The organism is Methylobacterium terricola (assembly GCF_006151805.1).
Lineage (GTDB): Bacteria > Pseudomonadota > Alphaproteobacteria > Rhizobiales > Beijerinckiaceae > Methylobacterium > Methylobacterium terricola.
The window spans coordinates 165,147-220,176 of the sequence record NZ_VDDA01000006.1 but is presented as its reverse complement, the minus strand read 5'-3'; the positions used below and the strand labels follow the sequence as shown (position 1 = coordinate 220,176).

The following is a 55,030-nucleotide window of genomic DNA, read 5'->3' as shown; positions in this document are numbered from 1 at the left end:
TTCCACGTCCCGGCCGACAAGATCACCCGCTTCGCCTCGAACTACGCCCTCGGCGAGGGCGGCCGGCTGACGCTCATCGACGATGCCCGGGACGGCCGCTACGCCCGTCCCCGCACGGTGCCGTCGGGCGGCGGCGGCCTCGTCTCGACGGCCGCCGACTACGCCCGGTTCTGCCGCTTCATCCTCGGCGGCGGGGCGCTCGACGGGGTGCGGTTGCTGGGCACTAAGACCGTCGACCTGATGACCGCCAACCACCTGCGCGGCGACCTCGCCGAGATGGGCCAGCCGCGTTTTTCGGAATCGAGCTACGCCGGCATCGGCTTCGGCCTCGGCTTCTCGGTGATGCTCGATCCGGCCAAGGCCCAGATCCTCGGCACCCCGGGCGAGGTGGCGTGGGGCGGGGCGGCCTCGACGGCGTTCTGGATCGACCCCGCCGAGGACCTGTTCGTGATCATGCTGACGCAGCTCATGCCGTCCTCGACCTGGCCGATCCGGCGCGAGCTGCGGGTGCTCACCTACGCGGCGATCACGGACTGACCGAGCCTCACGCCGCCACCGCCCGGCGGTAGAGGTGCCAGGTGGCGTGGCCGAGCACCGGCAGCACCACCGCGAGGCCGACGAACAGCGACACCATGCCGAGCACCAGCATCCCCGCCACGATGGCGCCCCAGGCGAGCATCGTGGCGGGGTTCTCGCGCATCAGCGCCAGCGAGGTCTCGATGGCGGTGCCGGCCTCCACGTCCTTGTCGATGATCAGCGGGATCGAGACCGCGCTCACCGCCAGCGCCAGGAGCGAGAAGGCGGCGCCGACGAGGTTGCCGGCGACGATCAGGGTCCAGCCCCGCGGCGTGGTCAGCACATCGTCGAGGAAGGCGAGCAGCGAGGGCTCGGTGACCCCGCCGTAGAGCGCCCAGTACAGCCCCATGGCGGCGCAGAGCCAGGCGAGGAAGATCAGCGCCAGCACCAGGCCGACCGCCATCACCGCCCGGGCCGAGGGGCCGCGCAGGGGGGCATAGGCATCCGCCGGGGTCGCCGGCAGGCCCCATTCCCGCCGCCGGCTCATCTCGTAGAGGCCGAGCGCCGCGAACGGGCCGAGCAGCGCGAAGCCGGCGGCGAGCGGGAACAGGATCGGGATCAGGTCCTGCTCGAAGGTCACCGCCGCGATGATGACGCCGGCGATGGGATAGATCAGCACCACGAACAGCACGTGGGTCGGCATGGCCAGGAAGTCGTCGACGCCGCGCGACAGGGCGGCCTTGAGATCCTGGACGCCGATCCGCCGCACCGCGGGGTGAGCGGCGGAGAAGCCGTGGGCAAGGGGAGATGCACTCGTCATGGCGTGTCCTCCGGGGGAGGCACCCGCGACGGGGAGGCCGGGCCGCGGACGGGCCGTCGGTGTCGGCGGTCCTCAGGTGCCCGGTCCGGCCCGCACGGGCGCCGGACAGATCAATCGCATCAAAGCTCGACGACTCGCATCGGGCGGAAGGGATCCGCCCCGTCGCCGGACGGTAGCGCGGGCGCGGGCCAGGCGCCAAGGGAGCCCCGCACACGATCGCGCGACGGGCCCCGAAACCGGGCACGATCAGCCGGAATGGACCAGGATGTTGACGAGCCGCCCGAACGGGTCGCGCAGGTAGAACCGCCGCACGCCCCACGGCTCGTCCGCGGGACCGTACGCGACCGGGTAACCCGCCGCCGTCGCGCGCCGGAGCACGGCGTCCAGGTCGTCGACCTCGACCGAGAGGTCGGGGACGGGCGTCCCCGATCCGCCCTCGCAAGCCACGCTGATCTGCGGCGTCGCCGACGCGCCCGAGGCCGCGAACGTCAGGATCCAGCCGTGATCCATGACCAGATCGAGGCCGAGAACCTCGCCGTAGAAGGCCCGGGCCGCATCGAGCCGCGTCGCCGGGATGTTTGTCGTGATCCGCCTCACGGCCATGGCTGAGCAGGTCTCCGCAAGAGGGGCTGCCGGTTCTGTGATGACAATCGGCGACGAAACACGAGCCTTAGTGGACGACGCGTCGGCCCGCCAACGCAAGTCCGCTCGGCTCCATCGTCGCCTCGCATCGGGCAGCAGAGGTCGCCGAGGGCCGCGTCCGCCGGCCCATCCGGCGAGATCCGCCCCGGGGTGCCGCACCGGCCGCATCCACGCTACAAGCAAGCCATCGTCTCACACCCAAGGCCGACCATGCCGAGCACGCCCCGCGCCGCGATCATCCCGGTGACGCCGTTCCAGCAGAACTGCACCCTCCTGTGGTGCGAGGCGACGAAGCGCGCGGCGGTGATCGATCCGGGCGGCGACCTCGACCGGATCCAGGCGGCGATCGCCAAGGCCGGGGTCACGGTCGAGAAGATCCTGCTCACCCACGGCCATATCGACCATGCCGGCGGCGCCGCCGACCTGCGCGACGCGCTCAAGGTGCCGGTCGAGGGGCCGCACCAAGCCGACAAGCCGCTCCTCGACCGCCTGCCCGAGACCGGGTCGGCCTACGGCATCGACGGCGCCAAGGTGATCACCCCCGACCGCTGGCTCGACGAGGGCGACACCGTCACGGTGGGCGACCTCACCTTCGACGTGCTGCACTGCCCCGGCCATTCGCCGGGCAGCGTCGTGCTGGTGAGCCGGGATGTGCGCTTCGCCCAGGTCGGCGACGTGCTGTTCCGCGGCTCGGTCGGCCGCACCGACCTGCCGGGGGGCGACCACGCCGCGCTGATCGCCTCGATCAAGGAGAAGCTGCTGCCGCTCGGCGACGACGTCGCCTTCATCCCCGGCCACGGCCCGACCGGCACGATCGGCCAGGAGCGGCTGTCGAACCCGTTCCTTCAGTAAGTCACTCGCCTCCAGGAGGAATCTCGCCATGGACCTGCGCCCCCTCGGCCGCTCCGGCCTCTCGGTCCCGCCCTTCTGCTTCGGCGGCAACGTCTTCGGCTGGACCGCCGACGAAGCGACCTCGTTCGCGCTCCTCGACCGCCTGCTGGAGGCCGGCTTCACCTTCGTCGACACCGCCGACGTCTATTCGCGCTGGGCGCCGGGCCACCGGGGCGGCGAATCGGAGGAGGTGATCGGGCGCTGGATGAAGGCCCGCGGCGCCCGCGACCGGATGACGATCGCCACCAAGGTCGGCATGGAGTTGGGGGAGGACCGCAAGGGATTGAGGGCCTCGTATATCGAACAGGCCGTCGAGGCGTCCTTGCGCCGCCTCGGGACCGACCGGATCGACCTCTACCAGTCCCATCTCGACGATGCCGAGACCCCGCTCGCGGAGACGCTGTCGGCCTATGACCGGCTGATCCGCGCCGGCAAGGTGCGGGCGATCGGCGCCTCGAACTACACGGCCGCCCGCCTGCGCGAGGCCCTCGCCGTCGCCGCCCGCGAGGGCCTACCGCGCTACGAGTGCCTGCAGCCCGGCTACAGCCTGGCCGACCGCGGGGACTACGAGGCCGAGCTGGAGCCGCTGTGCCGCGCGGAGGGGATCGGGGTGATCTCCTACTTCTCGCTCGCGGCGGGCTTCCTGACGGGGAAGTACCGCGAGGCCGGCGCCGCCGCGGGCCGCGCCCGCGAGGGCCGGGTCGCGCCCTACCTCAATCCGCGCGGCCTCGCCTTCCTCGACCTCCTCGACGCGGTCGCGCGCGAGCACGGCGCCACCCCGGCCCAGGTCTCCCTCGCCTGGCTGATCGCCCGGCCCGGCCTCACCGCGCCGATCGCCAGCGCCACCTCGGTGGCGCAGCTCGACGAGCTGCTGGGGGCCGTGCGCCTCACCCTCGACCCGGCCGCGGTCGCCCGGCTCGAGGAGGCGAGCCGGGGCTCGCTCAAGGGCTGACAGGCCCCCGTTGGCGGATCCTTAACGGGGTGCGGCGAAACGTAACCTCGGTTATGGTCCGGCGGGGAGGGGCGGGGTGTCCGGCCGTCCCCGCCGGGCACCGAAAAGCGCATCCGACGGCGCCGAAAACCGATGCAATTTCAAGGCGGAATGCTTACATCAAGGATCTGCCGGGCCGTTCCCTCCACGGACCGCGCCCCTTGAGACACGAGACACAAGACGGCGCCGGATCGAGAACCGGCGCCGGCGCCGGCCGCGCCACCCGCGACGCGCGCCCGCCCGCACCAGGAACCGACATGGCCGAACCCGCCCGCGATCTGACCCCCGACACCTACGGCGCCGACTCGATCAAGGTCCTCAAGGGCCTCGATGCGGTGCGCAAGCGTCCGGGCATGTATATCGGCGACACCGACGACGGCTCGGGCCTGCACCACATGGTGTACGAGGTCGTCGACAACGCCATCGACGAGGCGCTCGCCGGCCACGCGACCCTCGTCACCGTGACCCTCAATGCGGACGGCTCGTGCACGGTCTCCGACAACGGCCGCGGCATCCCGACCGACATCCACCCGGAGGAGGGCGTCTCGGCGGCCGAGGTCATCATGACCCAGCTGCATGCCGGCGGTAAGTTCGACCAGAACTCCTACAAGGTCTCGGGCGGCCTGCACGGCGTCGGCGTCTCCGTCGTGAACGCCCTCTCGACCTGGCTGCGCCTGCGCATCTGGCGCGCCGGCCAGGAGCACGCGATGGAGTTCCGCCACGGCGACGCGGTCTCGCCGCTCGCCGTCGTCGGCCCGGCGGGCGACCGCCGCGGCACCGAGGTGACGTTCCTGCCCTCGACCCAGACCTTCACGATGGTCGAGTTCGACTACGCGACGCTGGAGAAGCGCCTGCGCGAGCTGGCCTTCCTCAATTCCGGCGTGCGCATCGTGCTGACCGACGCCCGCCACGCCGAGCACAAGCGCGAGGAGCTGGTCTACGAGGGCGGCGTCGAGGCCTTCGTGCGCTACCTCGACCGGACCAAGAGCCCGCTGGTGAGCCAGCCGGTGGTGGTGCGCGCCGACCGCGACGGCATCGGCGTCGAGGTCGCCCTGTGGTGGAACGACAGCTACCACGAGACGGTGCTGCCCTTCACCAACAACATCCCGCAGCGCGACGGCGGCACCCACATGGCGGGCTTCCGGGCCGCGCTGACGCGCCAGATCACCGGCTACGCCGAATCCTCCGGCATCGCCAAGCGCGAGAAGGTCTCGCTCACCGGCGACGATTGCCGCGAGGGCCTGACCGCGATCATCTCGGTCAAGGTGCCCGACCCCAAGTTCTCGTCGCAGACCAAGGACAAGCTGGTCTCGTCCGAGGTGCGCCCGGTGGTCGAGAACGTCCTCAACGAGGGCCTGTCGAACTGGCTCGAGGAGCACCCGTCCGAAGCCAAGACCATCGTCGGCAAGGTGGCGGAGGCCGCCGCGGCGCGCGAGGCCGCCCGCAAGGCCCGCGAGCTCACCCGCCGGAAAGGCGCGCTCGACATCGCCTCGCTCCCCGGCAAGCTCGCCGATTGCCAGGAGCGCGACCCGTCGAAATGCGAGATCCTGCTGGTCGAGGGCGACTCGGCCGGCGGCTCGGCCAAGCAGGGCCGCGACCGGACCTTCCAGGCGGTGCTGCCGCTGCGCGGCAAGATCCTCAACGTCGAGCGGGCACGCTTCGACAAGATGCTGTCGAGCCAGGAGATCGGCACGCTGATCACCGCGCTCGGCACCGGCATCGGCCGCGAGGAGTTCAACCCCGACAAGCTGCGCTACCACCGCATCATCATCATGACCGACGCGGATGTCGACGGCTCGCATATCCGCACCCTGCTGCTGACGTTCTTCTTCCGCCAGATGCCGGAGCTGATCGACCGCGGCCATCTCTACATCGCGCAGCCGCCGCTCTACAAGGCGCAGAAGGGCAAGACCGCGATCTACCTCAAGGACGATCGGGCGCTCGAGGATTACCTGATCGACGGCGGCGTCGACGGGGCGGTGCTCAAGCTCGCCACCGGCACCGAGTTCGGCGGCGCCCAGCTCAAGGCGCTGGTCGACGAGGCGCGCGGCGTGCGTCAGGTCCTGCACGGGATGCATTCGCGCTACGACCGCGTCGTGGTCGAGCAGGCGGCGATCGCCGGCGCGTTGCGTCCCTCGGTCTCCTCCAACCCGGCCGAGGCCGAGGTGGTGGCCGACGAGATCGCGCGCCGCCTCAACGCCATCGCCGACGAGATCGAGCAGGGCTGGGAGGGCGAGGCCAAGGACGGCGGCTACGTGCTGTCGCGGACCTTGCGCGGCGTGCGCCAGGTCGCGGTGCTCGACGAGGCGCTGATCCACTCGCAGGAGGCGCGCCGCCTCGACGAGCGTGCGGAAAATCTCAGCGAGATCTACGGCGCCCCCGTCACCCTGGTGCGCCGGGGCGACCAGACCACGCTCTACGGGCCGGTCGCCCTGTTCGAGGGCATGATGGCGCTCGGCCGCAAGGGCCTGCAGCTGCAGCGCTACAAGGGCCTCGGCGAGATGACCGCGCAGCAGCTCTGGGAGACGACGCTCGACCGCGACGTGCGCTCGCTCCTCCAGGTGAAGGTCAAGGACACGACCGACGCCGACGACCTGTTCGTCAAGCTGATGGGCGACGTGGTCGAGCCGCGCCGGGAGTTCATCCAGGAGAACGCGCTCAACGTGGCCAATCTCGACGTGTGATGGTGACAACGATGGACACGGCCGCGCTCGCGCCCTTCTCCGACTACGTCCTGCCCGAGGCGACCCTGCCGGAGCTGCCGGGTCACTACCGCGGCAAGGTGCGGGACAATTACGACCTGCCCGACGGGCGGCGGATCCTGATCACCAGCGACCGGTTGAGCGCCTTCGACCGGGAACTGGCGGCGATCCCGCTCAAGGGCCAGGTCCTGACCCAGACCGCCCGCTACTGGTTCGAGGCGACGCGGGACATCTGCGACAACCACGTGCTCGCCTATCCCGACCCGAACGTGGTGGTGGGAAGGCGGCTCACCATCCTGCCGGTCGAGATCGTGGTGCGCGGCTACCTCGCGGGCAGCACCGGGACCTCGATCCTGACCCTCTACAAGGCCGGCCAGCGCGAGATGTACGGCCACCGCCTGCCGGACGGGATGCACCCGCACCAGCAGCTGCCGCAGCCGATCATCACGCCGACCACCAAGGCCGGTCACGGCGACCACGATGCGCCGCTCTCCGAAGCCGAGATCCTGGAGCGGGGGCTGCTGACGGCGGACCAGTGGCGTACCCTGTCGGAGGCGGCTCTGGCGCTGTTCGCCCGCGGCCAGGCGATGGCGGCCGAGCGGGGCCTGATCCTCGCCGACACCAAGTACGAGTTCGGCACCGATTCCGACGGTCGGATCGTGCTCGCCGACGAGATCCACACCCCCGACAGCAGCCGCTACTGGTTCGCCGGGAGCTACGGGGAGCGCCTGGAGGCCGGCACCCTGCCGGAGAGCTTCGACAAGGACGTGGTTCGCAACTGGGTCGCGGCCCGCTGCGATCCCTACCGCGATCCGGTGCCGGAGATCCCGCCCGAGGTGGTGCTCCACACCGCGGCCACCTATGTCAGCGCCTTCGAGACGATCACGGGCCAGCCCTTCGCCCTGCCGGACACGCGCGAGCCACCGCTGGACCGTATCCGGCGCAACCTGGCGGCGTTCCTGGGGCGGTAGGGCCTTGGATCGGTCGGTGCGGCGGCGCTCACGACCGCCGCGCCGGGCGATGGGCATGGACCCCGGCACAGGACGCCTCTCCCGACCGGAGACCGACGAGGGCCCCCGCACAGGTGATCACGCAAGATAGTGCCGGGCGTCCGTGATGCATGGGCCCGGCGCAATGAACGATTATGCTTGTCGCCCGCGACACCGCTCGGCTATGAGCGTGCGCAGACAGAAAAAAGGCCGCCCTTGCGAGGCGGCCCGAAGTCTAGGGAGGAAACGCCCAAAGAGGGCTGCACCGCCGCGACGCCATCGCTGCGGTGCGAAAACGTTTTCTCATGCTGCACCGCACAACGCAACCGCCCTGCCTGACACGACGGCCATGCTTGCGGTGCATGGCGGCACGCGGCACGGAGGGGCAGGGCGCGATTCAGCTCGAACTCTCGCTGTCCATCGTCGCGCTGCCGAATCGGCGCCAGCCTCGGCGTCGATCAGCGCCTCACGTCCATCTTCCTCAGGCCCCAGACCGTCAGCAGGACCGCCGCAGCCGCGAAGGGCGCCGCACCGATCACCGCTGCGACCGCCTCCGAGCCGATCAGCCCGCCCAAGCCCTTCACGAGGGCCATCAGCAGCAGGAAGCCGCTGACGCAGGCGAGAAGCACGATCGTGCCGCCCCACAGGGTGTAGGCGGACACGACCCGGACGATCCGGTCGACCTCGCCGGAGAACAGCGTGATCTCCTTGACGGCGAGGCTGCTCGCGAGGCGAACGGCCTCGGCGACCAGTTTGATCGTGCTCACCTGCCGGTCGGACCGCACCACTCACGCCCCCGCTGCGCCGCGGCGGGATTTCCCGCGGCGGCGAGCGAGAACGCCCGAGCTTGACTGTCGTTCCCGATGTCGTCAGGCCGGCTTGAGCGGGCAGCTCTGCCGGGCGAGCAGACGCCAAATGCCATCCTTCGTCGTGCCGCTCTCCTTCAGCCAGACCTGCATCACGGCGATGTAGGAGCGTCCGGTCTCGCCGTTGGGCAGGATGTCGGCGCCGTCCCAGACGTGACGGACCGTGGCGGTGTCGCCGACGACCTGAATCCACTGTTCCGAATAGGCGAGCGACTTGTATTTGGTCTTGCCGGCGAGGCTGGCGATGAACTGAGCCTTGGTCTCGATCTTGCGCCCACTCGAATGGCCATAGCTGAGCTGCGGATGGGTGAGGGCGTCGAGCGCCTTGGCGTCGCCGTCCACGATCGCGACCCGCAGGGCCTCGAGCTGCCTTGCCACGATGTCCCTGGCAACGGTTTCGCTCTCATCCGCGGCCTGCGCCGCGCCCGTTCCGGCGGCGAGCACCGGAATCGCCAGGCCCGCGCCCAAGCCCGCGCTCATGCCCGCGAGCAGCACGCGCCGCGAGCAGATTTCCGTCCGCACCATGGTGTTCCTCCCGTTCGAGGTCGCCGTGCGGTCATGGCCGTCGGCGCCGCGCCGTCTCGCGCGGGAACGAGATTAGCCCGGCCCCTCGGCGCTGACCATCGCGGCGACACGGAACGGGAGACCGGCGAGAGACCGGACCTCGCGGCGCCGGGACACTCAGCGACTCGTGCCGGGCACCCCGGCATTGGGGTTCGCGGCGGCGCTCGCCGCATCCAGCTCGCCCTGGCACGGGGCGCTGATGCGGTCGTAGTTGCGGCGCAGGCAGCGCTCGATGCGCCGGCTGTCCGGCACGTCGCGCGAGCACAACGTCATGGCGTCGGTCATGCAGGCCAGGCGCTGCCGCTCGGTTCCCTGCGCGCTCGCCTCGACGGGCACCAGACCCATGACGGCTCCGGCCGCTGCCGCCAGGGTGACGGCGCGGATCAACGGCATCGACATTCGACCTCTCCGGCTCTTTTACGAAGCGTCAACACCGAGCCGGGCCTTCCGGTTCGCGGCAAAGCTGGGTTGCGTGGCTGGAAGAGCGGTGTGGGCCTCAGCTGTGGATCACCCGCCCATACGCGTCGAGCACGCTCTCGTGCATCATCTCCGAGAGGGTCGGGTGCGGGAAGACCGTGTGCATCAGCTCTTCCTCGGTGGTCTCGAGATTCATCGCCACGACGTAGCCCTGGATCAGCTCCGTCACCTCGGCCCCGACCATGTGGGCGCCGAGCAGCTGGCCGGTCTTGCGGTCGAAGATCGTCTTCACCAGGCCGTCGGGCTCGCCCAGCGCGATCGCCTTGCCGTTGCCCGCGAAGGGGAAGCGGCCGACGCGCACGTCGAAGCCCTGCTCCTTGGCCTTCGCCTCGGTGAGGCCGACGGACGCGATCTGCGGCTGGCAGTAGGTGCAGCCCGGGATCTTGCCCTTGTCCATCGGGTGGGTGTGCAGGCCCTTGATGGTCTCGACGCAGAGCACGCCCTCGTGCTCGGCCTTGTGGGCGAGCATCGGCGGGCCGGCGACGTCGCCGATGGCATAGATCCCCGGCACGTTGGTGCGCCCGAGCCCGTCGGTCGCGACGATCCCGCGCTCGATGGTGACGCCGAGCGCCTCCAGGCCGAGCGTCTCGACGTTGCCGACGACGCCGACCGCCGAGATCAGCTTCTCCGCCGTGAGGGTTTGCGTCTTGCCGCCCTCAGTCTCGACCGTCGCGGTGACCGAATCGCCCCCCTTCTCGACCTTCGTCACCTTGGCGCCGGTGAGGATCCTGATGCCCTGCTTCTCGAAGCGCTTGCGGGCGTGGGCTGCGATCTCGTGGTCCTCCACCGGCAGGATCTGCGGCAGCAATTCCACCACCGTCACCTCGGCCCCCATGGTGCGGTAGAACGAGGCGAACTCGATGCCGATCGCGCCCGAGCCCATCACCAGCAGGCTCTTGGGCATCTGTTCCGGGACCATGGCCTCGTAATAGGTCCAGATCTGCTTCTTATCGGGCTCGATGCCGGGGATCGCCCGCGGCCGGGCGCCGGTCGCCACGATGATGTGCTTGGCCTGGTAGGTGCCGGCGGCCTTGGCGCCCTTCGGCGCCTCGGCGCGCCTGGTCTCCTTGACCACGACCCGTCCGGCGGCGTTGCCCTTCGGCGCGGCCTCGATCGCGGCCTCGCCCCAGATCACGTCGACCTTGTTCTTCTTCAACAGCATGCCGACGCCGCCGTTGAGCCGGCCGGAGACGCCGCGCGAACGCTTGACGATGGCGGCCGTATCGAACCGGACATTGTCCGCCGACAGGCCGTAATCCTTGGCGTGCTGCATGTAGTGGTAGATCTCGGCCGAGCGCAGCAGCGCCTTGGTCGGGATGCAGCCCCAGTTGAGGCAGATGCCGCCCAGATGCTCGCGATCCACCACCGCCGTCTTGAAGCCGAGCTGGGCGGCCCGGATCGCCGCCACGTAGCCGCCGGGACCGGCGCCGATGATGAGGACGTCGTAGGTGTCGGACATTCAGGTCTCCGGGGAGGGCGGGGCGGCGGGACTCAGACCAGCATCCCCATCGGGCTCTCGATCAGCCCCTTGAAAGCCGCGAGCAATTCGGCGCCCAGCGCCCCGTCGACCACCCGGTGGTCGCAGGAGAGCGTCACCGTCATCGCCTGAACCACCGCGGGGGCGCCGTTCTTGGCGACCACCCGGGCCTCGCCGGCGCCGACCGCCAGGATGGTGCCGTGGGGCGGGTTGATGACCGCTCCGAACGACTTGATGCCGAACATGCCGAGATTCGACACCGCCGTGGTGCCGCCCTGGTACTCGTCGGGCTTGAGCTTCTTGGTCCGGGCGCGGGCGGCGAGGTCCTTCATCTCGGCCGAGATGGTCGAGAGGGTCTTCTGCTCGGCGCGGCGGATCACCGGGGTGAACAGGCCGCCGTCGATCGCCACCGCGACGCCGACATCGGAATGACGGAAGCGCAGGATCCGGTCCTCGGCCCAGACGGAGTTGGCGGCCGGCACCCGCTGCAGGGCGAGCGCCAGGGCCTTGATGACGAAGTCGTTGACCGAGATCTTGAAGGCCGGCTTGCCGTCCTTGTCCTTCGTCGCCCCGGCATTGACCTGCTCGCGCAGCGAGAGCAGCGCGTCGAGCTCGACGTCGAGGGAGAGGTAGAAATGCGGGACGGTCTGCTTCGACTCGACCAGGCGCTTGGCGATGGTCTTGCGCATGCCGTCGAGGGGCACCTCCTCGTAGGAGCCCGGCTCGAACATTCCCATCACCTGCTTGGCGGTGAGGCCGAGCGGCAGGGCGGCGCCGGCGGTGGTGGCGGGCTTGGCCGGCAGGGCCGCATCGGGCAGCGCCTCGGAGCCGGGGGCCTGCCGGGGCGCCTGCCCCCCTTGGGCGGGCTGGGCCGCCGGCTTCGCCGCACCGGCCTTGGCCGTTCCGCCCTCGATGGCGGCGCGGACGTCGCGCTCGATGATCCGGCCGTGCGGGCCGGAGCCCTGGACCGCGCCGAGGTCGAGGCCTTCCTGCTTGGCGATGCGGCGGGCGAGCGGCGAGGCGAACAGGCGCCCACCGTCCGCGTGCCCGGCCGCGCCGTTCGGCTTAGCTCCGGCCTGATCTGCCGCCGGCCGTGCGCCCTCCGGCGCGGTGTCGACCCGCTCGTACGACATCGTGCCGCCGCCGGGCGTCTCGTTGCCGGCGGGCGCCCGCGTCTTCGCCCCTTCGGACGTCTCGGCTGTCGCGGGCGCCTGCGCCTTGTCCTTCCCGTTGCCGCCGGCCTGCACGCTCTTGGGATCCTCGCCCTCCTCGGCGATGAGGGCGATCAGGTCGTTGACCGGCACGTCGGCGGTGCCCTCCGGCACCACGATCCTGGCGAGCACGCCCTCGTCGACCGCCTCGACCTCCATGGTCGCCTTGTCGGTCTCGATCTCGGCGAGCACGTCGCCCGACTTGACGGTGTCGCCCTCCTTCTTGAGCCACTTGGCGAGGTTGCCCTTCTCCATCGTCGGCGACAGGGCGGGCATCAGGACGTTGATGGGCATGGATTCAGGTCTCGGCGGGAGGAGGGGCGGCCGGATCGTCGAAGGGGAACAGGTCGTCGAGCGGGAAGGAGACGGCGTCGAAGGGCGCCAGGGATACGGCCTGGCCGCGCGCCACGGTGCCGAGCAGCAGCCAGCGTCCGCCGGTGAGGGCGAAGGCTTCGAGCACGCCGACGGCGGGATCGAGCAGCCAGAGATGGCCGACGCCGGCCTCGGCGTAGATCCGGCGCTTCGGCCCACGATCGAGCCGGACGGTGGAGGGGGACAGGATCTCGCAGACCCAGTCCGGTGGAATATCGATGAAAGCCGCGTCGGGGTCGACGGACGACAGGCGCTCGCGGCGCCACCCGGCGAGATCGGGCACCAGAACCTGCCGTCCGAAATGAAATTCGGTCCGAGGCATGAACAGCCAGCCGCCGGGACCGCCGCGTCCGCGGGAGAACGGCGCCCCCAGCTCGCCGGCCAAGGCCGCGAGGGCGGCGCCGAGCCGCGGCAGCGTATGCGCGTGGGTCTCGAGCCTGCCATCGACGATCTCGGCCACGAGGTGGTCCGGCACCGCCTCGAGGTCGGCATAGGTGGCCCAACGCGGCGCGGCCTCGGCCATGGGACGCCTCAGTTGAAGCTCTCGGGATCGAGGCTCTCGGCCTCCATCCCGGCGCGGATGCGCGCGAAGGCCTCCTCCTCGGACAGCTCGGTCTCGCGGGCATAGACCTGCGCCGCCTGGCGGGCGAGGTCGATGAGGAACCGACCCCAGGTCGCCGGGTCGTCGAAGGAGCGGCGGAGCGCGACGCTCACCGCGCCGTCGACCACGGCGGCGCGCAGCACCTCGATGCCGCCCTGCTCCAGGGCGTCGGGCGGGATGTCGAGGGCCTCGAAGCGGGGTTCGTCCTCTGCCATGGCATCCTTCTCCGGACCGCTCACCGGTAGCAGACCGCCTTGGCCGCCTCGATCACCTCGGCGACGTTCGGCAGGGCGAGCTTTTCCAGGTTCGCCGCGTAGGGCATCGGCACGTCCTTGCCGGTGATGCGCAGGACGGGAGCATCGAGGTAGTCGAAGGCGTCGACCATCAGGCGGGCGGCGATCTCGGCGCCGATGCCGGATTGCGGGAACCCTTCCTCGACGGTGATGCAGCGGCCGGTCTTCTTCACCGAGGCGACCACCGTCTCGGAATCCATCGGCCGGATGGTGCGCAGGTCGATCACCTCGGCCTCGATGCCCGCCTCGGCGAGCTCGTGGGCGGCCTTGAGGGCGTAGGTCATGCCGATGCCGAACGAGACGATCGTCACGTCCTTGCCCTCGCGGTGGACCTTGGCCTTGCCGATCGGCACCGTGAAGTCGTCGCCCTTCGGCACCGGGAAGGACTGGCCGTACAGGATCTCGTTCTCGAGGAAGACCACCGGGTTCGGGTCGCGGATCGCGCTCTTCAGCAGGCCCTTCGCGTCGGAGGCGGTGTAGGGCATCACGACCTTGAGGCCAGGCACGTTGGAGTACCAGGCGGCATAGTCGTGGCTGTGCTGGGCGCCGACGCGGGCCGCCGCGCCGTTGGGACCGCGGAACACGATCGGGCAGCCGAGCTGGCCGCCGGACATGTAGAGGGTCTTGGCCGCCGAGTTGATGATCTGGTCGATCGCCTGCATGGCGAAGTTGAAGGTCATGAACTCGACGATCGGCCGCAGGCCCGTGAACGCCGCGCCGACGCCGACGCCGGCGAATCCATGCTCGGTGATCGGGGTATCGACGACGCGCTTCGCGCCGAATTCCTGCAAGAGCCCCTGCGTGATCTTGTAGGCGCCCTGGTACTCGGCGACCTCCTCGCCCATCACGAAGACCCGGTCGTCGCGGCGCATCTCCTCCGCCATCGCGTCGCGCAGGGCCTCGCGGACGGTCTGGGTCACCATCTCGGTGCCCTCGGGGATCTCCGCCATCGCCCGGTCTTCGCTGCGGTTGGTGATCACCGCGGGGGAGGCGGGCTTGTCCACTGGCTTGTCGTCGCCCGTCTTGGCGACGGGGGCGGGGCGCTCGGCCTGGCCTTCCGCCTGCATGTCGGGGGCCGGCGCCGTCTGGCCCTCAGCCTTGCCGTCGCCCTTGCCGTTGGACTTCGCCCCGCCGGCCTGCACGCTCGTCGGATCCTCGCCCTCCTCGGCGAGCACCGCGATCGGGGTGTTGACCGCGACGTTGTCGGTGCCGTCGGCGACCAGGATCTTGGCGAGCACGCCCTCGTCGACCGCCTCGACCTCCATGGTCGCCTTGTCGGTCTCGATCTCGGCCAGGATGTCGCCGGCCTTGACCGGGTCGCCCTCCTTCTTGAGCCACTTCGCGAGCTTGCCCTGCTCCATCGTCGGCGAAAGGGCGGGCATCAGGATGTCGGTCGCCATGGGGGACTCTGTCGATCCGGGTTTGGGGCGCGCCGGTCGGGCGCCGGCCGAAAGGGGCGGGGTCGTCCGCGCGCGGCGCGGACGACCGAGGCGTCAGAGCAGGGGCGCTAGAGCAGGATGTCGGTCCACAGCTCGGACGGATCCGGCTCGGGATCGCTGGTGGCGAAATCCGCCGACTCGTTCACGATCTCCCGCACCTTGGCGTCGACCGCCTTGATCTCGTCCTCCGCCACCTTGTGCGGCCCGAGCAGGCGCTTGCGGACCTGCTCGATCGGGTCGGATTCCTCGCGCATCCGGGCGACCTCGTCCTTGGTCCGGTACTTGGCCGGGTCGGACATCGAGTGGCCGCGGTAGCGGTAGGTCTGCATCTCGAGGATGTAGGGCCCCTCGCCGTCGCGGGCATGGGCGATGGCCCGGGTCGCCGCCTCGCGCACGGCGCGCACGTCCATGCCGTCGACCTGCTCGCCCGGGATGCCGAACGAGACGCCGCGCTTCGAGAAGTCGGTCTGGGCCGAGGCCCGCGAGACCGAGGTGCCCATGGCGTAGCGGTTGTTCTCGATCACGTAGACCACGGGCAGCTTCCACAGCTGCGCCATGTTGAAGCTCTCGTAGACCTGGCCCTGGTTGGCCGCACCGTCGCCCATGTAGGTCAGGCTGACCGCGCCGTCGCCGCGGTACTTGTTGGCGAAGCCGATGCCGGTGCCGAGCGACACCTGCGCGCCGACGATGCCATGGCCGCCGTAGAAGTTCTTCTCGCGGGAGAACATGTGCATCGAGCCGCCCTTGCCGCGGGAATAGCCTCCCTTGCGGCCGGTGAGCTCGGCCATCACGCCCTTCGGCTCCATGCCGCAGGCCAGCATGTGGCCGTGGTCGCGGTAGCCGGTGATGACCTGGTCGCCGTCCTTCGAGGCCATCTGGACCCCGATCACCACGGCCTCCTGGCCGATATAGAGGTGGCAGAACCCGCCGATCAGGCCCATGCCGTAGAGCTGGCCGGCCTTCTCCTCGAAGCGGCGGATCAGCAGCATCTCGCGATAGGCGTGCAGGTCCTCGTCCCGGCTGAAGGCCGGCACGTTCGAGGCCGAGGGCGGCGGGGCCGCCTTCTCGCGGGTCTTGTCGTTCCCGCGGCGGGCCTCTTTCGCGGCATCCATCGGCACCCTCCCGGCTGCTACCCTTATGGGACCGGTTCTAGGGCAGGTGCCTGCGCAAATCGAGCGGTTTGGGGCCGAAAGCCGCTGCCTGGGGATGACGCCCGGTCGCCGTCAGGGATTGATGATGACGACGTCGTTCGGGTGGACGCGGCCGAGCACCACCCGGGCCCGCTCCTCCAGGAGGTCGCGGTCGATCTGGTCGCTGCGCAGCAGGGCGACGCGGCGCTCCCACTCGCCCCGGTCGGCCTTGGTGGCGTCGAGCTCCTGCTGGAGGTTGTAGGCCTGGATCTTCAGGGCCCGCTTGGCTTCGAGGCCGCGGCTTCCGCTCTCGGCCTCGTGCAGGAAGTAGCCGACCACGAGGATCGACACGGCGTAGAGGCCGAGCGGCAACAGGACGGCACGGGCGCGACGACGGACTACCATGCGGGGGAGGATGGGACGGGAGGGTTAAGGAAGGTGTAACGGGGGCTTCGATCGCAAAGCCTCTTATGAAGCAAGCCTGTCCCGGACACCTTCGGAAGAAGATTGACGCGGGTGCCCCCTCTCCCCGCGGGCGGGGGGAGAGGGCCATGCCCCCGTCCAGGGGACATGGCAAGCGGAGGCGCAGCCGGAGCGAGGGTGAGGGGGTCTCGACGAATGAGGCTCCTCCGGAAATGCCCCCTCACCCTCGCCCTGCGGGCTTGCTGATCCCCCTGGACGGGGGATCAGCCCTCTCCCCGCCCGCGGGGAGAGGAGAGACCAGCGTCCTTTTCCTATCTGGGGTGGCCCTCATCACGAAGGAAACATGACGATGCCGCTGGAGACTTGTCCGCACGACACGGCGGAGCATCTGAGAACCGATGAGGACGCCGCCTTGTACATCGAGGCGGTGCTGGAGGACGGAGACCCGGCGCTGATCCGCGACGCCATCGGCATGGTCGCCCGGGCCCGCGGCATGACCCAGATCGCCCGCGAGGCGGGCCTGAGCCGCGAGAGCCTGTACAAGGCGCTCTCGCAGACCGGCAATCCGAGCTTCGAGACCGTGCAGGCGCTGGGCCTGCAGCTCAGCGTGAAACGCGCCGACGCGCCGACGTGCCGGCGGCCTGACGCAGGATACCGGGCTCACGCCCCACCGCGCCACGCCGCCGGCGTGACGCCGGTCGCCTGGGCGAAGCGGCGGGTGAAGTGGCTCTGCGAGGCGAAGCCGCAGGCGAGCGCGATTTCGGCGAGACCGGTCCGTCCCTCGGCCAACAAGTGCTTGGCCCGCGCGATCCGCCGCTCGGTCACGTAGCGGTGCGGCGCCAGGCCGAAGCTCGCCTTGAACATCTTGGCGAAGTGAAAGGTGCTCAAGGCCGCTTCGTCGGCCAGCACCTCGAGGGTCAGCGCCTCGGCGAGCCGCGTCTCGATCAGTTCCGCGATGCGGCGGCGGATGGCGGGCGCGAGGCCGCCCTTCACCGTCCTCTGTCCGCCCGGGCCGGCATGGCGCCGCAGCAGGGCGTGGAGCAGGAGGTGGCAGGCGGAGCCGAGCGCCATCCGGTCGGCGCCCGCCGCCCAGTCGAGGGGCAGCACGGCGCCGCGCATCAGCATCGCGGTGGCGGGATCCTCCGCGAAGGTCAGCTCGCGCAAGGAAACGGCGCGGGGATCGAGGCCGAGGGCGCTCACCGCCTGGTAGGCCAGGGTCTCGGGCGCGACGTAGAGGTGGAGCATCCGCAACGGACCGCCGATCAGCCACCGGCTCTCGTGGCCGGCCGGCAGCAGGCAGAGCCGGTCCGGTCCGCCGCCCGAGACGGCGCCGTCCTCCCGCACCACGCCCTCGCCGCCCTCGAGGTAGAGGCTCAGGGTGTGGTGGTCCGGCCGGTCGTAGCGGGCGCGGTTGTCGCGGTTGTGCCATTCGGCCAGCGACAGGCCACGGCCGATCTCGGCGCTGCGCAGGAGCGCCGCGCCGGTGCGGGACAGGGCATCGTGGACGTCGGGATTCGGCTCGGTCATCGCGTCGATCGGGGTTCGCGCTCCGAGCGTAGGGGCCGGACGCCGCCGTCGGCAACGGGCCGGGCGCTGGCCGGAGCGGAAAGTCCCGAGAAAGCCCCAAGAATGGACAACGCCATCACCGGAACCGGGAAGCCGGCCGGGCCGGCACCGCCTATCCGGGAGCCGCAACCCGACTGGAAACCGACATCCCCGTGACCGCCTTCCTGTACGCCCTCACCGTGCTCATCTGGGGCACGACCTGGATCGCCATCAAGCACCAGCTCGGCCCGGTCGCCTTCGAGGCGTCGATCGTCTACCGCTTCGCGCTGGCCGGCCTCGTGCTGGCCGGCGCCCTCGCCCTCACCGGACGGCTTACGGCCATCCCGTGGCGGCACCAGCCCTTCGTGCTCTTGCAGGCGCTCTGCCTGTTCTCGTGCAACTTCGCCTGCTTCTACCTGGCGACGCGCTCGGTCCCGAGCGGGATCGTCTCGGTGGTCTTCTCCGCCGCGACCGTCTTCAACGTCGCCAACGCGTACCTGTTTCACCGCCGCCGCCCGGCGCCGCGGGTGCTGGCCGGGGCGGTGATCGGGCTTCTCGGCATCGCCTGCCTGTTCCGGGACACGCTGGTGAGCACCGCCCTCGACCGCGACACCGCCATCGGCCTCGGCCTGGCGCTGCTGGGCACCTGGTTCTTCTCGGCCGGCAACCTCGTCTCGGCCCGCAACCAGCGCCACGGGCTCCCGGTCGCCACGGTGAATGCCTACGGGATGCTGTATGGCGCCGCTCTCGTGGCGGCGGTCGCCGTCGTGCTCGGCGTGCCGTTCGGCTTCGATCCGTCGCCCGCCTACGTGGGGGCGCTCCTCTACCTCGCGATCCCCGGCTCGGTGATCGGCTTCACCGCCTACCTGACCGTGGTACACCGGATCGGGCCCGAGAAGGCCGCCTACATGACGGTGCTGTTCCCGGTCGTGGCGCTGACGATCTCGGTCTTCGCGGAAGGCTACCGGGTGACGCCGCTCGCCGGCCTCGGCTTCGCCCTGGTGCTCGCCGGCAACGCGGTAGTGTTCGCGCCGCGGCTCCCGTGGTTCGCCCCACGAAAAGGCCGCCCGGAGGCGGCCTGCGACGCGTGATGTGAATGCGGGGAGGGGCGCTCGCGCCCCTCCGCCACGAGATCAGCCGACCTTCAGCGCCCCGCGGCCGAGGTAGCGGGCCTGCGAGCCCAGGCCCTCCTCGATGCGGATGAGCTGGTTGTACTTGGCCAGTCTGTCCGAGCGGGCGAGCGAGCCGGTCTTGATCTGCCCGCAATTGGTGGCGACGGCGAGGTCGGCGATGGTCGCGTCCTCGGTCTCGCCGGAGCGGTGCGACATCACCGCGGTGTAGCCGGCGCGGTGGGCCATGTCGACGGCGGCCAGGGTCTCGGTCAGCGAGCCGATCTGGTTGACCTTCACCAGGATCGAGTTCGCCGTCCGCTTGGAAATCCCCTCCGACAGGCGCGTCACGTTGGTGACGAACAGGTCGTCGCCGACGAGCTGGCAGCGGTCGCCGACCTTGTCGGTCAGCGCCTTCCAGCCGGCCCAGTCATCCTCCGACATGCCGTCCTCGATCGACAGGATCGGGTAGGAATCGACGAGCTTGGCGAGGTAGGCGGCCTGGGCCTCCGGATCGCGGGTCTGGCCCTCGCCCTCGTAGACGTACGAGCCGTTCTTGAAGAACTCGGTGGCGGCGCAGTCGAGCGCGATGACGATGTCGCGGCCGGGCGCGAAGCCGGCGGCGCGGATCGAGTCCATCACGAAGTCGAGCGCGGCTTCCGCCGAGGGGAGGTTGGGGGCGAAGCCGCCCTCGTCACCCACGTTGGTGTTGTGGCCGGCCTTCTTCAGGGCGCCCTTGAGGGTGTGGAACACCTCGGCGCCCCAGCGCACCGCCTCGGCGAGCGAGTCGGCGCCCACCGGCATGATCATGAATTCCTGGAAGTCGATCGGGTTGTCGGCATGGGCGCCGCCGTTGATGATGTTCATCATCGGCACCGGCAGGATCCGGGCCTGGGTGCCGCCGACATAGCGGTAGAGCGGCAGGCCGGAGGCCTCGGCGGCGGCCTTGGCGACGGCGAGCGAGACGCCCAGGATCGCGTTGGCGCCGAGCCGCGCCTTGTTCGGCGTGCCGTCGAGCTCGATCATCGCCTCGTCGATGGCGGCCTGCTCCTCGGCGTCCATGCCGCCGATGGCGTCCAGGATCTCGCCGTTGACGGCTTCGACGGCCTTGAGCACGCCCTTGCCGCCGTAGCGGGACTTGTCGCCGTCGCGCAGCTCCACCGCCTCGTGCGCGCCGGTCGAGGCGCCGGAGGGAACGGCGGCGCGGCCGAAGGAGCCGTCCTCCAGCAGGACATCGACCTCGACGGTGGGATTGCCCCGGCTGTCGAGGATCTGGCGGGCGGCGATGTTGGTGATCGCGGTCATGAGAGGGATCTCTCGGGCAGGGTACGGGTCGCGCGGCTTATCGGCCAAGATGCCGCCTGCGGCAAGCCGCCCAAGGGTGGGGACGGGGACGGATCCCGGATCGATCGACCCAGGGTTACCGGCCGCGTGGTCCGGCGTGTCACGCCCGAGTTTCGCGCGAGGCCGCGTCGGACTATATGGCGGCCATGACCCAAGACATGATCCAAGACATGACTCAGCATGCCCGCCAGCTCGGGCAGCCCACCGCCCAGCCGCGCTCGCCCGAGGAGGCCCAGCTCGACCGCGTGCCGAACCCGCACCCGGACACCGATTACTGCGCCCGCTTCACCGCACCGGAATTCACCTCGCTCTGCCCGGTCACCGGCCAGCCCGACTTCGCCATCCTGGTGATCGATTACGTGCCGGACCGGTGGCTGGTCGAATCGAAATCGCTGAAGCTCTACCTGCACAGCTTCCGCGACCACGGCGCCTTCCACGAGGATTGCACCGTCGGCATCGGCCGTCGCCTGACCACGCTCCTGGAGCCGCGGTATCTCCGCATCGGCGGCTACTGGTACCCGCGCGGCGGGATTCCGATCGACGTGTTCTGGCAGACCGGCACCCCGCCGGCCTCGGTCTGGCTGCCCGACCAGGGCGTGCCGCCGTACCGGGCGCGGGGCTGAAACGGAGAAGGGCGGCCGGGTCACCCCGGCCGCCCTTCGTCTGTTCAATGTCGCGTCAGGCCTCAATAGCCATACCCGTAGGCCGGGGCCGGGGCGCCGTAATAGCCGTAGCCGTTGCGGCGAGCCGCATCGGCCGCCGCCGCCGCGCCGATCGCGCCGACCGCCGCCCCGGCGATGCCGAGGCCGACCGCGGCGCCCGGCGAGATGCCGCGACGACGGCCGCCATAGGCGTAGGGCCGGCCGGCATAGCCGCGACCGTAGCCGTGGTTGTGACCGTAGCCATGACCGTAGCCGTGACCGCGCCAGCCCTGAGCCTGCGCCGGCGAGGGCGCGACGGTGGACATGGCGCCGAGGGCGACGGCGAGGGCCGGGATGATCGCCAGCTTGCGCATCGTTGATCTCCTGCGTGCGTGGAAGCCTTATGACCTCGATAACGACCTCGGCCGGGCAGAGTTCCGACAATCGTGTCCCGGGGTCATCCCGCCGCGCCGTCGCCGGATCGTGGAACCGGCGGCCGCGACGGGTGGCGTGACTGGCGCTGATCCTCGCGGCCGGCACCTGAACTCCGGCTGAACTTCCCCGGCGGCTCGATCGTCAGCCCGGACGCCCCAGGCGGCGGGCGGTGAGAAGCCCGAGGACCAGGATCGCGGCGGCGCAGACGCTCAGGGCCGGCAGCTGGCCGATCGTCTCGAGCCCGAATCCCAGTACCGCGACGCCGATCGCTTGGCCGCAGAAGAACGAGAAGGCGTGCAAAGCCACCGCCGAGGCCCGGGCTTCCGGCGCCACCTCGGTCACCTGCACCTGGAAGGTGTTGTGCAGCATGTAGAAGCCGAGGCCGAGCGCCCCGAGCGCCGCGGCATCGGCCTGCCAGGAGCCGGCGAGGCCGACCACCATCAAGGCGCCGCCCGAGACCGCGCCGCCGGCCATCAGCATCCGGGTCTGGCCGAGGAAGCGCAGCAGCAGCCCGACGGTGAGCGAGTAGGCGAGCCCCCCGGCGGCGAAGCCGGCGAGCACCAGGCCGGCCTCCTTCGGCCCGCCCTCGCCGCGCGCCTCGATCAGGTGGGCGAGGTGCGGGAAGATGCCGAATACCGCGACCGCCTCGACGAAGACGGCGGCAAACAGCACCCGGGCGCGGGGATTGCGCAGGATGGCGCGGTAGCGCGCCAGCGCCGGCGCGAGGGCGAAGCGCCCACCGGCGGCGCGCAGGCGCTGGGCGAAGCCGATCGCGACTCCGAGCAAGCCCAGCCCCCCGACCCCGGCGGCGAGGCAGAACACCCCGCGCCAGCCGATCGCGCCCTCGATCAGCCCGGCGACGGTGGAGCCGGAGAGCTGGCCGAGGATCACCGCGACGAGGAAGCGGCCGATCGCGACCTGGCGCCGCGCCATCGGGATGCGGTCGCCCATCATGGCGAGCGAGAGCGGAATCACCCCGCCGGCCGCCGCACCCGCCAGCATCCGCAGGCCGAACAGGGTGCCGATGTCGCTCGCCGCCGCGCAGGCCGCGAGCGCCACGGTCAGCACGCAGAGGCAGGCCACCACCACCCGCTCCTTGCCGAGGGCATCGCCGACCGGCCCGAGGATCGGCTGGATCAGCGCGTAGGGCAGGGCGAAGGCGGTGGAGAGGAGCGCCACGGTGGCGGGCGGGCTCGCGAGGTCGCGGGCGAGCACGCCGACCAGCGGCTCGACCACCCGCCCGGCGAAGGTGCTGGCAAAGCCCCCCGCGGCCAGGACCGCGATCAGGCGGGAGGGCGAGTCGCCGGCGGCACCGGCGGGAGGCATCTTGTCGGACGACATCTCGTCGGAAGGTCTCTTGGCGGCGTCCATGACCGCCGCCTCGCCGTCAGCCGCCGGCCCCGTCCGAAGACCGTGCCTTGGCGAGCCGGTCGAAGGCCTGGAGCTCGGCGAGCAGGGCCGGCATCTGGCGCAGCGGCACCATGTTGGGCCCGTCGGAGGGCGCCCGGTCGGGATCGGGATGGGTCTCGATGAACACGCCCGCGACCCCGACCGCCACCGCGGCCCGGGCCAGCACCGGCACGAACTCGCGCTGGCCGCCGGAGGTGGCGCCCTGCCCGCCGGGCTGCTGCACTGAATGGGTGGCGTCGAACACCACCGGCAGGCCGCCGCTCACCCCCGCCATGATCGGCAGGGCGCGCATGTCCGAGACGAGGGTGTTGTAGCCGAAGGAGGCGCCGCGCTCGGTCAGCAGCACGTTGGGGTTGCCGGCCCCGGTGATCTTGGCCGCCACGTGGGCCATGTCCCAGGGGGCGAGGAACTGCCCCTTCTTGACGTTGACGACCCGGCCGGTGGCGGCGGCCGCCAGCAGGAGGTCGGTCTGCCGGCACAGGAAGGCCGGGATCTGCAGGATGTCGACGGCCTCGGCCGCGGCCGCGCAGTGACCGGCCTCGTGCACGTCGGTGACGACCGGCAGGCCCAGGGTCTCGCGGATCTCGGCGAAGATCGGCAGCGCCTGGGCGAGGCCGAGGCCGCGGCTCGACCCGGCCGAGGTGCGGTTGGCCTTGTCGAACGACGACTTGAACACGAGGCCGATCCCCAGGGAGGCCGTCATCGCCTTGAGGGCGCCGGCGACCTCGAAGGCGTGGTCGCGGCTCTCCAGGGCGCAGGGGCCGGCGATCAGGCTCAGCGGCAGGTGGTTGCCGAAGCGGACGGCGCCGGCGGCGACGGTGACGGGGGCGTGCGGGAGGGATTGGGTCGACATGGTCCCGAGGGGTAGCGGGTTTCGGTGAGTGCGGGAAGGTGGTGAGGTTGAGAGTCGATCACCCCCTTCCGGCCACGCTTCCGATTGCGCCCATCCCCGATAATTGACAAATATCCATCATAGGAGACAATCGACCCCGACAGGAGCCGCGCCATGCCATCTCGCCCCAATTGCCCGCCCGCGGGGACCGCCCGATGACCGGCGCGGCTCTCCTCTGCCTCGTCGCCGGGGCCGCCCTGGTGGTGCAGAATGCGCTGATGGGGGCGATCGTGGCGCGGGGGACCGGGCTGACCGGGGCGCTCCTGTGCAACTCGCTGGTCGGGCTGTCGCTGCTCGGCCTCGTCGAGGCCTGGCGCAGCGGGCCGGCCTTCCCCTTGCGGCTGATCGAGCGGGCGGAGCCGTGGTTCCTGGTGCCGGGGCTGCTCGGCACGCTGGTCGTGGCCGCCAGCCTGTACGGCTACCGCCAGCAGGGGGCGACCGTCACGGTGGCGTTGGTGGTGGCGGGGCAGTTGGCGGCGGGAATCGCCGGCGATGCGGCGGGCCTGACCGGCCGCCGCGGGACCCTCGGGATGGAGACCTGGCTCGGGGCCGCGCTGCTCGTCGCCGGCGCGGTCCTGATCCTGCGGGGGCGGACCTGAGGGACGGGGACGGCGCGACGCCGGCCCCGCCGGTCAGCCTCTCCCAGGTCAGCCTCTCCCCCGGGGCGCCTCGGTGGCGGTGGCGGCGAGACCGTCCGGTGCGGCGCCGTGGCCGAGCAGGTTGACGGCCACGTGCAGGCCGATGGCCGGTCCGAAGACCAGGGCCAGCATGAGAAGGAGAACGACCACGACGCTGCGGTCGCGGGGTACGGCGCCGGAGCGGGCGCGCATCGTCATCAGGGTCATGGCTCACCTCGTTCGACCGGCCGCATCGGCGCCGGTCGCGGGCGAGCCCGATCAGCGATCAGGCGCGGGTCACGCGAGGCGGCACCGAGGCGGCACGGTCCGTCGACTACTGTCGCTGGGCATGGGGATCGTGGATGTCCGGTGATGTCGCGCACGGCCGAATCGTCGGCCGCCACGGACAAGGGGCACATGCGTGCGAACCCGACCCGCGTCAAGGGGGGACGGCGCGCTTTTCACCGCCCAGGCTCTCCGCCCAGGTTCTCCGCCACAATGGCCCGCCATGCGCGCCGGCCGGGCGATGGGATCGCACAAGCCCTTTGTTCTCGCCGCATTTCTTTGCCACAAGCCGGACGACCTGCGCCGGACGAGACAGAGCCGGCCCTGCCCCTTCACGAAGGCCAGCCTCTCGTTCATGCCCGATCCCGTGACCCACCCCTCCGACGACGCGGCCCCGGTCCCGACCGGGGTGCCGGGCCTCGACAGCATCCTGGAGGGGGGCTTCGCCGCCAACCGCGCCCACCTGATCGAGGGGCGGCCGGGCTCGGGCAAGACCACCCTGGCGCTGCAATTCCTCCGCGACGGCGCGCGGCTGGGCGAGCGCTGCCTCTACATCACCCTGTCGGAGAGCCGGCGCGAGCTCGTCTCGGTGGCCGCCCGCCACGGCTGGTCGCTCGACAGCATCGAGATCTTCGAGCTGGTGCCGCCGGAGCTCAGCCTCGATCCACGCCAGCAGCAGAGCCTCGTCCATTCCTCCGACCTCGAGCTCGGCGAGACCGTACGCCTCGCCATCGCGGAGATCGACCGGGTCAAGCCGCAGCGGGTGGTGTTCGACAGCCTGTCGGAGATCCGGCTGCTGTCCCAGGGGTCGCTGCGCTACCGCCGCCAGGTGCTGGCGCTGCGCAGCTACCTCCTGATCCACGACACCACCGCGCTCCTCCTCGACGACCTCACCGCCGAGCAGGACGACCTCAACCTGCATAGCCTCTGCCACGCGGTGTTCCAGCTCGAGCAGCTGGCGCCGCTCTACGGCGGCGAGCGCCGGCGGCTGCGGGTGATCAAGATGCGCGGCACGCATTTCCGCGGCGGCTTCCACGACTTCGTCATCCGCCGCGGCGGCCTCGTGGTGTTCCCGCGCCTGGTCGCCGCCGAGCACGGCCATGCCTACGAGCCCGGCCGCCTCGGGAGCGGCAATGACGGCCTCGACGCGCTCCTCGGCGGCGGGCTCGACCGGGGCACCAGCACGATGCTGCTCGGCCCCTCGGGGGTCGGCAAGTCCTCGACCGCGCTCGCCTACATGACGGCGGCGCTGGCGCGGGGCGAGCGTGGGCTGATCCTGAGCTTCGACGAGCCGATCGGGATCCTGCAGCGCCGGGCCGCCGGCCTCGGCATGGACATCACCGAGGCGATGGCCGACGGTCGTCTGCGGGTCGAGCAGATCGACCCGGCGGAGGTCTCGCCGGGCGAGCTCGCGGCGATGGTGCGCGACGCCGTCGAGCGCGAGGACGTGCGCCTGGTGCTGATCGACTCGCTCACCGGCTACCAGAACGCGATGCCGGGCGAGCAGTACCTGCTGCTGCAGATGCACGAGATCCTGACCTATCTGAACCAGCTGGGCGTGACGACGCTACTGGTGCTGGCGCAGCACGGGCTCGTCGGACAGATGTCCGCCACCGTCGATCTGACCTACCTCAGCGACACCGTGGTGCTGTTTCGGTTCTTCGAGGCCGACGGGCACTTGCGCCGGGCGGTGTCGGTGGTCAAGAAGAGGGTGGGGCCGCACGAGGACACCATCCGGGAACTTCGGATCAACGGCGGCGGTTTGCGTGTCGGAGAGCCGCTGGCGGGGTTCCGGGGTGTCCTGACGGGCGTGCCGAGCTATCACGGCCGCCTGCTGGCCGAGCGGGATGGGCCGGACCTGGGCAATCATGAGAGAGAGTGATCCTCCGGTCCTGATCCTCGCCCCCGCCGGGCGCGACGCCGCGGTGGCGGGCACGATCCTCGACGAGGCCGGCCTGCGGGCGGAGATCTGCACCGACCTGCCGGCGCTGGTCGCCCGGCTCGACGAGGGCAGCTGCGCGATCCTGACCGAGGAGGCCCTGCGCGCCTCCGACCGGCACGGGCTCGCCGCCTATCTCGCCGGGCAGGAGCCGTGGTCGGATTACCCGTTCGTGCTGCTCACCCTGCGGGGGACCCCGCCGGACGCGCGGCTGATGGACTCCCTCGGCAACGTCACCCTGCTGGAGCGGCCGTTCCACCCCGCCACCCTGGTCACCGCGACCCGCTTCGCCGTGCGGGCGCGGCGGCGCCAGCGCGAGGCCGCGGCCTTCCTGCACGAGCGTCAGCAGACCGCCGAGCGCCAGGCGCTGCTGATCCGCGAGTTGCACCACCGGGTGAAGAACACGCTGGCGACGGTCCAGGCCTTGCTCGGCGCCTCGGCGCGGGGCGCCACCAGCGTCGACGAGTTCTACCAGGGCTTCTCGGCCCGGGTGATCTCGCTCGCCAAGACCCACAACCTCCTGACGGAGGATTACTGGCAGATGGCCTCGCTCCAGGAGATGCTGGAGAACGAGCTCGGCCCCTACAACGACGAGGCCGGCAAGCGCATCGCGCTCAAGGGCCCGCTGGTCGAGCTCACCGCCGACCTCGCGGTGCCGACCGGCATGGCGATCCACGAACTGACCACCAACGCCGCCAAGCACGGGGCCCTCTCGGTGCCCGAGGGGCGGATCACCGTGACCTGGGCGGTCGACCAGGGCGAGACCGGCCGGCGCCTGCGCCTCGACTGGACCGAACGCGGCGGCCCGCGCACCGCGGAGCCGACCCGCAAGGGCTTCGGCTCGACCCTGCTGCAGCGGGTGCTCACCATGCAGTGCGGCGCCGACATCCGCTTCGACTTCAAGCCGGCCGGCCTGCATTTCCGCATGGAGGCTCCGCTGGTCGAGCACCGGACGGTGCCGCATTACTGAAGCCCGCTCGACGCGGGCCACGTCTTGCCATGTCTTTGCCGATACGATGTCCGGACGAGTCCTTCCGGACATCGCGACAGCACTGGCCGAGCGCTCGGTCGGATCTTGCGGGATCGAGGTCAAATCCTGACGTCACCCTGAGGCTCGCCGAGAACGAGACCCCGGGGATGACGAGGAGGACGTCATCCCCTCGCGCCTTGGCATCGACACGTCGATGCCAAGGCGTCCCGGCGCCGGCGCCCGTTCGGGCGTGCCTTGCGCCGTCGAACGGATCCGCTCGACGGCGCGGCGGTATCAAACCCGGCAGGACCATCGCGCACGCTCGGGAGCACGCTGCGGCGGCCCGCCGGTCACGCCGCCCGCACCGCCTCCGGGAGGAGCGCCGCCGCCACCGCCTCGGGCGTCGCGAACAGGTGGGCGGGCCGCGCGGCCGCCAGCGCCGCCGCCCCGGTATAGCCCCAGGTGACCGCCCCGAAGGCGAGGCCGGCCTGCGTCGCGGCGGCATGGTCGCGCAATTCGTCGCCCAGGCACAGCACGGCGGCGGCAGGCAGGCCGCTTCCGCGGGCCACGGCGCGGAACCGCCGCGCCTTGCCGAACAAGGACGTGCCGCAGGCATAGACGTCGATCAGCCCGGCGCTCCGCGGCCCGAGCACCCGGCGCACCACGTCCTCGCGGTTCGAGCTGACGAGGGCGAGCGCGACGCCGCCGGCCGCCAAGCGGGCGAGCAGGGCGGGGATGCCCGGGAAGGGCGCGAGGCCGTCGGCATCGCGGACGGCGAGGCCGTGCATGTGGCGGGCGATAAGCGGCAGCTTCCAGGCCGGCACGCCGAGGCGCCGCATCACCCCGCGCGCATCCATCGCCCGCAGCAGGTCGACCTCGTCGGCCGCAGGGCGGCGGAAACCGTAGCGGTCGGCGACGCCGGGCAGCACCCGGGTGAACCACGGGAAGGTGTCGGCGAGGGTGCCGTCGAAATCGAGGATGACGAGCCGGTAGGGCGGCCCGCCCTCCCGGTCCGGCGCTACCAGCACACGCGGGGCAGTCGGCGCTTCCAGCGCTGGCCGATGCGCAGGTCTTCCTCGCCGGCGCGGCGCTTGGGCCGCAGGCGGATCTCGCCGGCATCGGAGCCCTGCGGCCCGGGCGCGGCGTCCGGTCCCTGCGACGTCGGCGCTTGAACCCGGGGCAGTTGAACCTGGGGCACTTGGACTTGGGACGCCTGGGCCTTGGGCACCTGGATCTTCGAGTCGATCCGCGGGACGGCCGGGACGGCGATCGGCGCGGGGGTCTGGATCGGCGCCTCGTCGGGCCAGTCCTCAGGCCAGACGAAGGCCGGGCGCGGGCCGGCGGCCCGGCGCGGGGCCGGCTCGGCGGCGCGGTAGCGGCGCACCCGGGGCAGCTTGGCCTCGGGCTCCGGGGCGGCTTCCGGCTCGGGCTCGGGCTCCGGCGGGGCGATCAGGCTCGGCAGGACGCGCTTGGCGGGGGCGGCCTGCTGGGCCGGGGCCGCGAAGACCTGATCGACGGTCTTGTCGAAGGGGGATTTCTCGGGGGTCCGGTCGGCGGAAGACTTGCCGGGGACAGACTTGCCGGGGGGAGATTTGCTGAGGGGGGACTTGCCGGCAGCAGACTTGCCGGAAGCGATCTGGCCGGCCGGATTCTTGGAAAAGACCGACAGTTCCGGCGAGTCGAACCGGCCGGACTGGGTGGCGGCGGCGGCTTCCTCGAAGAGACCCGTCCCGGCCCAGAGATTGCGGCCGGGGGAGGCCGGCTTGCGCTCGGGATCGACCGGCGCGGCGAGGCTCGCCACGGGCTTTCCGGCTGGAATTTTGCCGGCGGATGGCTTGCCGACGGGAGGCTCGCTCTGGGGCCGCTCGCTGTCGATCAGGGGGGAAGTGCGGCTGCGCTTGATCTCGACCGTGAATGACGGTCTCGCGCGGTGGCGCGTCATTGAATGTCCTGAAGCGATCTGTTCGGAATCAGTTGCCCGCGGCCATGCGCGCGGGCACGATCCTCACTTAGGATGGGTGACCCGAATTGTCCATGCCAAGAATTGATAAAGTCTCAACGGAGGTCACAGTCACGGCATCCGTGCGGTCCAGCGCCCGCATTGTTCTGCGGGGCGCGAGGTTTGCCACAATCGCCCGCGAATCATCCGCCCGCACCGGCCCACCGCCGCACCGGCGGGTCTTTCGCCGCGGGATGCCCCGGCACCGTCGGACGGGCTCGTCCGGACCCGCTGGACACGCCCGCATGGGCGCCGGCATGACGGGGCGGGAGGGCCGCGCATGACCATCTTCGTGCTGACCGGGGCCGGGATCTCGGCCGAGAGCGGGCTCGGCACCTTCCGGGATCCGGGCGGGCTGTGGCGGCGCTTCGACCCGATGCGCCTCGCCACGCCCGAGGCCTTCGCCCGCGAGCCCGAGGAGGTCCACGCCTTCTACAACCTGCGCCGGCAGGGCGTGCGGGAGGCCGCGCCCAACGCCGCCCATGCAGCGCTGGCGCGGCTGGAAGCGAGCCTCGCCGCCCGCGGCCGCCGGTTGTTCCTCTGCACCCAGAACGTCGACGACCTGCACGAGCGCGCCGGCTCCAGGACGGTGACCCACATGCACGGCGAGCTGATGCGGGCGCGCTGCACCGCCTGCGGCGCGGCGCGGGACTGGGCCGAGCCCTTGAGCCTCGACACCGCCTGCCCGGCCTGCGGGCGGCGGGGCGGGATGCGGCCGGACGTGGTGTGGTTCGGGGAGATGCCGCTCCATCTCGAGGCGATCGACGCGGCCCTCGACGAGGCCGCGCTGTTCGTCGCCATCGGCACCTCCGGGGCCGTCTACCCGGCGGCGGGCTTCGTGGCGCGGGCCCGCGCCGCCGGGATCCCGACCCACGAGATCAACCTCGCCCCCTCCGACACGGCCGGCCTGTTCGACACGGCGACTTACGGCCCGGCGACCCGGGCGGTGCCGGACTTCGTGGAGTCGATCCTTCGGGAGGTCAGCGGATCGAGACCATGACGTCGAGCTGGCCGGCCCCGCCGCCCGGGTCGATGGTCAGGCCCCGGCAGGCGTCGAGGCCCTCGTAGCCCTCGAAGGTCGTCGTCAGGCCCTCGACCTTGCGGGCCTTGCAGGTGGCCGGGGGCGTAGCGCGGGAAGGACGGCTCGGCGGCGACGCGCACGCTGCCGTGCTTGCCGCCTCGACGAGGCGGGCCACCGCCGGCCCCTGGGCCGGGCAATCGGGGACCAGGCGGGCGAAGCACCCGATGGGGCGGGCCTCGTTCATCGGCACGACCCAGAGATCCGGCGTCGCCGGCACCGCCGGGAATCCGTCCGGGGCCGGCTCCACCGCAGGAGGCGCCCGGACCGGCGCGCCGGCGCAGGGCAGGGCGGCGAGGGCTCCGATCCACGGGCCGGCGCGGCGGGGTCGCATCCGGGCCGGCATCGGGACGCGCCTCGGCAGCGTTCGCGAGAGTGGTGGCGGGTCTTGCGCCAAGCACCCGCGGCACGACGCGAATCCGGGCAGCCTTGCGGTGGCGGGCCCCCGCAAGGCTGCCCGGGGGTCGTCAGGGCAGGTAGGCGCTGGCGGCGGCGGGCAGGGTGGTGGCCGGCACGGTCTTGTCCAGCAGGCGGGCGGCCAGGGGCCGGAGGGTCGGGCGCAGCCACGGCCCCTCGATGGCGAAGGCCCCGGTCCGCCCGTCGGGCCCGGGCTCGATCCGGGCCTCGGCGCCCAGGCGCCGCTCGGCCAGGAAGACCCGGCCGCCGAGGCTCGCCGTCAGGCCTCCGCCGCGGACCAGGCCCTGGCCGATCTCCGCGACCCCATCGCTCACCGTCACGCTGACGCGGGCACGCTCGAAATGGGTGCGGCCGCCCCGGCGCAGGGCGGTGGCGGCGGCGTCGGGCCTCTGGGCGAGGTCGGCGAGGCTCAACCCGAGGATCTCCCCGCCCTCGACCGTGGCGGCAGCCCGGCCCCCGAGGCGGCCGACGAGGTCGGCGAGGCTCGATCCGGCGCTGTCGAGGGCGACCGAGGCTTGCGCCCGGCCGAGGATCCAGCGCGGCCAGCCGAGATCGGCGAACAGGCCGCCGAGGTCGATCCGGTCGGCGCTGCCCTGGAGCCGGGCGTCGAGGCCCGCCGGCAGGGCCGCGAGCGCCGCCCGGCCCTTGACGGTGCCGCCCTGCACGGTGGCGCGCCCGAGCGTCGCCTCGACGGTGCCGTCGCGCACCAGGAGGCCGGCGGCGACGTCCTGCGCCTCGATCGGGCCGAGGCGGGCCGACGCCGCGGAGAGCCGCAGGTCGAGGTCGCCGCTCGTGAGCCCGTCGAGGGCGAGCGGCGTCCGGCTCCAGGCGCCGCCGGGCTCGGGCTCGGGCACGAGGCCCGACAGGTCGAGCCGCTCGGCCGCCAGGGTGGCGGAGAGGTTGAGCCGCCCCCGCACCAGGGAGGCGGCGCCGGCGCCCTCGAGCCGGCTGTCGCCGACCCGCACCTGCAGCTCGGGCGATTCGACGGCGCCGGGGCGGGCGGTGAAGCGGCCGTCCAGGCTCACCGGGCCGGCGAGCGCGGCGGGGCCGGACGCGATCCCGAGCCAGGCCAGGGTGTCGGGCAGGGACGGGGTGGCGAAGCGGCCCTGGCCCGACAGCCGCGGGCCGGCCTCCTCCTTCGCGTCGGAGGCCTTCGCCCAGACCAGGGTGCCCTCGATCTCGGCGCTACCCTCGGCCGCCCTCGCCGCTGCAGCCCCCGGGCCGGCGGCGCTCCAGGCGAGGGCGACGGCCACCGGGGTCTCGGCGCCGGCGGCGAGCTCGCGCGGGCGCAGGTCCGAGAGCGTGAGCGTCGCCGGCACGCCGCGCCAGGTGAAGGCGGCGGAGAGGTCGAGGCCGGCGCTCGGGCGCGGCCAGTTCGCCATCAGGTTCAGGCCGGTGACCGTCTCGAGATGGCCCGTGCGGGGGTCGCGCCCGGTCAAGGTCGCGTCGACGAGGACGAGGCGGCGCAGGTGCCGGCCGCGGCCGGCGGCGACGCGGGTGGCGAGCCGGGCCGCCGGCTCGGCCCAGTCGCTGCCCGTCCCGTCCGGCAGGGCGATGCGGGCCCGGTCGAGGACGAGGCCGGTGATCTCCGGCCGGCCGGCGAGGAGCCCGGCGAGGCCGAGCTGCACCTGCAGGCCCTCGCTCGCGACGAGGTCGTGGCTGCCGCGGCGCAGCCGCACCCCGGTGAAGCTGAGGCGCGGGGCGGGCAGCAGGGTCAGGGTCGCGGGCCCCGTCACCGCGAGGCCGAGGCCGTAGCGCCGGGCCAGGTCCCGCTCCGCGAAGGCCGCCGCCCGCGGGGCGGCGATCGTCCAGGGCTGGGAGACGGCCGCGAGGGCGAGCACCGTGACGACGGCGCCGCTCAGGGCCAGGGTGGTTCGGCGCGACATCGCTCTCCGGCTGCCGGCGTGGACGAGAACTCGTGCGCCCCCCCGGGCGCCGCCCTGGCCGGATCTTTCCCGCCGGCGGCATACGCCTTCCCGGTTTCCCTATAATCCGTCGCACGCGCCTTGTCTCCCCGGCACGATGTTCCGTCTCCGTCCCGACCCTCCCCGAGCGGGACATTTTCCGCCGCCGCCCGGTGGTGCGGCGCCGCAACGGTGCTAAACAGGGCGGCGAGGCGCCGCATCCGTGCGGGACCAAGGGCGATCGCGCCCGGCGGCACCAGCCAATTTGGGGAAACGAGGGATGAAGAAGGTATACCCCGACGCCACCGCCGCCCTGGCGGGCGTCCTGCGGGACGGCATGACGATCATGGCCGGCGGCTTCGGCCTGTGCGGCATTCCCGACATCCTCATCGACGCGGTGCGCGAGAGCGGCGCCAAGGACCTCACGGTCATCTCGAACAATGCCGGCATCGACGGCGTCGGCCTCGGCGTGCTGCTCGAGACCCGCCAGATCAAGAAGATGATCTCGTCCTATGTCGGCGAGAACAAGACCTTCGCCAAGCAGTACCTCGCCGGCGAGCTCGAGATCGAGTTCAACCCGCAGGGCACGCTGGCCGAGCGCATCCGCGCCGGCGGCGCCGGCGTCCCGGCCTTCTTCACCAAGACCGGCGTCGGCACCCTGATCGCCGAGGGCAAGGAGACCCGGGAGTTCGACGGCGAGACCTACGTGATGGAGCGCGGCCTGTTCGCCGACGTCTCGCTGGTCCATGCCTGGAAGGGCGACCACGAGGGCAACCTCGTCTACCGGAAGACCGCCCGCAACTTCAACCCGATGATGGCCTCGGCGTCGCGCATGACCATCGCGCAGGTCGAGCACCTGGTGAAGCCCGGCGAGATCGACCCCGACCACATCATCACCCCCGGCGTGTTCGTGAAGCGGATGATCCACGTCCCGAACGCGGAGAAGCGCATCGAGCAGCGCACCACGCGCAAGCGTGCCGAGGCCGCGCCGAACGCCGAGCCCGCGCCCGCCCCGACGGGCGGCGGCGCCATCTGAACGAGCGAGAGAGGAGACCCCCATGGCCTGGACCCGCGACCAGATGGCGGCCCGCGCCGCCCGCGAGCTCGAGGACGGCTTCTACGTCAATCTCGGCATCGGCATCCCGACGCTGGTGTCGAACTACATCCCCGACGGCATGTCGGTGCAGCTCCAGTCCGAGAACGGGATGCTGGGCATGGGCCCGTTCCCGTACGAGGGCGAGGAGGACCCCGACCTCATCAATGCCGGCAAGCAGACCATCACCGAACTGCCGACCACGAGCTACTTCTCGTCGGCGGATTCCTTCGGGATGATCCGCGGCGGGCATATCGACCTGTCGATCCTCGGCGCCATGCAGGTGGCCCAGAACGGCGACCTCGCCAACTGGATGATCCCCGGCAAGATGGTGAAGGGGATGGGCGGCGCGATGGACCTCGTCGCCGGCGTCAAGAAGGTCGTCGTGGTGATGGAGCACGTCGCCAAGGCCAAGGACGGCTCCGAGTCGCCCAAGCTCCTGGAGGCCTGCGACCTGCCGCTGACCGGCACCCACGTGGTCGACATGGTGATCACCGATCTCGGCGTCTTCACCATCGACAAGAAGGGCGACGGCGGCATGAGCCTGATCGAGCTCGCCGACGGCGTCACCGAGGACGAGGTGCGGGCGAAGACGCAAGGTCAGTACCGCGTGGCGCTGAAGAACAGCTGATCACGGCGCTACCTCGGGGCTGCGTCTTCCGAGTAAAGCTCATCCCCCTCTCCCGTCTGGGAGAGGGGTCAGGGGTGAGGGTGGCGCGCTTCAGGATTAGGCACTGAACGGCACGCTGCCAGCATGATGCTCAGTGCTTTAAACGGAAGCGCGCCACCCTGCACGATCTTGTTCTGTTTCTATTGTCATTTTGACATTGCGTCAGTGCTGCCCCGGATACGCCGCGTCCAGCACGAACGGGTACGGCCCGTCGAAGGCCTCGACATAGACCATGTGGCTCACGATCCCGCTCTCCGGCGTGTAGCGGTGGAGCAGGTAGGCCGGCGGCTCGAAGACCAGGGCGCCCTCGTGCTTCGGGTCCAGGTCGAAGGCGACCTGATGGGTGACGCTCGGGGCGATCTGGGCGATCGTGCCGGCGTAGCGGGTCTGGATCGGCCGGTGGTGGTGGCCGCACAGGATCCGCTCGATGCAGGTCTCACCCGCGATCAACCGCCGGAATTCCGCCTCGCCGTCGAGGAGCCGGATCTCGTCCATGTGGACGAGGCCGCATGCGAAGGGCGGGTGGTGCATGAACACCAGGGTCGGGCGGCCGTCGCCGCCGGCGAGCGCCCGCTCCAGGAAGCCGAGGCGCTCGGAGCACAGGGCGCCGTGGCTCTGGCCCGCCACCAGCGTGTCGAGGGCGATCAGGCGGACCGGGTGATCCTCGACCGTGTACTGGATGAAGCCCTCGGTCGCGCCCGGCATCCAGGCCGCCGGCAGCACCTCCTGGAACGTCTCGCGCCGGTCGTGATTGCCGGGCACGACGTAGACCGGCATCGGCAGGCGGGCGAGCAGGGCGCGCAACGCCTCGTACTCCTCCGGAAGGCCGCAATCGGTGAGGTCGCCGGAGACCAGCACCAGGTCGGGCCGGGGATCGAGGGCGACGAGGTGCGCGACCGCGCGGGCGACCATCCTGTTGGTCTCGGAGACCCGGTAGGCCGGCAGCCCGCGGGGGCGCACGTGCAAGTCGGTGATCTGGGCGATGAGCATGGGTGGTGTCCGTTTATTCTTCGATCGCACCTCCCATTGCCGGACGAAGCAGGGCTGTCCGGCAAAGGAAGAAGCGCGGGTTTCTCCTCTCCCCGCGGGCGGGGAGAGGGCCGTGTTCCCGTTCAGGGAACGCGGCAAGCGCAGGCGCAGCCGGAGCGAGGGTGAGGGGGTGGTGCCGGATGAGGCTCCTCCGGAAACACCCCCTCACCCTCGCCCTGCGGGCTTGCTGCGCTTCCTGAACGGAAGCACAGCCCTCTCCCCGCCCGCGGGGAGAGGAAAGAACCCGCGCCACGACTCTTTCCCCGGACAGCCTTGCAAACGACAGGAGCGAAGCGGACGGGGATCCGGGAAGTGTGTGCGTCTAAGCCGAGACGCGCCTCACTCCGCGCCCGGCAGGCGCAGGGCGGTGTCCTCGACGTAGGGACGCATCAGGGCGTCGGCGGCCTTCTGGGCGGCGGTGAGCGCCTCCTTCGGCTGACGCTTGCCCGAGAGCACGGCCTGCAGCTCGTCCTCGATCGCCTTGCGCACCGGCACGGTGCGGTAGGTGGCGAACCACGGCTGCGCGTTGGCGAGCTGATCCACCGCGATCTTCGCGTCGGGGTTCTTCTCCAGGAACGCCTTCATCTCAGCTAAGTCGTAGGCCGCCTTGTTGGGGGCGAAGTAGCCCGTGGCGCGGCTCCACCAGCCCGACTTTTCGGCTGAGGTCAGCCACTGGATCAGGGTCCAGCCGGCGGCGCGCTTCTCCGGCGACAGGCCGGTCGGCTGCACCAGCGAGGCGCCGCCGATCGGCACCGCCTGGCGCACGTTCATCGGCACGAAGGCGACCTTGAACGGGAACTTGGCGGTGTCGCGGATGAAGGTGAGGGAGCCGGTCGAGATGATCATCATCGAGGCCTGGCCGGCCAGGAACGCGCCGGTCACCGCCGGGCCCTTCTGCTCGCCGGCCGGATGCACCTTGGCCTTGTGGACGAGGTCCGACCAGAAGGTGAGGGCGCCGAGCATCGTCGGGGTGTCGTAATAGACCTCGCCGCCGTAATCCCGGTTGTAGTATTGCCCGCCGTTGGACATGGTCAGGGCTTCGAGGATCCAGCCGCCGTAATCGTAGTTCGACGGCATCATCAGGCCCCAGCGGGTGGTGCGGTCGCCCTCGCGCTTCGTCAGCTTGCGGGCGGCGTCGTACAGCTCGGCCCAATTCCGCGGCGGCGTGTCGGGGTCGAGGCCGGCTTCCCTGAAGTGGTCGGCGTTGATGTAGAGCAGCGGGGTCGAGTTGTGGAACGGCACGCCGTAGACCTTGCGGTCGATCACGGCGTTGGGGAGGAGCGCCGGGAAGAACTGGCCCATGAAGGCCTCAGATGTCTTGCCCTCCTTGGCGATCAGGTCGTCCATCGGCGCGATCTCGCGCTCGATCGACAGGTCGGTGAGGAAGTTCGCCGACATGATCACGGCGGCCGGCGGCTTGCCGGCCTTGATCGCCGCGCGGGTCTTCAGGAGCGTGTCGTCGTAGGAGCCGGTGAAGACCGGGGTGGCCTTGATGTCCGGGTGGGAGTCGTTGAACTCCTTGATCAGCCCGGACATGTTGCGGGCGAGCGCCCCGTCGACCGGGACGGGGAAGAACAGCTCGATATCGGTCGCGAGCGCGGCGCGCGGCGCCGCGAGGCCGGCCGCCGCCACCAGGGCGAGGGCGGCGCCCTTCCACCAGGAAATCATGATGTGTTGTCCTCTTACTTGATGCCGGAGGCGAGGAAGCTGTTCACGAACCGGCGCTGGAAGATCAGGAAGGCGGCGAGCAGCGGCAGGCTGACCAGGAAGGTGCCGGCCGCGATCAGCCCCCAGGCCTGCATGCCCTCGGCGCTGAGCGTGAAGCTCGCCAGCCCGAGGGTGAGGGGCCGCCTGTCGGGAGAGTTGATGACCATCAGCGGCCACAGGAACTCGTTCCAGTGGCTGGTGACCGAGACGATCGAGAAGGCGACGAGGGCGGGTTTCGTCAGCGGCAGGTAGATGAGGCGGATGCGCGCCCACCAGCCGGCCCCGTCGATCATCGCGGCGTCTTCCAGCTCGCGCGGCACCTCGCGGAAGCTCTGACGCATCAGGAAGGTGCCGAAGGCGGTGGCGCAGTAGGGCGCCATCACGCCCGGCAGGGTGTCGTAGAGGCCCAAGGCCGCGATGGTCTTTAGGTTCGGCACCAGGAGCACCACCGGCACCAGCATCAGCTGCACCAGGAACAGGCCGAACAGGAACCCGCGGCCCGGGAATTCGAGGCGCGCGAAGACGTAGCCGGCGAGCGAGGCGGTGACGAGCTGCACCGCGAGGATGCCGGCGCAGATCACGAGCGAGTTCAGGAAGTAGAGCGGGAAATCGGCCGAGGCCCAGGCCTCGGCGAAGTTGGCGAGCGTCGGCGTCAGCGAGGGCAGGAGCGAGGCGTCGGCGCCCGACCCGGCCGGCCGGAACGCCGCCACCAGCATCCACCAGAACGGCACCGCCCAGACCAGCGCGAGGCCGGCGACGACGAAGCGGGCGATGGAGGGCGTGACCTCGCGGGTCACGGGACCGGACGAGGGGGCGCTCATCGGGCCGCCTCCGGGCCCTGGCCGCGGGCGAGCGACAGGCCGGTGAGCACGGCGAGCAGCCCCAGCGTCACCACCGTGGCGGCGGCGGCGCGGCCGGCATCGTAGCGCTCGGCGGCCTGCTCGTAGATGTAGAACAGGAGGAGCTTCGTCGCGTCCGAGGGCCCGCCCTTGGTCAGCACGAAGACGTGGTCGACCTGCGTCACCGCGTTGAGGAGCGCGATCACCCCGACGAAGGCGAAGGTCGGGCGCAAGCCCGGCAGCGTGACGAAGCGCAGGCGCTGCCAGGGACCTGCGCCGTCGAGGAGCGCGGCCTCCCGGGCCTCGTCGGGGATCGCCTGCAGGCCGGCCAGGATGAACAGCATGTAGTAGCCGGCATTCTTCCACACGGTCAGCACCGTGATGGCGGCGAGCGCCAGATCCGGGTCGCCGAGCCAGTTGGCACCGGGCAGCCCGAGCCGGGCGAGGTGGTAGTCGATCAGCCCGATCCCGGGCAGGAACAGGAACAGGAACAGCGCGGCGGCGGCCACCAGCGGGATCATCACCGGCAGGAAGAACACCGCCCGCATCACGGCCCGCACCCGGCCGGCGCCGTTGAGCGCCAGCGCGAAGGCGAGCGCCAGGACCAGGCTCGGCACCACCGTGCCCAGCGCGTAGAGAGCGTTGTTGAGGAGCGCGCGCTGGAAGGTCGGGTCGGCGAACAGAGCCGCGAAGTTGGCCAAGCCCACGAATCGGGTGCCCCGGCGCGTGACCGCGTGGGTCGCGTCCCACAGGACCTCGACCACCGGCCAGTAGGTGAACAGGGCGAGGAAGACGAGCGACGGGCTGAGCAGCGCGAGCGGCAGGAGCAGGCCGGCGCCGGGCCGGCGCGCGGCCCGCGCGACGGGGGGCCCGGCCGGAGCGGCCGCCGGAATCGTATCGAGGACGTGGGTCAAGGGGTCCGCCGGAGATGTCGTGACCGCCGCGTCATCGGGCGGTTTCGTGACAGGCGGATGAAATCGCCGATGGCCCGGGGCGTATTGACAGCCGATCCGGTGCGCTTGGCCGGCGCCGGCCGCTGTCTCGGTCGTAGGTCGGCAAGTTGCCGGCGGTAGAATTTTATCGATAAAACGACGCCCCTCACGGGCATGGCGCGGCCCCGGCCTGCAAGATCTTGCAGGTTTGCCCCGGGGAGGGCCGCGATGACGCCGCGGAACTGGGCGAGGCTCCGACAACTGTCGCCGGCCTCAGCCCAACGGTCGACCGACGCCTCCCTTCGGTCCCGCTCCCCCGGTCACGACGATCGTGTAGCCTGGCCTCGCGACGGCCAGGCGGGCCAGCGGCCCGCGCGATCCCCGGCCGTCGGAGACGAGGCCGCGCGACCCGGGAGACGATTCGTGACATCCTCCGTCCTCATCGTCGGCGCCGGCCCGGTCGGGCTGACCCTCGCCTCCGAGCTCGCGCGCTACGGCGTCCCTTTGCGCCTCGTCGACAGGGCGCCGCAGCGCACCGACCAATCCAGGGCGCTGGTGCTGTGGAGCCGCACCCTGGAGCTGCTCGACCGCGGGGCTGCCGGCGGCGCCGCGCCCTTCGTCGCGGCGGGATTCAGGATCGCCGGCGTGTCCGTCTTGGCGGGCGAGACGGTCGTCGGCCGCGTGACGATGGACGCGGTCCCGAGCGCCCACGCCTACGCCCTCGCCCTCCCGCAATCCGAGACCGAGCGCCTGCTGGAGGAGCGCCTGGCCGGGCAGGGCGTGGCGGTGGAGCGCCGCACCGCGGCGGACGCCGTCACGGTCGGCCCCGACGGCGTCGCGGCGGTGCTGCGGCACGCCGACGGTCGCGAGGAGCGGGTCCGGGCGGACTGGCTCGTCGGCTGCGACGGCGCCCACAGCACGGTGCGCCACGCGCTCGGCCTGCCCTTCGCGGGCGAGACGCTGCCGAGCGACTGGATCCTCGCCGACCTGCACATGACCGGCTACCCGCGCCCGGACACCGAGGCGTCGGTCCACTGGCACCGGGACGGCGTGCTGCTGATCTTTCCGATCCGGCCCGGCCGCTACCGGATCATCGCCGACACGCCCCAGACCGACGCCGAGGCCGCGCCGGCGCCGACCCTCGACGACGTGCGGAGGCTGGTCGACCGGCGCGGCCCCGCCGGCACGCGCCTGTCCGATCCGGTCTGGCTCGCGGGCTTCCGGATCAACGGCCGCAAGGTCGCCGCGTACCGGCAGGGGCGGGCGTTCCTGGCCGGCGACGCGGCCCACATCCACAGCCCCGCCGGTGGCCAGGGCATGAACACGGGCATGCAGGATGCCGTCAACCTCGCCTGGAAGCTGGCGCTGGTGGCCCACGGCCGGGCCGACGCAGCCCTGCTCGACAGCTACAGCCCGGAGCGCAGCCGCGTCGGCGACGACGTGCTGAAGGCGGCCGAGCGGCTGACCCGCGTCGCCACCCTGACGAATCCGATCGCGCAGGGCGTGCGCAACGCGGTCGCCCGCCTGGTGCTCGGCCTGCCGCGCCTCGCCCACGGGATCGCCGACACGATGGCGGAGGTCGCGATCCACTACGGCGCGTCGCCGCTGAACGGCCCGGGCGTTACCGGCTGGCTGCGGCCCGGCGCGCGCGTGCCGCCGGTCCCCGGGCAGGTCCCGGTCGGGGCGGGACCGGCGCCGCGTTTCGTCCTGTTCGCCGAGCCCTCCGCCGCCGTCGCCGCCTTGCCGCAGGCCTTCGCCGGCCTCGTCGATCCGGAGATCCGCCCGGCCCTGCATAACGGCACGGTCGCGCTGGTGCGCCCGGACGGCTACCTCGCCTGCGCGACCCCGGACCCGGCCGCGGTCGCCGGCTATCTCGCCCGCCTCGCGGCGCCAGACCGGATGGACTGACAGGATCTCGCCGACGCGCGGCCGGTCGGGGACGCTCGGCGGGGAGAGGAGAATGTGTGCGTCTCGTCTTGCACCCGAACTGTCCGGCGCAGCGCCCGGACGATCGCGCATGGTCGGGCCTTGACTGAGAGTGCACTCGAACCCGTAGCCTCTCCCTCATCCGGCGCGGAGGGGGCGCGACCCGAGGGCATCGGCATGAAGATCGGCGAACTCGCACGGCATTCCGGCCTCTCGGCCCACACGCTGCGCTACTACGAGAGGATCGGGCTGCTGCCCTGCGCGAGTCGGGACCGGTCGGGGCAGCGCGATTACGACGCCGCCATCCTGTCCTGGATCGCCTTCCTGAGGCGGCTCAAGACGACCGCGATGCCGATCCGGGACATGCGGCTCTACGCGGCGCTGCGCGACGGCGGCCCCGGGACGGAAGCGGACAGGCGCGCGCTGCTGGAGGCCCATCGCGACCGCGTCCGGGCGCAGGTCGCGGAGCTGCAGGCCAGCCTCCTCGTGCTGGACGCGAAGATCGCCGGCTATGGCACCCACACCGAGAGGAGCGACGACGATGACGCCACCCATTCCGAGCGACGGCGAGAGCCGGCTCGCGCGCGGCCAGCGCGCGCGCTGAGATCGACGGCGAGGCGGGGCACGCCGTGGCGGCGGCGCCCGCCGACATCGCGCCGGACTTCGCCACCTCCCTGTTCGAGTTCCCCTTCGGCGACATCTGTTCCCGGCCCGGCCTCGACCTGCGCGCCCGCGAGATCGCCACCCATGCCGGGTTCCCGGCCGCCCTCAACGGCCTCTTCGCGGCCAAGGCGGTGTTCGCGCGCCGGTTCCCGCCGAAGGATTTCAGCGCGGGGTGACCCGCATCGGCATCCCCTCCGCCGGGCGCAAGGTGATGCGCTGCTTGAGCACCGGCAGGTAGCCGGGCCTGAGCGAGAAGCGCAAGCTGCGGATCAGCACCGCCAGGATCGCCACCGCCTCGGAGAGCGCGAAGCCCATACCGATGCAGATCCGGGGACCGGCCGCGAAGGGCAGGTAGGCGTAGCGGTCGCGGGCCTTGGCGGCCTCGGGGGCGAAGCGGGTCGGGTCGAAGCGCTCCGGCTCGTCCCACAGGGCGGCGTGGCGGTGCACGGCGTAGATCGGGATGGTGATCGGCGTGCCGGCCTTGACCGGCGTCCCGTCGAGGTCGACGTCGCGCAAAGCGCCGCGGACCACCACCGGCACCGGCGGGTAGAGCCGCATCGCCTCGAGGATCACCTGGCGGGTATAGGGCAGGGCGTCGACATGGTCGGCCGTCAGCGCGGCCCCGCCGGTCACCGCCTCGACCTCGGCGGCGACCAGCGCCTCGGCCTCCGGGTGGTGGGCGAGGAGGTAGAACGCCCAGGTCAGGGCAAGCGCCGTGGTCTCGTGGCCGGCGGTCACGAAGGTGAGCAGGTTGTCGGCGACGTCGCGGTCGTCCATCGCCTGGCCGGTCTCCGGGTCGCGGGCGGCGAGCAGCAGGCTCATCAGGTCGTTGCGCCCCTCCGTGCCGGTGCGGCGGCCCTCCGCGGCGAGGCGGAACAGCGCGTCGCGCAGGTACATCTTGGCCCGCTCGGCCTTGGCCCGGCCGGGATAGGGCATCCAGGCCGGGGCGCGCAGCAGCGTGAGGCCGAAGATCCAGCTGGTCGCTTCGAGGTAGTCGGTGATGCCGCGCTCGACCCGGGCGGCGTCGATGGCGCCGTGGCCCGACAGCATCGTCTCGACGATGATCTCGAAGGTGGTGCGCATCATCGTCTGGGCGATGTCGACCTCGGCGCCGGGATCGGCGGCCAGCGCGTCGCGGGTGCGCTCGGCGGCAGCGATCATCGCCGGCACGAAGCTGCGGATGCGCTCGGCCCGGAAGATCGGCGCCGCCGCCCGGCGCTGCCAGCGCCAGCGCGCCCCGTCGGCGGTCAGGATCGCGTCGCCCAAAGCCGGCGAGAGGGCGCGGCGCAGGACCTCCGACTTCTCGAACGCGTCGGCATCGTCGACCATCACCCGGCGGATCAGGTTCGGCGCCATCACGAACAGGCTGGTATTGCCGAGGAAGTCGGAGACGTAGAGCGGCTCGCGGTAGATCGCCTCGGGCCAGGCCTCGAGCGGGTTGCGCACGATGGCGCGGAACAGCCGCCACGGTCCGAGCGGCTTCTCCGGCGGGGTGATCCGGGCGAGGACCGGCCGGGACCCCTCGGGGGCCGGACGGAAATGGGACGGATGCGCGTTCATGGCTCGCCTGGGTTCGGTCCCGACGTCAGACCGGGAGCCTGGGTCTTGTCTTACCCCATCTGGGCGCGAGCGTGACGGGGAAACGGAGGCGGGCCTGTGCGCGTTGGCACGGACGAGAGACGGAGCCCCGTGATGCAGGCCGCCTTCGACCGCACCACCCTCGACCGCCTGATCGCCCTCGGCCGGAGCCGCGGCGGCCTCGGCCCCGACGACCTGCGCCAGGCGCTGCCGGTCGACCGGATGAGCGCCGAGGACATCGCCCTGGTGCTGATCGAACTGGAGGAGGCCGGAGTTCCGGTGGATCCGGACGAGGTTCTGCTTCAGCAAGGCCGCCCGCTGCCCCCCGGCGGCGCGGTCCGGCTGCCGGAGCCGCCGGCCCCCGCCGCCGCGCCGCCTCCGGCCCCCGAATCGCCGCCCGCCGCGATGGCGGCGCCGGGCCCGAGCCCCCGCCAGGCCGCACCCGGGCCGGCGCAGGGCGGCGCGCACCGGGCGGTGGTGTGGGCGGGCCTCGCGGCCCTCCTCCTCGCCCTCGCGGTCCTCGCCGTGTGGGCGATGCGGGGCTGACGGCGTGGCCGGCTCGTCGCCGGCCCCTATATCCTCGACCTCTCGGAGAATCCTGCATCCATGACCGGCCCCGCCTACCGCTTCGGCATCGAGGAGGAGTTCTTCCTGGCGGATGCCGCGACCCGCGGGACGCCGAACCGCGGCGTGCGCGGCTTCCACGCCGCCGCCAAGGCCCTGCTGCCGGCGGCCGAGCGCGAATTGCTGCGGAGCCAGATCGAGATCGCGACCCCGCCGGCCACCGCGGCGGCGGAGGCGCGGGCCGGTCTCGCGTCCTTGCGCCGGAGCCTCGCCGAGATCGGGCGGGCGCACGGCATCCTGGTCTTCGGCGCCGGCACCCATCCGGGCGCCGCCTGGGACGCGCAACGCCCGACCGACGGGGCGCGCTACCACGGCATCCTCGACGAGGTGCGGATGATCGGGCAGCGCACCCTGGTCAGCGGCATGCACGTCCATGTCGAGGTGGCGCGGCCCGATGGCCGGGTCGACCTGATGAACCGGCTGCTGCCGTTCCTGCCGGCTTTGCTCGCGCTCTCGGTCTCGTCGCCGTTCTGGCAGGGGCGCGACACCGGCCTGTGCGGCTACCGCCTCAGCGTGTTCGGCGAGATGCCGCGCACCGGCCTGCCCGACCTGTTCGCCAGCCAGGCCGAGTTCGAGCGCTACGTCGCGGTGATGCAGGCCGCCGGCGCGATCCAGGATGCGAGCTTCCTGTGGTGGCACCTGCGGCCCTCGATCCGCTACCCGACCCTGGAGCTGCGCATCGCCGACAGCTGCACCCGGGTGGACGACGCGGTGGCGATCGCCGGCCTCTATCGCTGCCTCGTGCGCGCCGCGGAGCGCCGCCCGGACCTGAATGCCGGCCTCGACGGGGTCGCCCGGGCGGTGATCCGCGAGAACCTGTGGCGGGCCCAGCGCGACGGCGTGCACGCCGCCCTGATCGATGCGGAGGCCGGGCGCGCGGTGCCGTTCGGTGAGGCGCTGGAGGCGGTGCTGGCGCTGGTGGCCGAGGATGCCGAGGCCTTGGGCTGCACGGAAGCCCTCGACGAGGCCCGCCGCATCGTCCGCGACGGCACCAGCGCCGACCGTCAGCGCGCGGCCTATGCCGCGGGCCGGGGCGGGGACGGGGCGGACGAGGCCGGCATCGCCGCGGTGGTCGATGCGCTGGCGCGGGAGACCGAGGGGCGGGCCGTGGAGGGCAGGGTGGTCACTCCCGCGCCGCCCCGATGAACGCGACGAAGGCCCTGAGCGGCGCCGGCAGGTAGCGCCGGCCCGGATAGTACAGGAACGGCCCGGAGAAGCGCGGCCACCACGGTTCCAGGACCGGTTCCAGCGCCCCACGGTCGAGATGCGGCCGCAGCCAGTCCTCGAACAGGGTGACGATTCCGACGCCCGCCAGCGCCGCGTCGACCGCCAGATCCGTGGCGGTGCCGACCCGCACGGTGAGCGGGCCGGTCGGCTCGATCCGCACGGTCTCGCCGTCGCGCTCGAACTCCCACTCGGTCACCGCGCCGCTGGCGAAGCGGCCGCGCAGGCAGGCATGCTCCAGGAGGTCGCGCGGGTGCAGCGGCCGCCCGCGCCGGTCGAGATAGGCCGGCGCCGCGGCGGTGGCGAAACGCTGCATGCGCGGGCCGATCGGCACCGCGATCATGTCCGGCTCCAGCCGCTCCTCGTAGCGGATGCCGGCGTCGCAGCCCGCCGCCAGCACGTCGACGAACCCGTCCTCGGCGATCACGTCGAGGTGGATGTCGGGATAGGCGGCGAGGAAGGCCGGGACGATCCGGGGCAGCACCAGCCGCGCCGCGCTCACCGGCACGTTGAGGCGCAAGGTCCCGGCCGGGCGGTCGCGAAAGCCGTTGACCACGTCGAGGGCGGCCGCGACCTCGTCGAGGGCGGGCTTCAGCCGTTCGAGCAGCCGCGCCCCGGCCTCGGTCGGCGCGACGCTGCGGGTGGTCCGGTGGAGCAGCCGGACGCCGAACCCGGCCTCGAGCCGGCGCAAAGCCTCGCTCAGGGACGAGGCGCTGGTGTTGCGCAGCCGCGCCGCCTCGCGGAAGCCGCCGGCCTCCGCCACCGCCACGAAGGCGGCCAGGTCGCTCAGATCCGCCGCCATCGTTCGCCATCCCGCACAGCCCGTCCGGATTGTGCCGTCTTATCACGCAGCGAGCCCGCTTCTAGATCCGGATCGTCATCGAACACGAAAGACGGATCATGAGCGGGATCGGAACGGCGGGCACTGCCACCCTGGGCCATCGCAGCGTGAACAGGCTCGGCTACGGCGCGATGCAGCTCGCCGGCCCGGGGGTGTTCGGCCCGCCGAAGGACCGGGCCGAGGCGGTGGCGGTGCTGCGCGAAGCAGTGGCGCGGGGCGTCAATCACATCGACACCAGCGACTTCTACGGGCCGCACGTCACCAATCAGATCATCCGCGAGGCCCTGCACCCGTATCCGGACGATCTCGTGATCGTCACCAAGGTGGGCGCGTCGCGCGGCGCCGACGCGTCGTGGAACCCGGCCGTCTCGGCCGAGGATCTGACGGCGGCGGTGCACGACAACCTGCGCCATCTCGGCCTCGACGTGCTCGAGGTGGTCAACCTGCGGGCGATGTTCAGCGTCCACGGCCCGGCCGAGGGCTCGATCGAGGCGCCGCTCGCGGTGCTGGCCGACCTCCAGCGCCGGGGGCTGATCCGCCGGATCGGGCTCAGCAACGTCACCGCCGCGCAGGTCGCCGAGGGGCGGAGGATCACCGACATCGCCTGCGTGCAGAACCACTACAACCTCGTCCACCGCGCCGACGACGCCCTGATCGACGCCCTCGCGGCGACCGGGACCGCCTACGTGCCGTTCTTCCCGCTGGGCGGCTTCAGCCCGATCCAGTCGCAGGGCCTGTCGGAGGTGGCGCGGAGGCTCGATGCGACGCCGATGCAGGTGGCGCTCGCCTGGCTCCTGCGCCGCTCGCCCAACCTGCTGCCGATCCCCGGCACGTCCTCGCGCGGACACCTGCGCGAGAACCTGGACGCGGCAGCTCTGGACCTGCCGGACGCGGCGATGCGGGTGCTCGACGGGCTCGCGGGCGGTGTGCCGGCCGGATCGGCGCGGGTGGAAGGGCACTGACGCCGCAGACCGCAGCAGCCTATCATGCGTGCCGGCAGTTCGACTTCGGCAAGAAGGAGCCGTCACGCATGTCAGCCACCCGACCGCCCGATGCACAGGCAACAGTCCGGTCCATCGACGACGTCGTGGTCTCGAACCCGGCCATCCTGGCAGGCCGCCGGGTCTTTCGCGGCACGCGGGTACCGGTCGAAGTGCTGTTCGAGAACTTGGCGGACGGCCTGTCGCTGGACGAGATCCTGGACACCTACGAGGCTCTGGTCCGGGAGGATGTTCTGATCGTGCTCGCCGTCGCCACACGGGCGGTCGCGGAGCCAAGCGGGGGGAGGCTGAGCGCCGGGCTCAAGGCACCGCCACCGCTCCGTTTCACCACCCCAATCCGATTCGCATAATTAGCATTATGGAACGAGAGGCTGGGTCGGGGCTGTCCGGGGTGGGGTCAGCCCGTCCCGGAACGCACCGGTTTCGTTTCATGCCACCGCGAATCGGGTGCATAGTAGCGGCATGACAGACCTTCTCGAACAAGCCATCGAGCGCGTCCGCACCTTGTCCCCCGAAACGCAGGACGAGGTAGCTCGCACGATGCTGGCCGTCCTGGACGGCGAGCAGGGTCTCGTCGTGCTCAGCCCCGAGGAGAAGGCTTCGTTTGCCAAGTCCCTCGCGCAGGCGGCCCGAGGCGAATTCGCCAGCGACGAGCGGATACGGGCCATCTGGGCGAAGCACGGCCTGTGAGGCTGCGCTACACGCCGGAGGCGGCGGACGAGCTCGAGCGGATCCTGAATGGAATCTCCGAGACGTCTCCGAGCGGCGGACGCCGCGTCCTGGCACGGATCCAGGCGGCAACCGACCGCCTGCTCGATCAGCCGCGCAGCGGCCCGCCGACTGACCTTCGGCCCATGCGGCGAACCTTGGCCCGTCCGTACCTGATCTTTTACACCCTGACCGAGGACGAGGTCGTCGTCGTTGGCATCCGTCACGGCGCCCGCGACCCCGCGACGATGCCGGACGCCCCGTCGGACGCCCCATGACGAGCGCGGCGACCGCCAACCTCTTCGCCGGCCTGCCCGCGACGCTCCAGGCCGACGAACGCGTCGATATCCTGGCCGAGGCCCCGCAGGCCCGCATCGAGCGGATCGTCTCGACAGGCCAGGCCAGCCCACCGGGCTTCTGGTACGACCAGCCCTGGGACGAGTGGGTCGTGCTGCTGGCGGGCGCCGCGGGTCTGCGCCTCGCCGGTGAGCCGGAGCCCCGGCGGCTCGGCCCCGGCGACCACCTGCTGATTCCGGCGCAGTGCCGCCACCGGGTCGAATGGACGAGCCCCGACGCACCGACGGTCTGGCTCGCGGTGCATCTCGCGCCGGGCGATCAGCCGTCGACCGAGACCGTCAGCCCGTCATAGGCCGGCACCACGCCCGGCGGCAGGCGCCGGCTCAAGGCGCCGTAGTCGAGATCGGTGTGGAGGTTGGTCAGGACGGCGCGGCGCGGCGCCACCTCCTCGATCAGCGCCAGGGCGTCCGGCACCGAGAAATGGGTCGGGTGCGGCGTGTCGCGGAGCGCGTCGATGATCAGGAGATCGAGGTTGCGCAACTGCGCCTTGGCGGCGTCCGGCATGGTGCTGACGTCGGGCGCGTAGGCCGCGTCGGCGAAGCGGAAGCCGAGCGCCTGCTCGGGGCCGTGCTCCATCGCGAAGGCGGTGGCGGTGACGGGACCGCCCGGGCCCTCGACCGTCACCGGCGCGTCGGTCTCGAGCGTATGCAGGTCGAGGATCGGCGGGTAGAGACTGCCCGGCCGCGAGGTGAAGCAATAGGCGAAGCGGGCCTTGAGCAGGTCCGCGGTCGTGGCGTCGGCATGGACGGCGATGCGCCGGCGCATGTGGATCACCATCGCGCGGACGTCGTCGATGCCGTGGGTGTGGTCGGCGTGGGAATGGGTGAACAGGATGCCGTCGAGGCGCGTCACCTCCGCATCGAGCAGCTGCTCGCGCAGATCCGGCGAGGTGTCGACGAGAACGGTGGTCGCCTCGCCCCCGGTCTCCCGGCGCTCGACCAGGAGCGAGCAGCGCCGGCGCCGGTTCTTGCGCTCCGCCGGATCGCAGGCGCCCCAGCCGTAGCCGACCCGCGGCACGCCGCCCGAGGAGCCGCAGCCCAGGATGCGAAGGGTCAGGGTCGGCATGCGGTGAAAACCCTCAGCGGTGGGCGGCGGCCTTGTCGAACAGGCGATAGAAGTTGTCGGTGGTGAGGGCCGCGAGATCGTCGGGGGTGAGCCCCACGGTCTCGGCCAGCACCCGGGCGGTGTCGGCGACGAAGGCCGGCTCGTTCGGCCGGCCCCGATGCGGCACCGGCGCCAGATAGGGCGCGTCGGTCTCGACCAGCAGGCGGTCGCGCGGCACCGCGGCGGCGATCGACCGGATCTCGTCCGAGTTGCGGAAGGTGACGATCCCGGAGAACGAAATGGAGAGGCCGAGCTCCACCCCCACCTCGGCAAGGCGCCGGCCCGACGAGAAGCAGTGCAGCACCGCCTTGAACGCCCCGCGCCCCATCTCCTCGGTGAGGATCCGGCCTACGTCCTCGTCGGCCTCGCGGGCGTGGATGACGAGCGGCAGCCCGCTCTCCCGCGCCGCCGCGATGTGGGTGCGGAAGACTTTTTGCTGCACGTCCCGCGGGGCGTAATCGTAATGATAGTCGAGCCCGGCCTCGCCGATGCCGATGCAGCGCGGGTGGCGCGCCAGGGCGACGATCTCCTCGGCCGTCACGTCCGGCTCCTCGCCGGCCTGGTGCGGGTGGGTGCCGACCGTGAACAGCACCTCCGGATGCGCCTCGCTCAAGGCCCGGTAGGTCTCGAACCGGGCGACCCGGGTCGAGATCGTCACCATCCGGTCGATCCCGGCCGCCTTGGCGCGGGCCAGCACCTCGGGCAGCCGCTCGGCGAGGCCGGGCGAATCGAGATGGCAGTGGCTGTCGACCAGGCTCGCGCCTTGGGGGCTGTCGACCAGGCTCACGCCTCGGGCTCCACGTAGCGCGGGAAGATCGGGCTCGGCGCCGGTAGCGCCGTCCCGGGCACGAGCCGGTGGTCCGGCCCGACATCGGCGAGATTGCGCGCCTCGGGCGCCACCGCCAGGAGGTCGAGGAGCCGGGCGGCGGCGCTCGGGATGAAGGGCTGGACCAGGATGCCGACCGCCCGCAGCACCTCGGCGGTGGTGTACAGAACCGCCTCCATCCGGGCCGGGTCGGTCTTGCGGAGGGTCCAGGGCTCCTGGCCGGCGAAGTAGCGGTTGGCCTCGGCCACCACGGACCAGATCTCGGCCAGCATCGCGTGCAGGGCGAGGTCCTGCATCAGCCCCCTCGCCTTCTCCGGCAGCGCGTCGGCGAGCGCGAGCAGCGCCCGGTCGGCGGCGGACGGCTCGCCGGCCTTCGGCACCTGGCCGCCGCAATTGCGGGCGATCATGGTCAGCGAGCGCTGCGCGAGGTTGCCGAGGTCGTTGGCGAGGTCGGCGTTGAGCCGGTTGACGATCGCCTCGTGCGAGTAGCTGCCGTCCTGGCCGAACGGCACCTCGCGCAGCACGAAGTAGCGCAGGGGATCGACGCCGTAGGTGTCGGCGAGGCCCACCGGGTCGACGACGTTGCCGACCGACTTCGACATCTTCTCCCCCTTGTTGAGGAGGAAGCCGTGGCCGAAGACGCGCTCGGGCACCGGCAGCCCGGCCGACATCAGGAAGGCCGGCCAGTAGACCGCGTGGAAGCGGATGATGTCCTTGCCGATGACGTGGAGATCGGCCGGCCAGTGGCGCCAGCGCGGGTCGGCCGCGTCGGGGAAGCCGCAGGACGTGATGTAGTTCGTCAGCGCGTCGACCCAGACATACATCACGTGGGCGGGATTGCCCGGCACCGGCACGCCCCAGTCGAAGGTGGTGCGGCTGACCGACAGGTCCTGCAGGCCGGAGCGGACGAAGCTCACGACCTCGTTGCGCCGCGTGTCGGGGCCGACGAAGTCCGGATGCGCCTCGTAATGGGCGAGCAGGCGCTCGCCATAGGCCGAGAGCCGGAAGAAGTAGCTCTCCTCCTCGACCCACTCGACCGGGGTGCCGGTCTTCTCGGCCCGGCGGCTGCCGTCAGCTAAGGTGACGAGTTCCGATTCGTCGTAATAGGCCTCGTCGCGGACCGAGTACCAGCCGGCATACTTGGCGAGGTAGATGTCGCCGTTCTCCTCCATCCGGCGCCACAGCGCCTGGGCGGAGGCGATGTGGTCGGCGTCGGTGGTGCGGATGAAGCGGTCGAAGGAGCAGTCGAGCCGCTCGGCCATGGTGCGGAAGCGCGGCGCCATGTCGTCGACGAAGGCGCGCGGGCTGATCCCGGCCTTGGCGGCGGTCTGCTGGATCTTGAGGCCGTGCTCGTCGGTGCCGGTGGTGAAGAACACGTCGTAGCCGTCGAGGCGCTTGAAGCGCGCGATCGCGTCGGCGGCGATCACCTCGTAGGCGTGCCCGATATGCGGCACCCCGTTGGGGTACGAGATGGCGGTGGTGATGAAGTACGGCTCGCCCGCCACGACAGGTTTCCCGGATGATTGGCTTCGGATCGGTCGGGGCGCCCGCCGGGCGCCCATCCGAGCCTTAGAGCAAATTCGGGCAGCGGTGCCCACCCCTCCGGCGGCGTTTCCTCCGTCCCTCAGGCCCCCACCGCCCACTGGCACGGCTCGTCGGTGCGGGATTCGCGGTGGCGCGCCGCCCGGTCGAGGCGGACCGCGTGGTTGATGATCGCCATGTGGGTGAAGCCCTGCGGGACGTTTCCGCGCTGCTCACCCGATGCGGCGTCGATCTCCTCGGCGAACAGCCCGAGGTCGTTGCCGCGTTCGAGCAGCCGGGAGAACAGCGGCTCGGCCTCCTCGGTGCGCCCGGCCAGCGCCAGGCAGCCGACGCGCCAGAACGCGCAGGCCGCGAAGGTCGCCTCCGGGTGCTCGAAGCCGTCGGCGTTGCGGTAGCGGTAGATCAGGTCGCCGTCGCCGAGCCCGGCGCTCACCGCTTCGAGCGTCGCGGCGACCCGGGGCGAGTGGGCGTCGAAGGCGCCGAACAGGACCGTGCGCAAAACCGCGGCGTCGAGGTCGTCCGAGCCGTAAGCCTGGGTGTAGGCGCCGACGTGGGAATTCCAGCCCTTCTCATGGTACTCGGCCCGGATCTCGGCGGCGACGCGGCGCCATTCCTCGACCCGCTCCGGGCTCGCCACGTCGACCTCTTGGGCGATCTGCACCGCCCGGTCGAGGGCGACCCAGAGCATCCCCTTGGTGTGGAGGATCTGGCGCTTCTCGTCGCGCAATTCCCAGATGCCGTGATCGGGCGCGTGGCGGCAGCGGATGACGTGGTCGGTCAGGTGGCCCAGGACCTCGGCCAGGTGGTCGTTGACCTTCACCGGCGGGTCGTAGTCGACGGCGTCGAGGAAGGCGTGCAAAGCCACCAGGAACTCGCCGTAGATGTCGTACTGGTCCTGGCCGGAAGCCGCGTTGCCGATCCGCACCGGCCCGACCCCGCGCCAGCCGCGCAGATGACCGAGGATCTCCTCCTCCGGGACGCGCCCGTTGATGCCGTACATCAGCTTGAGGTCGCGGCCGAGGGTCTTGTCGGCGTCGCGCAGGAAGCGCAGGAACTCCGCCGCCTCGCGCACGTAGCCGAGATTGACGAAGGCCGTGACGGTGAAGCTCGCGTCGCGCATCCAGACGTAGCGGTAATCGAAGTTGCGGGTGCCCGGCACCGCCTCCGGCAGGCTGGTGGTGGCCGCCGCGATGATCCCGCCCGAGGGCGCGTGGGTCAGGAGCTTGAGCACCAGCGCGCTGCGAAGCACGTCGTCGCGGTGGGCGCCGTCATAGGTGCAGCGGCCGGACCATTCCTCCCAGTAGTCTTGCGTCGCCGACAGGCTCGCGGCGGCCTGCCCGACATCGCCGTCGTCGTCCTCGCGGTGGGAGAGGACCAGCGACGCGCCCTCCCCGTTCGCCAACGCGAACGCCGCCTCGACCCGGTCGCCGGCGACCGTGAGCGGCAAGGTGGCGGCGACGCACACGCCCTCGGGCTTTCCGAGGCGCCGGCACAGGACCGTCCCGCCCGGCTCGGGCTCGAGGGCGGCGCCGTCGCGGGCGTAGTTGAAGGTCGGGCGCACCCGGAAGCGACCGGTCACCGTGCCGGACGTGCAGGTCGCGAGGCGCACGATCCGGCCGTGGGGCGCGCCGTCCGGCCCCTCGTCGGGGACCTCGTCCAGCGGGTGCAGCGGCATGAAGTCGGTGAGGGTCAGGGTCCCGGTCGCGGTGACGAAGGTGGTCTCCAGGATGGTGGTGCCGGGCCGGTAGCGCCGCCGCGTCTCGCGTAAGCCGTCGAGCAGGATCTCGCACGCCCCGCCCTTGCCCTCGTCGAGGAGGCGCAGGAACACGGCAGGGCTGTCGTGGCAGGGCCAGCACAGCCAGTCGATCGATCCGTCGCGGGCGACGAGCGCCGTCGTGCAGGTATCGCCGATGATGGCGTAGTCCTCGATCGGCCGGTCCGTCACGTCGCCTCGCCAACAACACAAGTTAAAGCGCCAGGGTAACGTCGCGGCGGGAGGCGGGTTTCGGGGCGCGACGGTTTGCACCGCACCCAAACCCGGCCCCGATCCCGATCCTGTTGCCGGGGTCCCTCTCCGTCAGGCCGCCGAGACCCGGCCGACGAAATCCTGCACGGTGCCGCGCAGGCGCGCCGTCTCGGCATGGACCGCGCCTGCCGCGCCCCCGACCCCGGCGATCGCCGTCACGGTCCCGCGCAGGCCGGCGGCGGTGCCGTCGATGCTGCGGTCGGTCTCGGCGGTGAGGCCGGCGGCGGCCTCGGCGCTGCGGCCGATCCGGTCGGCGGCGCGCTGCTGCTCGGCGACCGCGCGGGCGGTCTCGCCGGCGATGGCCTCGATCGCATCGACCGCGCCGCCGATGCCGCGGATCACCGCGACGGCGCCCGCCGTGGCGCTCTGGATCCCGGCGACCTGGCGGGTGATCTCCTCGGTCGCCCGCGCGGTCTGGGAGGCGAGGTCCTTCACCTCGGCCGCCACCACGGCGAAGCCCCGTCCCGCCTCGCCGGCCCGCGCCGCCTCGATCGTGGCGTTCAGCGCCAGCAGGTTGGTCTGCCCGGCGACGCCGGCGATCATCGCCACGACGTCGCCGATGCGCTGCGCCGCCCCGGCGAGGCCCGCCACCGCACCGTCGGCGGCGCTCACCTGGGCGTTCGCCTGGGTCACCCGCGCCACCGTCTCCTCGGTCTGGCGGCCGACCGCCGCGACCGCCCGGGTCAGGTCGGCCGCCGCCTGCGCCACGCCCGCGACGTGGCTGCGGGTCCGCTCGGAGGTGCCGGCGGCGCCCTCGGCCTCCAGCGCCATGTCGCGGGTGACGGTGCCGAGCCGGTCGGCCGAGCCCGCCATGGCGCCGACCGTGGCGTCGACCTGGTCGAGGGCTCCGTGCACCGCTTCCTCGAAGGCGCGGATATGCGCCTCGACCCGCCGGCCGCGCTCGAGCAGCCGGTCCTGCTCGGCATTGGAGGCGGCGAGCCGCGCGCGCTCGACCATGCCGTCGCGGAACCCCGCCACCGCCCGGGCGACGGCCCCGACCTCGTCGCGGCGCTCCAGCCCGACGAACCGCACCGCGATGTCGCCGGCCGCCAGCCGGTCGGCATCGGCGACGAGGCGCACCAGCGGGCGCGAGACGCTGCGGGCGATCAGCAGGGCCGCGACGCCCCCCGCCGCCGCCAGCCCGGCGCCGACGAGCAGCATCAGCACCAGCCCCCGTTCGAGATCGGCCCGGGTGGCGGCGGCCCGCATCTCCGCGTCGTGGGCGGCGGCCACGCGCACCGCGTCGAGCCCGGCCCGCAGGGCGGCGCTGCGCCGGGCCATCGCCTCCTGGGTCGGGATCTCGCGGGCCTTGCGCAGGCCGAGCAGGATCTCGGCGTCGCCCTGCCAGCGC

55 protein-coding genes and 2 pseudogenes (2 of these 57 only partly in view) are annotated in these 55,030 nt (G+C 71.9%); 24 read left to right on the top strand and 33 right to left on the bottom strand.

What is annotated here, in order from left to right; genetic code table 11:
- Positions 1-537, top strand: the 3' end of a protein-coding gene (locus tag FF100_RS16665) for a serine hydrolase domain-containing protein (protein ID WP_171070200.1). It extends 684 nt beyond the left edge of the window; the window shows 537 of its 1,221 coding nt (coding positions 685-1,221); its start codon lies off the left edge, out of view; the stop codon is at positions 535-537.
- A 7-nt stretch (positions 538-544) separates the two neighbouring features.
- Here the strand turns inward: FF100_RS16665 and FF100_RS16660 are convergent, their stop codons facing one another.
- Together FF100_RS16660 and FF100_RS16655 are read right to left on the bottom strand one after the other, a co-directional pair.
- Positions 545-1,336 (bottom strand): DUF2189 domain-containing protein, encoded by a 792-nt coding sequence (locus FF100_RS16660; protein ID WP_139036798.1) that lies wholly within the window; start codon positions 1,334-1,336, stop codon positions 545-547.
- Between the two features lie 246 nt (positions 1,337-1,582).
- Positions 1,583-1,939, bottom strand: coding sequence for a VOC family protein (locus FF100_RS16655; protein ID WP_139036797.1), 357 nt, complete (start codon positions 1,937-1,939; stop codon positions 1,583-1,585).
- Between the two features lie 249 nt (positions 1,940-2,188).
- Here FF100_RS16655 and FF100_RS16650 point away from each other — a divergent pair, with 249 nt between their 5' ends.
- The 4 genes from FF100_RS16650 to FF100_RS16635 all read left to right on the top strand — a co-directional run bounded on the left by FF100_RS16650 (position 2,189) and on the right by FF100_RS16635 (position 7,533).
- Entirely contained in the window at positions 2,189-2,830 is a 642-nt protein-coding gene (locus FF100_RS16650; protein ID WP_139036796.1) for an MBL fold metallo-hydrolase, read from the top strand.
- A gap of 28 nt (positions 2,831-2,858) precedes the next feature.
- Positions 2,859-3,821 (top strand): aldo/keto reductase, encoded by a 963-nt coding sequence (locus tag FF100_RS16645; protein ID WP_139036795.1) that lies wholly within the window; start codon positions 2,859-2,861, stop codon positions 3,819-3,821.
- A 296-nt stretch (positions 3,822-4,117) separates the two neighbouring features.
- Positions 4,118-6,544, top strand: a complete 2,427-nt coding sequence (gene gyrB, locus FF100_RS16640) for a DNA topoisomerase (ATP-hydrolyzing) subunit B (RefSeq protein ID WP_139036794.1) — start codon at positions 4,118-4,120, stop codon at positions 6,542-6,544.
- 11 nt (positions 6,545-6,555) lie between these two features.
- Entirely contained in the window at positions 6,556-7,533 is a 978-nt protein-coding gene (locus FF100_RS16635) for a phosphoribosylaminoimidazolesuccinocarboxamide synthase (protein WP_139036793.1), read from the top strand.
- A 476-nt stretch (positions 7,534-8,009) separates the two neighbouring features.
- On the opposite strand, the gene FF100_RS16630 is transcribed toward FF100_RS16635, so the two are convergent.
- The 10 genes from FF100_RS16630 to FF100_RS16585 all read right to left on the bottom strand — a co-directional run bounded on the left by FF100_RS16630 (position 8,010) and on the right by FF100_RS16585 (position 16,386).
- Positions 8,010-8,318 carry a phage holin family protein gene (locus FF100_RS16630; RefSeq protein WP_171070199.1) on the bottom strand — a complete coding sequence of 103 codons (309 nt, stop codon included), beginning with the start codon at positions 8,316-8,318 and terminating at the stop codon, positions 8,010-8,012.
- 102 nt (positions 8,319-8,420) lie between these two features.
- On the bottom strand, positions 8,421-8,942 hold the full coding sequence (locus FF100_RS16625; RefSeq protein ID WP_205824919.1) for a nuclear transport factor 2 family protein: 522 nt from the start codon (positions 8,940-8,942) through the stop codon (positions 8,421-8,423).
- A gap of 156 nt (positions 8,943-9,098) precedes the next feature.
- Positions 9,099-9,380, bottom strand: coding sequence for a hypothetical protein (locus tag FF100_RS16620; protein WP_246102121.1), 282 nt, complete (start codon positions 9,378-9,380; stop codon positions 9,099-9,101).
- Positions 9,381-9,477: 97 nt separating this feature from the next.
- Positions 9,478-10,917 (bottom strand): dihydrolipoyl dehydrogenase, encoded by a 1,440-nt coding sequence (gene lpdA, locus FF100_RS16615; RefSeq protein ID WP_139036791.1) that lies wholly within the window; start codon positions 10,915-10,917, stop codon positions 9,478-9,480.
- Positions 10,918-10,949: 32 nt separating this feature from the next.
- The gene (locus tag FF100_RS16610; RefSeq protein WP_139036790.1) at positions 10,950-12,440 is read right to left on the bottom strand and encodes a pyruvate dehydrogenase complex dihydrolipoamide acetyltransferase; all 1,491 of its coding nucleotides are present in this window, start codon (positions 12,438-12,440) and stop codon (positions 10,950-10,952) included.
- Positions 12,441-12,444: 4 nt separating this feature from the next.
- On the bottom strand, positions 12,445-13,041 hold the full coding sequence (locus FF100_RS16605) for a Uma2 family endonuclease (RefSeq protein WP_139036789.1): 597 nt from the start codon (positions 13,039-13,041) through the stop codon (positions 12,445-12,447).
- Between the two features lie 8 nt (positions 13,042-13,049).
- Positions 13,050-13,334 carry a DUF5076 domain-containing protein gene (locus tag FF100_RS16600; protein ID WP_099904470.1) on the bottom strand — a complete coding sequence of 95 codons (285 nt, stop codon included), beginning with the start codon at positions 13,332-13,334 and terminating at the stop codon, positions 13,050-13,052.
- 20 nt (positions 13,335-13,354) lie between these two features.
- A complete protein-coding gene (locus FF100_RS16595) occupies positions 13,355-14,812 on the bottom strand; it encodes a pyruvate dehydrogenase complex E1 component subunit beta (RefSeq protein WP_139036788.1) in 1,458 nt (485 codons plus the stop codon).
- 107 nt (positions 14,813-14,919) lie between these two features.
- Positions 14,920-15,963, bottom strand: coding sequence for a pyruvate dehydrogenase (acetyl-transferring) E1 component subunit alpha (pdhA, locus tag FF100_RS16590; protein ID WP_139036787.1), 1,044 nt, complete (start codon positions 15,961-15,963; stop codon positions 14,920-14,922).
- Between the two features lie 111 nt (positions 15,964-16,074).
- Complete coding sequence (locus tag FF100_RS16585; RefSeq protein WP_139036786.1) at positions 16,075-16,386, bottom strand: FtsB family cell division protein; 312 nt, start codon at positions 16,384-16,386, stop codon at positions 16,075-16,077.
- Between the two features lie 367 nt (positions 16,387-16,753).
- Between FF100_RS16585 and FF100_RS16580 the strand changes: the two are divergent.
- Positions 16,754-17,023 (top strand): annotated as a pseudogene (locus tag FF100_RS16580) (addiction module antidote protein); the annotation flags it as partial.
- Between the two features lie 41 nt (positions 17,024-17,064).
- Here FF100_RS16580 and FF100_RS16575 read toward each other — a convergent pair.
- Positions 17,065-17,931, bottom strand: coding sequence for a helix-turn-helix transcriptional regulator (locus tag FF100_RS16575; RefSeq protein WP_139036785.1), 867 nt, complete (start codon positions 17,929-17,931; stop codon positions 17,065-17,067).
- Between the two features lie 191 nt (positions 17,932-18,122).
- On the opposite strand from FF100_RS16575, the gene FF100_RS16570 reads away from it, so the two are divergent.
- Positions 18,123-19,040, top strand: coding sequence for a DMT family transporter (locus FF100_RS16570; protein ID WP_139036784.1), 918 nt, complete (start codon positions 18,123-18,125; stop codon positions 19,038-19,040).
- Positions 19,041-19,082: 42 nt separating this feature from the next.
- Here FF100_RS16570 and eno read toward each other — a convergent pair whose 3' ends face one another.
- The gene (eno, locus tag FF100_RS16565) at positions 19,083-20,363 is read right to left on the bottom strand and encodes a phosphopyruvate hydratase (protein WP_139036783.1); all 1,281 of its coding nucleotides are present in this window, start codon (positions 20,361-20,363) and stop codon (positions 19,083-19,085) included.
- A 209-nt stretch (positions 20,364-20,572) separates the two neighbouring features.
- Between eno and queF the strand changes: the two genes are divergently transcribed.
- The gene (gene queF / locus FF100_RS16560; protein ID WP_139036782.1) at positions 20,573-21,025 is read left to right on the top strand and encodes a preQ(1) synthase; all 453 of its coding nucleotides are present in this window, start codon (positions 20,573-20,575) and stop codon (positions 21,023-21,025) included.
- Between the two features lie 62 nt (positions 21,026-21,087).
- Here queF and FF100_RS16555 read toward each other — a convergent pair whose 3' ends face one another.
- The 3 genes from FF100_RS16555 to kdsA form a co-directional block, all read right to left on the bottom strand.
- A complete protein-coding gene (locus FF100_RS16555; RefSeq protein WP_139036781.1) occupies positions 21,088-21,417 on the bottom strand; it encodes a hypothetical protein in 330 nt (109 codons plus the stop codon).
- A 202-nt stretch (positions 21,418-21,619) separates the two neighbouring features.
- Positions 21,620-22,819 carry an MFS transporter gene (locus FF100_RS16550; protein ID WP_425463321.1) on the bottom strand — a complete coding sequence of 400 codons (1,200 nt, stop codon included), beginning with the start codon at positions 22,817-22,819 and terminating at the stop codon, positions 21,620-21,622.
- 46 nt (positions 22,820-22,865) lie between these two features.
- Positions 22,866-23,741, bottom strand: coding sequence for a 3-deoxy-8-phosphooctulonate synthase (gene kdsA, locus FF100_RS16545; RefSeq protein WP_139036780.1), 876 nt, complete (start codon positions 23,739-23,741; stop codon positions 22,866-22,868).
- A 194-nt stretch (positions 23,742-23,935) separates the two neighbouring features.
- Between kdsA and FF100_RS16540 the strand changes: the two genes are divergently transcribed.
- The gene (locus FF100_RS16540) at positions 23,936-24,379 is read left to right on the top strand and encodes a DMT family transporter (protein WP_139036779.1); all 444 of its coding nucleotides are present in this window, start codon (positions 23,936-23,938) and stop codon (positions 24,377-24,379) included.
- Positions 24,380-24,427: 48 nt separating this feature from the next.
- Here FF100_RS16540 and FF100_RS16535 read toward each other — a convergent pair whose 3' ends face one another.
- A complete protein-coding gene (locus tag FF100_RS16535) occupies positions 24,428-24,625 on the bottom strand; it encodes a hypothetical protein (RefSeq protein WP_139036778.1) in 198 nt (65 codons plus the stop codon).
- Positions 24,626-25,037: 412 nt separating this feature from the next.
- Between FF100_RS16535 and FF100_RS16530 the strand changes: the two genes are divergently transcribed.
- A complete protein-coding gene (locus FF100_RS16530; RefSeq protein ID WP_171070198.1) occupies positions 25,038-26,564 on the top strand; it encodes an ATPase domain-containing protein in 1,527 nt (508 codons plus the stop codon).
- Positions 26,551-27,591 carry a sensor histidine kinase gene (locus FF100_RS16525; protein ID WP_139036777.1) on the top strand — a complete coding sequence of 347 codons (1,041 nt, stop codon included), beginning with the start codon at positions 26,551-26,553 and terminating at the stop codon, positions 27,589-27,591. Before FF100_RS16530 ends, FF100_RS16525 begins: the two co-directional genes overlap by 14 nt.
- A 350-nt stretch (positions 27,592-27,941) precedes the next feature.
- Here FF100_RS16525 and FF100_RS16520 read toward each other — a convergent pair whose 3' ends face one another.
- Both FF100_RS16520 and FF100_RS16515 read right to left on the bottom strand, forming a co-directional pair.
- The gene (locus FF100_RS16520; RefSeq protein ID WP_139036776.1) at positions 27,942-28,619 is read right to left on the bottom strand and encodes an HAD hydrolase-like protein; all 678 of its coding nucleotides are present in this window, start codon (positions 28,617-28,619) and stop codon (positions 27,942-27,944) included.
- A complete protein-coding gene (locus tag FF100_RS16515) occupies positions 28,610-29,533 on the bottom strand; it encodes a hypothetical protein (protein ID WP_139036775.1) in 924 nt (307 codons plus the stop codon). The genes FF100_RS16520 and FF100_RS16515 overlap by 10 nt, the downstream gene beginning before the upstream one ends.
- A gap of 337 nt (positions 29,534-29,870) precedes the next feature.
- Here FF100_RS16515 and FF100_RS16510 point away from each other — a divergent pair, with 337 nt between their 5' ends.
- Entirely contained in the window at positions 29,871-30,590 is a 720-nt protein-coding gene (locus tag FF100_RS16510) for an NAD-dependent deacylase (RefSeq protein ID WP_139036774.1), read from the top strand.
- Here the strand turns inward: FF100_RS16510 and FF100_RS16505 are convergent.
- Both FF100_RS16505 and FF100_RS16500 read right to left on the bottom strand, forming a co-directional pair.
- Entirely contained in the window at positions 30,571-31,002 is a 432-nt protein-coding gene (locus tag FF100_RS16505; protein ID WP_139036773.1) for a hypothetical protein, read from the bottom strand. The two genes, FF100_RS16510 and FF100_RS16505, sit on opposite strands and share 20 nt — an antisense overlap.
- Positions 31,003-31,135: 133 nt before the next feature.
- On the bottom strand, positions 31,136-32,971 hold the full coding sequence (locus FF100_RS16500) for an AsmA family protein (protein WP_139036772.1): 1,836 nt from the start codon (positions 32,969-32,971) through the stop codon (positions 31,136-31,138).
- Positions 32,972-33,269: 298 nt separating this feature from the next.
- Between FF100_RS16500 and FF100_RS16495 the strand changes: the two genes are divergently transcribed.
- Positions 33,270-34,025: a CoA transferase subunit A gene (locus FF100_RS16495; RefSeq protein WP_139036771.1), complete on the top strand. Its 756-nt coding sequence runs from the start codon at positions 33,270-33,272 to the stop codon at positions 34,023-34,025.
- Between the two features lie 22 nt (positions 34,026-34,047).
- The gene (locus FF100_RS16490) at positions 34,048-34,713 is read left to right on the top strand and encodes a 3-oxoacid CoA-transferase subunit B (protein WP_048431309.1); all 666 of its coding nucleotides are present in this window, start codon (positions 34,048-34,050) and stop codon (positions 34,711-34,713) included.
- A 201-nt stretch (positions 34,714-34,914) separates the two neighbouring features.
- On the opposite strand, the gene FF100_RS16485 is transcribed toward FF100_RS16490, so the two are convergent.
- The 4 genes from FF100_RS16485 to FF100_RS16470 form a co-directional block, all read right to left on the bottom strand.
- Complete coding sequence (locus FF100_RS16485; RefSeq protein WP_139036770.1) at positions 34,915-35,742, bottom strand: phosphodiesterase; 828 nt, start codon at positions 35,740-35,742, stop codon at positions 34,915-34,917.
- A 378-nt stretch (positions 35,743-36,120) separates the two neighbouring features.
- Complete coding sequence (locus tag FF100_RS16480; RefSeq protein WP_139036769.1) at positions 36,121-37,449, bottom strand: ABC transporter substrate-binding protein; 1,329 nt, start codon at positions 37,447-37,449, stop codon at positions 36,121-36,123.
- Between the two features lie 14 nt (positions 37,450-37,463).
- A complete protein-coding gene (locus FF100_RS16475; RefSeq protein WP_171070197.1) occupies positions 37,464-38,309 on the bottom strand; it encodes a carbohydrate ABC transporter permease in 846 nt (281 codons plus the stop codon).
- Positions 38,306-39,241, bottom strand: a complete 936-nt coding sequence (locus FF100_RS16470) for a carbohydrate ABC transporter permease (RefSeq protein WP_139036768.1) — start codon at positions 39,239-39,241, stop codon at positions 38,306-38,308. Before FF100_RS16470 ends, FF100_RS16475 begins: the two co-directional genes overlap by 4 nt.
- A 441-nt stretch (positions 39,242-39,682) precedes the next feature.
- On the opposite strand from FF100_RS16470, the gene FF100_RS16465 reads away from it, so the two are divergent.
- The 3 genes and pseudogenes from FF100_RS16465 (at position 39,683) to FF100_RS16455 (ending at position 42,024) form a co-directional block, all read left to right on the top strand.
- On the top strand, positions 39,683-41,167 hold the full coding sequence (locus tag FF100_RS16465) for an FAD-dependent monooxygenase (protein ID WP_246102120.1): 1,485 nt from the start codon (positions 39,683-39,685) through the stop codon (positions 41,165-41,167).
- A gap of 195 nt (positions 41,168-41,362) precedes the next feature.
- Positions 41,363-41,779 (top strand): annotated as a pseudogene (locus tag FF100_RS16460) (MerR family transcriptional regulator); the annotation flags it as partial.
- A 35-nt stretch (positions 41,780-41,814) separates the two neighbouring features.
- Positions 41,815-42,024 (top strand): carboxymuconolactone decarboxylase family protein, encoded by a 210-nt coding sequence (locus tag FF100_RS16455; RefSeq protein ID WP_205824917.1) that lies wholly within the window; start codon positions 41,815-41,817, stop codon positions 42,022-42,024.
- On the opposite strand, the gene FF100_RS16450 is transcribed toward FF100_RS16455, so the two are convergent.
- A complete protein-coding gene (locus FF100_RS16450) occupies positions 42,011-43,408 on the bottom strand; it encodes a cytochrome P450 (protein ID WP_139036766.1) in 1,398 nt (465 codons plus the stop codon). The two genes, FF100_RS16455 and FF100_RS16450, sit on opposite strands and share 14 nt — an antisense overlap.
- Positions 43,409-43,540: 132 nt before the next feature.
- On the opposite strand from FF100_RS16450, the gene FF100_RS16445 reads away from it, so the two are divergent.
- Both FF100_RS16445 and FF100_RS16440 read left to right on the top strand, forming a co-directional pair.
- The gene (locus FF100_RS16445) at positions 43,541-43,972 is read left to right on the top strand and encodes an RNA polymerase sigma factor region1.1 domain-containing protein (RefSeq protein ID WP_139036765.1); all 432 of its coding nucleotides are present in this window, start codon (positions 43,541-43,543) and stop codon (positions 43,970-43,972) included.
- A 60-nt stretch (positions 43,973-44,032) separates the two neighbouring features.
- The gene (locus FF100_RS16440; RefSeq protein ID WP_139036764.1) at positions 44,033-45,196 is read left to right on the top strand and encodes a carboxylate-amine ligase; all 1,164 of its coding nucleotides are present in this window, start codon (positions 44,033-44,035) and stop codon (positions 45,194-45,196) included.
- On the opposite strand, the gene FF100_RS16435 is transcribed toward FF100_RS16440, so the two are convergent.
- Positions 45,174-46,076 carry a LysR family transcriptional regulator gene (locus FF100_RS16435; RefSeq protein WP_139036763.1) on the bottom strand — a complete coding sequence of 301 codons (903 nt, stop codon included), beginning with the start codon at positions 46,074-46,076 and terminating at the stop codon, positions 45,174-45,176. The genes FF100_RS16440 and FF100_RS16435 overlap by 23 nt on opposite strands.
- 98 nt (positions 46,077-46,174) lie before the next feature.
- Between FF100_RS16435 and FF100_RS16430 the strand changes: the two genes are divergently transcribed.
- The 5 genes from FF100_RS16430 (at position 46,175) to FF100_RS16410 (ending at position 48,473) form a co-directional block, all read left to right on the top strand.
- Positions 46,175-47,077: an aldo/keto reductase family oxidoreductase gene (locus FF100_RS16430; RefSeq protein WP_139036762.1), complete on the top strand. Its 903-nt coding sequence runs from the start codon at positions 46,175-46,177 to the stop codon at positions 47,075-47,077.
- A 68-nt stretch (positions 47,078-47,145) separates the two neighbouring features.
- Entirely contained in the window at positions 47,146-47,466 is a 321-nt protein-coding gene (locus FF100_RS16425; RefSeq protein WP_139036761.1) for a DUF433 domain-containing protein, read from the top strand.
- A 112-nt stretch (positions 47,467-47,578) separates the two neighbouring features.
- Positions 47,579-47,806 (top strand): hypothetical protein, encoded by a 228-nt coding sequence (locus FF100_RS16420; RefSeq protein ID WP_139036760.1) that lies wholly within the window; start codon positions 47,579-47,581, stop codon positions 47,804-47,806.
- Positions 47,803-48,102, top strand: a complete 300-nt coding sequence (locus FF100_RS16415; RefSeq protein WP_139036759.1) for a type II toxin-antitoxin system RelE/ParE family toxin — start codon at positions 47,803-47,805, stop codon at positions 48,100-48,102. The genes FF100_RS16420 and FF100_RS16415 overlap by 4 nt, the downstream gene beginning before the upstream one ends.
- A complete protein-coding gene (locus FF100_RS16410) occupies positions 48,099-48,473 on the top strand; it encodes a cupin domain-containing protein (RefSeq protein WP_139036758.1) in 375 nt (124 codons plus the stop codon). Before FF100_RS16415 ends, FF100_RS16410 begins: the two co-directional genes overlap by 4 nt.
- Here FF100_RS16410 and FF100_RS16405 read toward each other — a convergent pair.
- From FF100_RS16405 to FF100_RS16385, 5 genes are all read right to left on the bottom strand, one after another.
- A complete protein-coding gene (locus FF100_RS16405; protein ID WP_139036757.1) occupies positions 48,440-49,246 on the bottom strand; it encodes an MBL fold metallo-hydrolase in 807 nt (268 codons plus the stop codon). The genes FF100_RS16410 and FF100_RS16405 overlap by 34 nt on opposite strands.
- A gap of 13 nt (positions 49,247-49,259) precedes the next feature.
- Positions 49,260-50,072: a TatD family hydrolase gene (locus FF100_RS16400; protein WP_246102119.1), complete on the bottom strand. Its 813-nt coding sequence runs from the start codon at positions 50,070-50,072 to the stop codon at positions 49,260-49,262.
- Positions 50,069-51,673, bottom strand: a complete 1,605-nt coding sequence (gene metG / locus FF100_RS16395) for a methionine--tRNA ligase (protein WP_171070196.1) — start codon at positions 51,671-51,673, stop codon at positions 50,069-50,071. Before metG ends, FF100_RS16400 begins: the two co-directional genes overlap by 4 nt.
- A gap of 62 nt (positions 51,674-51,735) precedes the next feature.
- The gene (locus tag FF100_RS16390) at positions 51,736-53,598 is read right to left on the bottom strand and encodes a glycoside hydrolase family 15 protein (RefSeq protein ID WP_139036755.1); all 1,863 of its coding nucleotides are present in this window, start codon (positions 53,596-53,598) and stop codon (positions 51,736-51,738) included.
- Positions 53,599-53,730: 132 nt separating this feature from the next.
- On the bottom strand, positions 53,731-55,030 hold the 3' portion of the coding sequence (locus FF100_RS16385; protein ID WP_139036754.1) for a methyl-accepting chemotaxis protein. The gene runs 353 nt beyond the window's last position; only the last 1,300 of its 1,653 coding nucleotides appear in the window; its start codon lies off the right edge, out of view; it ends in the stop codon at positions 53,731-53,733.

Coding starts and splice junctions, on each gene's coding strand:
- FF100_RS16660 (WP_139036798.1), bottom strand. CDS start 1,336: ATGACGAGTGCATCTCCCCTTGCCCACGGCTTCTCCGCCGCTCACCCC.
- FF100_RS16655 (WP_139036797.1), bottom strand. CDS start 1,939: ATGGCCGTGAGGCGGATCACGACAAACATCCCGGCGACGCGGCTCGAT.
- FF100_RS16650 (WP_139036796.1), top strand. CDS start 2,189: ATGCCGAGCACGCCCCGCGCCGCGATCATCCCGGTGACGCCGTTCCAG.
- FF100_RS16645 (WP_139036795.1), top strand. CDS start 2,859: ATGGACCTGCGCCCCCTCGGCCGCTCCGGCCTCTCGGTCCCGCCCTTC.
- gyrB (WP_139036794.1), top strand. CDS start 4,118: ATGGCCGAACCCGCCCGCGATCTGACCCCCGACACCTACGGCGCCGAC.
- FF100_RS16635 (WP_139036793.1), top strand. CDS start 6,556: ATGGACACGGCCGCGCTCGCGCCCTTCTCCGACTACGTCCTGCCCGAG.
- FF100_RS16625 (WP_205824919.1), bottom strand. CDS start 8,942: ATGGTGCGGACGGAAATCTGCTCGCGGCGCGTGCTGCTCGCGGGCATG.
- FF100_RS16620 (WP_246102121.1), bottom strand. CDS start 9,380: ATGTCGATGCCGTTGATCCGCGCCGTCACCCTGGCGGCAGCGGCCGGA.
- lpdA (WP_139036791.1), bottom strand. CDS start 10,917: ATGTCCGACACCTACGACGTCCTCATCATCGGCGCCGGTCCCGGCGGC.
- FF100_RS16610 (WP_139036790.1), bottom strand. CDS start 12,440: ATGCCCATCAACGTCCTGATGCCCGCCCTGTCGCCGACGATGGAGAAG.
- FF100_RS16605 (WP_139036789.1), bottom strand. CDS start 13,041: ATGGCCGAGGCCGCGCCGCGTTGGGCCACCTATGCCGACCTCGAGGCG.
- FF100_RS16600 (WP_099904470.1), bottom strand. CDS start 13,334: ATGGCAGAGGACGAACCCCGCTTCGAGGCCCTCGACATCCCGCCCGAC.
- FF100_RS16595 (WP_139036788.1), bottom strand. CDS start 14,812: ATGGCGACCGACATCCTGATGCCCGCCCTTTCGCCGACGATGGAGCAG.
- pdhA (WP_139036787.1), bottom strand. CDS start 15,963: ATGGATGCCGCGAAAGAGGCCCGCCGCGGGAACGACAAGACCCGCGAG.
- FF100_RS16585 (WP_139036786.1), bottom strand. CDS start 16,386: ATGGTAGTCCGTCGTCGCGCCCGTGCCGTCCTGTTGCCGCTCGGCCTC.
- FF100_RS16575 (WP_139036785.1), bottom strand. CDS start 17,931: ATGACCGAGCCGAATCCCGACGTCCACGATGCCCTGTCCCGCACCGGC.
- eno (WP_139036783.1), bottom strand. CDS start 20,363: ATGACCGCGATCACCAACATCGCCGCCCGCCAGATCCTCGACAGCCGG.
- queF (WP_139036782.1), top strand. CDS start 20,573: ATGACTCAGCATGCCCGCCAGCTCGGGCAGCCCACCGCCCAGCCGCGC.
- FF100_RS16555 (WP_139036781.1), bottom strand. CDS start 21,417: ATGCGCAAGCTGGCGATCATCCCGGCCCTCGCCGTCGCCCTCGGCGCC.
- FF100_RS16550 (WP_425463321.1), bottom strand. CDS start 22,819: ATGTCGTCCGACAAGATGCCTCCCGCCGGTGCCGCCGGCGACTCGCCC.
- kdsA (WP_139036780.1), bottom strand. CDS start 23,741: ATGTCGACCCAATCCCTCCCGCACGCCCCCGTCACCGTCGCCGCCGGC.
- FF100_RS16540 (WP_139036779.1), top strand. CDS start 23,936: ATGACCGGCGCGGCTCTCCTCTGCCTCGTCGCCGGGGCCGCCCTGGTG.
- FF100_RS16535 (WP_139036778.1), bottom strand. CDS start 24,625: ATGACCCTGATGACGATGCGCGCCCGCTCCGGCGCCGTACCCCGCGAC.
- FF100_RS16530 (WP_171070198.1), top strand. CDS start 25,038: ATGCCCGATCCCGTGACCCACCCCTCCGACGACGCGGCCCCGGTCCCG.
- FF100_RS16525 (WP_139036777.1), top strand. CDS start 26,551: ATGAGAGAGAGTGATCCTCCGGTCCTGATCCTCGCCCCCGCCGGGCGC.
- FF100_RS16515 (WP_139036775.1), bottom strand. CDS start 29,533: ATGACGCGCCACCGCGCGAGACCGTCATTCACGGTCGAGATCAAGCGC.
- FF100_RS16510 (WP_139036774.1), top strand. CDS start 29,871: ATGACCATCTTCGTGCTGACCGGGGCCGGGATCTCGGCCGAGAGCGGG.
- FF100_RS16505 (WP_139036773.1), bottom strand. CDS start 31,002: ATGCGACCCCGCCGCGCCGGCCCGTGGATCGGAGCCCTCGCCGCCCTG.
- FF100_RS16500 (WP_139036772.1), bottom strand. CDS start 32,971: ATGTCGCGCCGAACCACCCTGGCCCTGAGCGGCGCCGTCGTCACGGTG.
- FF100_RS16495 (WP_139036771.1), top strand. CDS start 33,270: ATGAAGAAGGTATACCCCGACGCCACCGCCGCCCTGGCGGGCGTCCTG.
- FF100_RS16490 (WP_048431309.1), top strand. CDS start 34,048: ATGGCCTGGACCCGCGACCAGATGGCGGCCCGCGCCGCCCGCGAGCTC.
- FF100_RS16485 (WP_139036770.1), bottom strand. CDS start 35,742: ATGCTCATCGCCCAGATCACCGACTTGCACGTGCGCCCCCGCGGGCTG.
- FF100_RS16480 (WP_139036769.1), bottom strand. CDS start 37,449: ATGATTTCCTGGTGGAAGGGCGCCGCCCTCGCCCTGGTGGCGGCGGCC.
- FF100_RS16475 (WP_171070197.1), bottom strand. CDS start 38,309: ATGAGCGCCCCCTCGTCCGGTCCCGTGACCCGCGAGGTCACGCCCTCC.
- FF100_RS16450 (WP_139036766.1), bottom strand. CDS start 43,408: ATGAACGCGCATCCGTCCCATTTCCGTCCGGCCCCCGAGGGGTCCCGG.
- FF100_RS16445 (WP_139036765.1), top strand. CDS start 43,541: ATGCAGGCCGCCTTCGACCGCACCACCCTCGACCGCCTGATCGCCCTC.
- FF100_RS16440 (WP_139036764.1), top strand. CDS start 44,033: ATGACCGGCCCCGCCTACCGCTTCGGCATCGAGGAGGAGTTCTTCCTG.
- FF100_RS16435 (WP_139036763.1), bottom strand. CDS start 46,076: ATGGCGGCGGATCTGAGCGACCTGGCCGCCTTCGTGGCGGTGGCGGAG.
- FF100_RS16430 (WP_139036762.1), top strand. CDS start 46,175: ATGAGCGGGATCGGAACGGCGGGCACTGCCACCCTGGGCCATCGCAGC.
- FF100_RS16425 (WP_139036761.1), top strand. CDS start 47,146: ATGTCAGCCACCCGACCGCCCGATGCACAGGCAACAGTCCGGTCCATC.
- FF100_RS16420 (WP_139036760.1), top strand. CDS start 47,579: ATGACAGACCTTCTCGAACAAGCCATCGAGCGCGTCCGCACCTTGTCC.
- FF100_RS16410 (WP_139036758.1), top strand. CDS start 48,099: ATGACGAGCGCGGCGACCGCCAACCTCTTCGCCGGCCTGCCCGCGACG.
- FF100_RS16405 (WP_139036757.1), bottom strand. CDS start 49,246: ATGCCGACCCTGACCCTTCGCATCCTGGGCTGCGGCTCCTCGGGCGGC.
- metG (WP_171070196.1), bottom strand. CDS start 51,673: ATGGGCGCCCGGCGGGCGCCCCGACCGATCCGAAGCCAATCATCCGGG.